This window comes from Roseateles chitinivorans, assembly GCF_002761755.1.
In the GTDB taxonomy this organism is placed as follows: domain Bacteria; phylum Pseudomonadota; class Gammaproteobacteria; order Burkholderiales; family Burkholderiaceae_C; genus Roseateles; species Roseateles chitinivorans.
This window is the reverse complement of the sequence record NZ_PEOG01000001.1, coordinates 1-50,983: the sequence shown is the minus strand read 5'-3', so window position 1 is coordinate 50,983 and position 50,983 is coordinate 1. Positions and strand designations below refer to the sequence as shown.

The 50,983-nt window shown below is 67.3% G+C and carries 38 protein-coding genes and 2 pseudogenes; 23 read left to right on the top strand and 17 right to left on the bottom strand.

Annotation, left to right across the window (positions count from 1 at the left end):
• Nucleotides 1-34: 34 nt before the first annotated feature.
• From CS062_RS00210 to CS062_RS00190, 5 genes are read right to left on the bottom strand one after another with little or no spacing between them, the layout of a single operon-like run.
• Entirely contained in the window at nucleotides 35-2,290 is a 2,256-nt protein-coding gene (locus CS062_RS00210) for a hybrid sensor histidine kinase/response regulator (RefSeq protein WP_099859478.1), read from the bottom strand.
• Between the two features lie 40 nt (nucleotides 2,291-2,330).
• A complete protein-coding gene (locus CS062_RS00205) occupies nucleotides 2,331-3,791 on the bottom strand; it encodes a CHASE3 domain-containing protein (protein WP_099859477.1) in 1,461 nt (486 codons plus the stop codon).
• 16 nt (nucleotides 3,792-3,807) lie between these two features.
• Entirely contained in the window at nucleotides 3,808-4,374 is a 567-nt protein-coding gene (locus CS062_RS00200; protein WP_099859476.1) for a chemotaxis protein CheW, read from the bottom strand.
• A complete protein-coding gene (locus tag CS062_RS00195; protein ID WP_099859475.1) occupies nucleotides 4,371-5,738 on the bottom strand; it encodes a CheR family methyltransferase in 1,368 nt (455 codons plus the stop codon). Before CS062_RS00195 ends, CS062_RS00200 begins: the two co-directional genes overlap by 4 nt.
• Nucleotides 5,735-6,271 carry a chemotaxis protein CheW gene (locus CS062_RS00190; RefSeq protein ID WP_099859474.1) on the bottom strand — a complete coding sequence of 179 codons (537 nt, stop codon included), beginning with the start codon at nucleotides 6,269-6,271 and terminating at the stop codon, nucleotides 5,735-5,737. Before CS062_RS00190 ends, CS062_RS00195 begins: the two co-directional genes overlap by 4 nt.
• A gap of 282 nt (nucleotides 6,272-6,553) precedes the next feature.
• On the opposite strand from CS062_RS00190, the gene CS062_RS00185 reads away from it, so the two are divergent.
• The 7 genes from CS062_RS00185 (at nucleotide 6,554) to CS062_RS00155 (ending at nucleotide 15,156) form a co-directional block, all read left to right on the top strand.
• Nucleotides 6,554-7,294 (top strand): TetR/AcrR family transcriptional regulator, encoded by a 741-nt coding sequence (locus tag CS062_RS00185; protein ID WP_233217833.1) that lies wholly within the window; start codon nucleotides 6,554-6,556, stop codon nucleotides 7,292-7,294.
• Nucleotides 7,295-7,341: 47 nt separating this feature from the next.
• A complete protein-coding gene (locus CS062_RS00180; protein WP_099859472.1) occupies nucleotides 7,342-9,132 on the top strand; it encodes an acyl-CoA dehydrogenase C-terminal domain-containing protein in 1,791 nt (596 codons plus the stop codon).
• Between the two features lie 165 nt (nucleotides 9,133-9,297).
• Complete coding sequence (locus CS062_RS00175) at nucleotides 9,298-9,753, top strand: DUF2147 domain-containing protein (RefSeq protein WP_099859471.1); 456 nt, start codon at nucleotides 9,298-9,300, stop codon at nucleotides 9,751-9,753.
• Between the two features lie 54 nt (nucleotides 9,754-9,807).
• Nucleotides 9,808-12,204, top strand: coding sequence for a 3-hydroxyacyl-CoA dehydrogenase/enoyl-CoA hydratase family protein (locus CS062_RS00170; protein WP_099859470.1), 2,397 nt, complete (start codon nucleotides 9,808-9,810; stop codon nucleotides 12,202-12,204).
• 26 nt (nucleotides 12,205-12,230) lie between these two features.
• Nucleotides 12,231-13,445, top strand: coding sequence for an acetyl-CoA C-acyltransferase (locus tag CS062_RS00165; RefSeq protein ID WP_099859469.1), 1,215 nt, complete (start codon nucleotides 12,231-12,233; stop codon nucleotides 13,443-13,445).
• A gap of 52 nt (nucleotides 13,446-13,497) precedes the next feature.
• A complete protein-coding gene (locus tag CS062_RS00160) occupies nucleotides 13,498-14,361 on the top strand; it encodes an alpha/beta hydrolase family protein (RefSeq protein WP_143742207.1) in 864 nt (287 codons plus the stop codon).
• A 33-nt stretch (nucleotides 14,362-14,394) separates the two neighbouring features.
• A complete protein-coding gene (locus CS062_RS00155) occupies nucleotides 14,395-15,156 on the top strand; it encodes an enoyl-CoA hydratase (protein WP_099859467.1) in 762 nt (253 codons plus the stop codon).
• 82 nt (nucleotides 15,157-15,238) lie between these two features.
• Here the strand turns inward: CS062_RS00155 and CS062_RS00150 are convergent, their stop codons facing one another.
• A complete protein-coding gene (locus tag CS062_RS00150; protein ID WP_099859466.1) occupies nucleotides 15,239-16,579 on the bottom strand; it encodes a dicarboxylate/amino acid:cation symporter in 1,341 nt (446 codons plus the stop codon).
• A 135-nt stretch (nucleotides 16,580-16,714) separates the two neighbouring features.
• A complete protein-coding gene (locus tag CS062_RS00145; protein WP_099859480.1) occupies nucleotides 16,715-17,170 on the bottom strand; it encodes an acyl-CoA thioesterase in 456 nt (151 codons plus the stop codon).
• Between the two features lie 108 nt (nucleotides 17,171-17,278).
• On the opposite strand from CS062_RS00145, the gene CS062_RS00140 reads away from it, so the two are divergent.
• The 11 genes and pseudogenes from CS062_RS00140 to CS062_RS26055 all read left to right on the top strand — a co-directional run bounded on the left by CS062_RS00140 (nucleotide 17,279) and on the right by CS062_RS26055 (nucleotide 28,148).
• On the top strand, nucleotides 17,279-19,135 hold the full coding sequence (locus tag CS062_RS00140; protein WP_099859465.1) for an ABCB family ABC transporter ATP-binding protein/permease: 1,857 nt from the start codon (nucleotides 17,279-17,281) through the stop codon (nucleotides 19,133-19,135).
• An 11-nt stretch (nucleotides 19,136-19,146) separates the two neighbouring features.
• Nucleotides 19,147-20,076, top strand: coding sequence for a LysR substrate-binding domain-containing protein (locus CS062_RS00135; protein ID WP_091726131.1), 930 nt, complete (start codon nucleotides 19,147-19,149; stop codon nucleotides 20,074-20,076).
• 151 nt (nucleotides 20,077-20,227) lie between these two features.
• A complete protein-coding gene (locus CS062_RS00130; protein WP_099859464.1) occupies nucleotides 20,228-21,121 on the top strand; it encodes an amino acid ABC transporter substrate-binding protein in 894 nt (297 codons plus the stop codon).
• Between the two features lie 166 nt (nucleotides 21,122-21,287).
• Complete coding sequence (locus CS062_RS00125) at nucleotides 21,288-22,022, top strand: amino acid ABC transporter permease (protein ID WP_099859463.1); 735 nt, start codon at nucleotides 21,288-21,290, stop codon at nucleotides 22,020-22,022.
• Nucleotide 22,023: 1 nt separating this feature from the next.
• Nucleotides 22,024-22,689: an amino acid ABC transporter permease gene (locus CS062_RS00120; protein ID WP_091726120.1), complete on the top strand. Its 666-nt coding sequence runs from the start codon at nucleotides 22,024-22,026 to the stop codon at nucleotides 22,687-22,689.
• 10 nt (nucleotides 22,690-22,699) lie between these two features.
• A complete protein-coding gene (locus CS062_RS00115) occupies nucleotides 22,700-23,434 on the top strand; it encodes an amino acid ABC transporter ATP-binding protein (protein ID WP_099859462.1) in 735 nt (244 codons plus the stop codon).
• Between the two features lie 272 nt (nucleotides 23,435-23,706).
• Nucleotides 23,707-24,449: pseudogene (locus CS062_RS00110) on the top strand (IS3 family transposase); the annotation flags it as partial.
• 555 nt (nucleotides 24,450-25,004) lie between these two features.
• The gene (locus CS062_RS00105; protein ID WP_099859461.1) at nucleotides 25,005-25,538 is read left to right on the top strand and encodes an HlyD family secretion protein; all 534 of its coding nucleotides are present in this window, start codon (nucleotides 25,005-25,007) and stop codon (nucleotides 25,536-25,538) included.
• Nucleotides 25,490-25,879: pseudogene (locus tag CS062_RS00100) on the top strand (ATP-binding cassette domain-containing protein); the annotation flags it as partial. The gene CS062_RS00105 and the pseudogene CS062_RS00100, both read left to right, overlap by 49 nt.
• Before the next feature lie 965 nt (nucleotides 25,880-26,844).
• Entirely contained in the window at nucleotides 26,845-27,879 is a 1,035-nt protein-coding gene (pyrC, locus tag CS062_RS00095; protein ID WP_099859460.1) for a dihydroorotase, read from the top strand.
• 125 nt (nucleotides 27,880-28,004) lie between these two features.
• Entirely contained in the window at nucleotides 28,005-28,148 is a 144-nt protein-coding gene (locus CS062_RS26055; protein ID WP_158238622.1) for a hypothetical protein, read from the top strand.
• Nucleotide 28,149: 1 nt separating this feature from the next.
• On the opposite strand, the gene tehA is transcribed toward CS062_RS26055, so the two are convergent.
• The 3 genes from tehA to CS062_RS00080 form a co-directional block, all read right to left on the bottom strand.
• Nucleotides 28,150-29,130 (bottom strand): dicarboxylate transporter/tellurite-resistance protein TehA, encoded by a 981-nt coding sequence (gene tehA / locus CS062_RS00090; protein ID WP_099859459.1) that lies wholly within the window; start codon nucleotides 29,128-29,130, stop codon nucleotides 28,150-28,152.
• A gap of 157 nt (nucleotides 29,131-29,287) precedes the next feature.
• Complete coding sequence (locus CS062_RS00085) at nucleotides 29,288-30,916, bottom strand: 2Fe-2S iron-sulfur cluster-binding protein (RefSeq protein WP_099859458.1); 1,629 nt, start codon at nucleotides 30,914-30,916, stop codon at nucleotides 29,288-29,290.
• Nucleotides 30,917-30,944: 28 nt separating this feature from the next.
• A complete protein-coding gene (locus tag CS062_RS00080) occupies nucleotides 30,945-31,496 on the bottom strand; it encodes a carboxymuconolactone decarboxylase family protein (RefSeq protein ID WP_099859457.1) in 552 nt (183 codons plus the stop codon).
• Nucleotides 31,497-31,598: 102 nt separating this feature from the next.
• On the opposite strand from CS062_RS00080, the gene CS062_RS00075 reads away from it, so the two are divergent.
• Complete coding sequence (locus CS062_RS00075; RefSeq protein WP_099859456.1) at nucleotides 31,599-32,495, top strand: LysR family transcriptional regulator; 897 nt, start codon at nucleotides 31,599-31,601, stop codon at nucleotides 32,493-32,495.
• A gap of 705 nt (nucleotides 32,496-33,200) precedes the next feature.
• On the opposite strand, the gene CS062_RS00065 is transcribed toward CS062_RS00075, so the two are convergent.
• From CS062_RS00065 to CS062_RS00055, 3 genes are all read right to left on the bottom strand, one after another.
• Nucleotides 33,201-33,866 carry a hypothetical protein gene (locus CS062_RS00065; RefSeq protein ID WP_143742206.1) on the bottom strand — a complete coding sequence of 222 codons (666 nt, stop codon included), beginning with the start codon at nucleotides 33,864-33,866 and terminating at the stop codon, nucleotides 33,201-33,203.
• A gap of 1,021 nt (nucleotides 33,867-34,887) precedes the next feature.
• Nucleotides 34,888-35,094, bottom strand: a complete 207-nt coding sequence (locus CS062_RS00060; protein WP_099859453.1) for a hypothetical protein — start codon at nucleotides 35,092-35,094, stop codon at nucleotides 34,888-34,890.
• Nucleotides 35,095-35,452: 358 nt separating this feature from the next.
• Complete coding sequence (locus CS062_RS00055; protein ID WP_099859452.1) at nucleotides 35,453-35,905, bottom strand: cupin domain-containing protein; 453 nt, start codon at nucleotides 35,903-35,905, stop codon at nucleotides 35,453-35,455.
• Between the two features lie 196 nt (nucleotides 35,906-36,101).
• Between CS062_RS00055 and CS062_RS00050 the strand changes: the two genes are divergently transcribed.
• The gene (locus CS062_RS00050; RefSeq protein WP_099859451.1) at nucleotides 36,102-37,481 is read left to right on the top strand and encodes a TAXI family TRAP transporter solute-binding subunit; all 1,380 of its coding nucleotides are present in this window, start codon (nucleotides 36,102-36,104) and stop codon (nucleotides 37,479-37,481) included.
• Nucleotides 37,482-37,588: 107 nt separating this feature from the next.
• On the opposite strand, the gene CS062_RS00045 is transcribed toward CS062_RS00050, so the two are convergent.
• Nucleotides 37,589-37,978: a pentapeptide repeat-containing protein gene (locus tag CS062_RS00045; protein ID WP_158238621.1), complete on the bottom strand. Its 390-nt coding sequence runs from the start codon at nucleotides 37,976-37,978 to the stop codon at nucleotides 37,589-37,591.
• 1,897 nt (nucleotides 37,979-39,875) lie between these two features.
• On the opposite strand from CS062_RS00045, the gene CS062_RS00035 reads away from it, so the two are divergent.
• Both CS062_RS00035 and CS062_RS00030 read left to right on the top strand, forming a co-directional pair.
• A complete protein-coding gene (locus tag CS062_RS00035) occupies nucleotides 39,876-41,012 on the top strand; it encodes a hypothetical protein (RefSeq protein WP_143742205.1) in 1,137 nt (378 codons plus the stop codon).
• 1 nt (nucleotide 41,013) lies between these two features.
• On the top strand, nucleotides 41,014-42,150 hold the full coding sequence (locus tag CS062_RS00030; RefSeq protein ID WP_143742204.1) for a hypothetical protein: 1,137 nt from the start codon (nucleotides 41,014-41,016) through the stop codon (nucleotides 42,148-42,150).
• An 847-nt stretch (nucleotides 42,151-42,997) separates the two neighbouring features.
• Here the strand turns inward: CS062_RS00030 and CS062_RS00020 are convergent.
• The 3 genes from CS062_RS00020 to CS062_RS00010 all read right to left on the bottom strand — a co-directional run bounded on the left by CS062_RS00020 (nucleotide 42,998) and on the right by CS062_RS00010 (nucleotide 49,089).
• A complete protein-coding gene (locus CS062_RS00020; RefSeq protein WP_233217831.1) occupies nucleotides 42,998-44,551 on the bottom strand; it encodes a hybrid sensor histidine kinase/response regulator in 1,554 nt (517 codons plus the stop codon).
• Entirely contained in the window at nucleotides 44,548-46,023 is a 1,476-nt protein-coding gene (locus CS062_RS00015; protein ID WP_233217830.1) for a DUF7125 family protein, read from the bottom strand. Before CS062_RS00015 ends, CS062_RS00020 begins: the two co-directional genes overlap by 4 nt.
• 267 nt (nucleotides 46,024-46,290) lie before the next feature.
• Entirely contained in the window at nucleotides 46,291-49,089 is a 2,799-nt protein-coding gene (locus CS062_RS00010) for a TonB-dependent receptor (RefSeq protein WP_233217829.1), read from the bottom strand.
• A gap of 295 nt (nucleotides 49,090-49,384) precedes the next feature.
• Here CS062_RS00010 and CS062_RS00005 point away from each other — a divergent pair, with 295 nt between their 5' ends.
• Nucleotides 49,385-50,788 carry a cyanophycinase gene (locus CS062_RS00005; RefSeq protein WP_143742203.1) on the top strand — a complete coding sequence of 468 codons (1,404 nt, stop codon included), beginning with the start codon at nucleotides 49,385-49,387 and terminating at the stop codon, nucleotides 50,786-50,788.
• Nucleotides 50,789-50,983: the final 195 nt, after the last annotated feature.

The following is a 50,983-nucleotide window of genomic DNA, read 5'->3' as shown; positions in this document are numbered from 1 at the left end:
ATCCCGCCCTGGCCGCCAATGCCTCCCGACGAGCTCATGCGGCGGGCTCCTCGACCGCCGCGCCGTACTCGACCGTGCCGGCCGAGCGCGCCATCAACCGGGCGACCTGCGCGAGGAATTCGTTCTGGGCGAACTCGCCCTTGACGATGTAGCCGTCCGCGCCGACCGCCTTGCCGCGGGCCAGGTCCTCCGGCGCGTTGCGCGAGGTCACCAGCACCGCCGGGATGTGGCGCAGCGCCGCATCGCCGCGGATGCGGGCGATGAACTCGAAGCCGTCCATCCCCGGCATCTCCACGTCCACCAGGATCAGCGCATAGCGCTCCCGCTGCGCCGCCTCCAGCCCGTCCTCGGCGGACGCGGCCATGTGGACGCGGTAGCCGGCGGCCTCGAGGATGCTCTGCTCGAGCATGCGGGTGGTCAGCGAGTCGTCGATGACCAGGATGGTGCCGGTGGGCGGCGGCGCCGATACCGGCCGAGGCCGCGCCTGGCGCGCCGCGGCGATCAGGCCTTCGGCGGCGAGCACCGGCACCGGCTGCTGGGCCGCGTCCAGCGCCAGGCCGGCGATCAGCGGCGACGGCGGCAGCAGCGCCGGCGGCGGCCGCAGCACGACGCTGGTGACGCCGTCCAGCGCGTCGACGCCCAGCGCCGCGCGCTGGCCGCCCGCGCGAATCACCAGCGCCGAGCGCGGCGCTCCGGCCGAGGCCTGGCCCGGATGCAAGGCATCGGCGAGCGAAAGGTGGGGCAGCAGTTCGTCGCCGACGGTCAGGTGCGAGCCGTTCAGCACCGGGCGTTGCAGCACGCACTCGACCGCCTCCAGCGGCACCCAGGCCGCGACCGCGCCGGCGCTGACGCGGATCGCGCGCAGCGCGGCCAGTTGCAGCGGCACGTAGAGCTCGACCGTCGTGCCTTCGCCGCGCCGGCTGCGCAGGGTCAGTCGGCCGCCGAGGCGATCGGCCGTGTCGCGCACCAGGTCCATGCCGACGCCGCGACCGGCCAGCGCGTCCACGCGCCGCGCGGTGCTGAGCCCGCCGCGCAGCAGGCGTTCGATCAGCGCGTCGTCATCGAGCCGCGCCGCGCCGGGGATGCCCTTGTCGACCGCGGTGCGCCGCACCGCCTCCAGGTCCAGGCCGGCCCCATCGTCGGCGCAGCAGAACAGCACCTCGCGGCCGCGGCGCTCGATCCGCAACTCGATCCGGCCCTGCGGCGGCTTGCCGGCGGCGATGCGCTCGGCCGGCAGCTCGATGCCATGCGCGACGGCATTGCGCACCATCTGCACCAGCGCGCCGGAGACGGCATTGAGCAGCGCCGCCTCGAGCTTGACGTCGCCGCCGTGGCCGGTCAGCCGGGCCTGCTTGTCCTGCGAGCGCGCCGCGTCACGCGCGGTCCGCTGCAGCGGTGCGAAGAGCTGCGCGGCGGGCAGCAGCCGCAGCTGCTCGGCGCTGTCGCGCAGCGCGACCAGCTCGCGGGCAAGTTGACGCGCGCCGCGCTCGATCTGGTCCTCGAGCCGCGCGAGCGGGCCGGCCAGCGCCTCCTGCTGGCCCTGCAAGCCGGCGCGCAATTCGCGCAGCAGCGCCGCGGCGCGCTCGATCGGCGCCAGGTGCCCCTGCGTGCGCGCGATGTCGGCGAGCAGGCCATCCAGCTCCTCCGGCATCAATTGGGGAATGGTCAGCAAGGCGCCGACCGGGTCCCGGTCGACGGCCTCCTCGGCGGACGCCGCGTTGCCCACGTCGGAGGGCAGCCCCGGGAGGCCCGCATCGCCGAGGCCAGCGTTGATGCCGCCGCCAGCGTCCGCGGACGGGCCGGCGATGCGTCCCGGCTCCGGGGCGGACAAGCCCGAGCCAGTGCCCGAGCTCGCGTTCGAACCCGAACCCAAACCCGAGGTGACGCCCGAGCCGGCGCCGGGGCCTGAGCCCGCCCACGAACCCGAACCCGCGCCCCCGGTCGCAGGTCGAGGCGACGGCGGTGCGCCGGTCGCCGCCGGGGCGTCCAGGGCGGTGATCGCGTCGCCGGCGGCGTCGATCAGCGCGAGCAGGGCGTCGAGGTCGGCGCGGCCGGGCGCCTCGTCCCGATCGCGCAGCGGCGTGAGCAGGTCCTCGATCGCATGCGCCTGCGCCGCGATGCCGGGCTGTCGCACCACGCTGGCGGCGCCCTTGAGCGTGTGGGCCAGTCGCAGCAGGCGCGGCGGCAGGTCGGGCGCCGGCGCCTGCTCGGCGGCGAGCACGGCCTCGCTCATCTGCCGCAGCAGATCGCGGGCTTCGACGCGGAAGAAGCGGTAGGGGTCCTTGGCCACGGCGCTCGGGGTGTTCCGTTCTCGGTGGGGAGGGGCCGGCTCAGGTCGGCTGGGCCTGCACCAGGCGCAGCAGGTCGCGGGACATCTCGGCCAGCTCGGTGGCCGTCTGCGAGGTCTGGCCGGAACTGGCCTCGGTCTCGCGCGAGGCCTGCGCGGTGTTGGACAGCGCGACATTGAGCTGCTCGACCGCGGTGGCCTGCTGCTTGGTGGACAGCTCGATCTCACGCGCCGCGTCGGTCGTGGTCACCACCTGGCCGGCGATCTTGGCGAAGGTCGCGGCCACGTCGTCGAACTGGCGCGCGCCGGCGTCGACCGCCTTGGAGCCGGTCTCGGTCGCCATCACCGTGGTGTTGACCGCGCCGCGCACATCGTCGATCTGCAGCCGGATCTCCTTGGTCGATGCGGTCATGCGGTCGGCCAGCTTGCGGATCTCGTCCGCCACGACGCTGAAGCGCCGGCCGGCATCGCCGGCCACGGTGGCCTCGATGGTGGCGTTGATCGCCAGGATGTTGGTCTGCTCGGCCAGCTCGCCGACCAGGTCCATCACCACCCCGATCTGCTGCGACTTGCGGCCCAGGTCCAGCATGTGGTCGACCACCAGGTCGATCTGCCGGCGCATCGCGGCGATGGTCTCGCGCGCCGCCTGCAAGGTGCCGTCGCCGCCGCGGGCCAGCCCGGCCGTCTGCTCGGCGATGCCGACGACGCGCTGCGCGCTGTCGGCGATCTGGCGCGAGGTGGCCAGCAGTTCGGAGATGGTGGTGGAGATCTCGGTCATCGAGGTGGCCGTCTCGCGGGCGCCGGCGGCCTGCTGGTTCGCGGCGGCCTGGAGTTCCGCCGAGGAGCGCTGCACATGCTTGACCGCCGTGCCGACCTGCCCGCTCAGCGCGCGGTTCAGCGTCAGCGCCGCCGCCAGCACCAGCAGCGCGCCGGCGACGGTGCCCCAGACGATGGCCATGCGCACCCCGGCGGCGGCGGACTCGACCTCCTGCGCCCGCTGGCGCAGCAGGTCGTTCTCCTCCTCCTCCATCTGGGAGATCACCCCGCGCAGTTCATCCATGCGGCGCTTGCCCTCGCCCAGACCCAGGACCCGCATGGCTGCCTCGGTGCTGGAGGCGCGGCGCGTCTCGATGCGCTCCTTGTGCAGCTGCATCAGGCCTTCGATCATGGCCGTGGCCTGGTTCAACCGGGCCTGCTGCGCGGGGTTGTCGCGGATGAGCGGCTTGAGCTCGGCCAGCTGCCGCGGCAGGTTGGCCACCGCATGCCGGTAGGGTTCGAGGTAAGGCTCGTCGCCGCTCAGCAGGTAGCCGCGCTGGCCGGTCTCCGCATCCTTCATCAGGCTCATCAGCGCCTCGATGTGGGTCAGCGCCGCATGGGTGCGGGTGACCTGGTAGCTGGTCTGCGTCATCAGCTCCACGCCCCGGTAGGACAGGGTCCCGATGAGCAGCAGCAGCGCAAAGGACAGCGCGAAACCCATCGACAGCTTTCTTCCGAAGGTCCACATGGCACGGTGCTCCCTGTCATCGGCCGGCGGCGCCGGCGCTTGTCGTTGTGGTGAAGGATCCGGACGGCGGCTCGCCGAGCTGGTTGCCGGCGATCGCGGCGATCAGCCCTTCGAGCTCGATCAGCGGGCGCAGCGCGCCGCCACAGCGGACCGCCCAGCCGGTGCCGGCGGCGTCGCTCTGGTGCAGGCGGTCGCCGGGGGCCAGGCGCCATTGGCCGTCGAAGCCCTCGAAGGCGAGCGCCAGCGGCGCGGCGCGCGCGATGGCCCACCAGCGCACCGCCGTCGCGGTCCCGCGGCCGATCAGCGCGCGCAGGTCGTAGAGCGGCAACACCTGCCCCTGATGCCCGGCGAGCCCGAGCAGTCCGGGAGCGGTGGCAGGGTAGGGGGCGGCGGGCATGGCGGGCTGCAGTCCGGCCAGGTCGGCCAAGTTCAGGGCGAACGGGTCGCCGGCAATCCGTATGCCCAGCACGTCCAGAACGGCGTCGTCATCGCCCTGCCGTCGCGGCTCGGCGAACGAGCGGTCGAAGGCGGCGCGCCATTCGTCGAGCTGGCCCTCCAGCGGATCGAAGCGGTCTGGCGTCATGCGCGGGCCTCCAGGATTTCGTCGCGGCACAGGCGCCGCAGGTCGTCCCGCTCGAAGCCGCCGCCAAAGCGCCGCAGCCGCTCGGGCGATTCATCGTCGAGCAGCGCCAGCGCCCGGCCCAGCTCGCGCCGCGCGGCGACGATCTCGCCCCGCCGACGCGCCAGCAGCCCCAGGCGCAGGTGCGGCAGGGCAAAGGCGGCGTCCTTGGCGGCGGCGCGTTGGTGGTGCCATTCCGCGGCGGGGAGCTGGCCCCGCTCCTCCATCGCCAGCCCCTGCAGGAACAGCACCTCGGCCTGCAGGGCGGCGGGCGTCCGAGGAGCGATCAGCCCGGCGCAGGCACGCAGCCCGTCCTCGATCCGGCCGGCCTCGACCAGCAGCAGCGCCTCGTCGAGCAAGGCCTCATCGGCATGGCGGTCGCGTGCGGCGTCGGACCTGGCCGCGTGTGCAGGCGCGGCCATCGCCGGCTCGGGGGCGGTCGCCGGCCAGGGAAAGGGCCAGGCGGGCGCCTCGTCCGCGCCTTCCCGGCGATAGAAGAAGCAGCCATGCGCCTGGCGGAGGGTGAGCCCCGCGGCCTGTGCCTCGGACTGGCCGCGCAGGGTCTCCGCATGCCCCAGGAACAGCACGCCCCCCGGTGCCAATGAGCCGACCAGATGGTGGATCGCCTGGCGCAGCGCGGTGGGCTCCAGGTACATCAGCACATTGCGGCAGAAGATGATGTCGAAGCGCTCGGGCGTCCAGAACGCGGCGTCGGGCTGGCCCAGTTGGCGCGGCTCGAAGCGCACCCGCTCGCGGATCGCGGGCAGCGGCGTCCAGACGCCCGGCTCGACGGCGCGGAACCAGAGTTCACGCAGCTCCGGCGGCGTCGCGCGCAGGCTCCATTCGCCATAGCGCGCAGCGGCGGCGCGCGCCAGCGCCGCCGGGTTCAGATCGACCGCCAGCACCTGCCAGTCGATGCCCTGCGCCGTCAGGCCGGCGCGGTGCAGCGTGATCGCCAGGGTGTAGGCCTCCTCGCCGCTCGCACAGCCGGCGGAGAGCGCGCGCAGGCCTGCGGAGGTCGCGCCGCGCGCCATCGACGGCAGCAGGTCCACCCGCAGCGCGTCGAACTGCTCCGGATGGCGGAAGAAGAAGGTTTCGCCGACGGTCAGTTCGGCGGCGAGCGCATCCAGCCGGGCGCGGGTCGGCGCCTGTTCCGTCTGGTCCAGGAAGCGCTCAGGTCCGCCGGGCCCGGCCACGCGCGTCAGCGCCGCGGCGAGCCGGTCGTCCTGGCGGTCGTCGAACTGCAGGCCCAGGCGGGCGGCCAGCAGCGCCCGCAGGCGCGGCAACAGGGAGAGCAGGGCGGGATCGGACGGCGAGGTCCGCGTCATGAGGCCGCCCCCCGGTGGCTGGCGGGCTCGCCGGCGTCCTCGGCGCCGATGGCGGCGGCCGGTGGCAGGTCGTCCGGCAGCAGCCGGGCCTGGTCGAGCACGGCGATCAGCTCGTCGTCACGCTCGGCCAGCGCCGCGACGGCGCCGTGATCGCGGTCGCGCAGCAACGGTGGCAGGGCGCGGAGTTGCTCCGCCGGGAAGTTCTGCAAGCCCAGCACCTCCGTCACCGCCAGCGCCACGCGGCGTTCGCCAGCGCGCACGACGACGTAGCGGCGGACCGGCGCTGCGCCGGGCGGCGAGGGCGTGCCTGCGGCGCCGGGCTCGGACAAGCCCAGCAGGCCGGCCAGGTCGACGACCGGCAGCCAGTCGCCGCGGATGCGCGCGAGGCCCTGGACGTGAACCGCCGGCGACTTGAGCGGCCGCAGCGGCTGCGGCCGCAGCGTCTCCTCGACCGCGTCCAGCGGCAGCCCACACAGCCGGGATCGCACCCGGCACACCAGAACCCGGAACACGCCATTCGATGGCTGGTGCATTCTTCTGGCTCCCTGTTTGCGCCAGTCTATGCCGGCGTCGGGCGGACGGGCGTTGCCGAAGGTCACTGGCCGGCGCGCCCGCGAGTCACCCAGCGTCGCAGAGAAGTCGGCGCCTCGATGTCGGGTAAACCCTTGGATGTCGCACGACCTCTCGGCGGAGACTCGGCTCGGCCGCCTGGCTTTTTTAGGTCTGCACCACTAAAAAGGGGTGGGCAAGGATTGCCTTTCCGACCCGGAACTGCTCAAAATAGAACGATCGTTCGTTTTATTATTCCGGGCATCGTGTCCACCTCCTCCGTCACCGCCGCCAAGCCCGCCGCCTCCGTCGCGCGTCGTGGCGCCCGTTCGCTCCAGAAGGGCCAGCAGACGCGTGCCGCGATCCTGGACGCGGCGCTCGGGCTGGCCTCGCACATGGGGCTGGAGGGCCTGTCCATCGGCGCGCTGGCCGATGTGACGAAGATGAGCAAGTCCGGCGTCTTCGCGCATTTCGGCTCGCGCGAGGAACTGCAGATCGCGGTGGTGCGCGAGTACCACGCCAAGTTCGAGGAAGAAGTCTTCTACACCGCGATCCGCCAGCCGCGCGGCCTGCCGCGCCTGCGCGCGCTGTTCGAGCGCTGGGTGCATCGCACCTCGGTGGAGGTGGACTCCGGCTGCATCTACATCAGCGGCGCCGTGGAATTCGACGACCGGCCGGGCCCGGTGCGCGATGCGCTGGTCGGCATGGTGCGCGACTGGCATGCCGCGATCCGCAAGGCCATCCTGCTGGCGCAGGAGGTCGGCCACCTGGTGCCGGAGGCCGATCCGGACCAGGTCCTTTTCGAGATGCACGGCCTGATCCTGTCGCTGCATCACGACGCGCGCTTCCTGCGCAGTCCCGGCGCGCTCGCCCGCGCCCGCACGGGCCTGGAGCGCATCCTCGACAGCTTCGCCACGCCGGCCGGCCGCAAGGCCGATGCCCAGACGCGGCAGACGCCCCCTTCCTCCGCCCAGGCCGGCGCGACCGTGGGTCGCAAGCGCGCCTGAGCGGGCGATTTTTCCGAACCCAACCCAAGAACCATCAGGAGTCCCTCATGCCTCAGTACAACCCGCCCCTGCGCGACATGAAGTTCGTGCTGCACGAGCTGCTGCACGCGGTCGACGAGCTGAAGCTGCTGCCCGCGCATGCCGAGGTCGACGAGGACACCATCAACGCGGTGCTGGAAGAAGGCGGCAAGTTCGCCGCCGAGGTGCTGGCGCCGATCAACCTGTCGGGCGACCAGGAAGGCTGCACGCTGGACAAGTCCACCCATGAGGTGAAGGCGCCCAAGGGCTTCAAGGAGGCCTACGCGCAGTACGTCGAGGGCGGCTGGCCCGCGCTGTCGTGCGATCCGGAGTACGGCGGCCAGGGCCTGCCGGTGTTGGTCAACCAGTTCATGTACGAGATGATGAACTCGGCCAACCAGGCCTGGACCATGTACCCCGGCCTGAGCCACGGTGCGTACGAGGCGCTGCATGCGCACGGCACGCCGGAGCAGAAGGCGCTCTACCTGCCGAAGCTGACCTCCGGCGTGTGGACCGGCACGATGTGCCTGACCGAGCCGCACTGCGGCACCGACCTGGGCCTGCTGCGCTCCAAGGCCGAGCCGCAGGGCGACGGCACCTACAAGATCACCGGCCAGAAGATCTTCATCTCGGCCGGCGAGCACGACCTGGCCGAGAACATCGTCCACCTGGTGCTGGCTCGCCTGCCGGACGCGCCGGCCGGCTCCAAGGGCATCTCGCTGTTCATCGTGCCCAAGTTCAAGGTCAACGCCGACGGCTCGCTGGGCGAGCGCAATCCGGTGTACTGCGGCGGCCTCGAGCACAAGATGGGCATCCACGGCAACGCCACCGCGCAGATCGTGCTGGACGGTGCCGTCGGCACGCTGGTCGGCCAGCCCAACAAGGGCCTGCAGGCGATGTTCGTGATGATGAACGCCGCGCGCCTGGGCGTCGGCAACCAGTCGCTGGGCCTGACCGAGGTCGCGTACCAGAACGCCGTGGCCTACGCCAAGGACCGCATCCAGATGCGCGCGCTGTCGGGCCCGAAGGCGCCGGACAAGCCGGCCGATCCGATCATCGTCCACCCCGACGTCCGCAAGATGCTGCTGACCGCCCGCGCCTATGCCGAAGGCGGCCGCGCGCTGTCGGCCTACGTGGCGCTGCAGCTGGACAAGGCCCTGTCCAGCGACGACGCCGACGAAGCCAAGGCCTGCGAGGACGAGGTCGCGCTGCTGACGCCGATCATCAAGGCCTTCATCACCGACAACGGCTGGATCGCGACCTCGCACTGCATGCAGGTCTTCGGCGGCCACGGCTACATCCACGAGTGGGGCATGGAGCAGTTCGTCCGCGACGCCCGCATCAACATGATCTACGAAGGCACGAACACGGTGCAGTCGCTGGACCTGCTGGGCCGCAAGATCCTGGGCAACAACGGCGCGACGCTGAAGAAGTTCGGCAAGAAGATCGCCGAGTTCGTCGAGGAAGAGGGCACCAGCGAGGCGATGCAGGAGTTCATCAACCCGCTGGCCGACATCGGCGACAAGGTCACCAAGCTGACCACCGAGATCGGCATGAAGGCCTTCCAGAACCCCGATGAAGTCGGTGCCGCCGCGGTCGACTACCTGCGCGTCGTCGGTCACCTGTGCTTCGCCTACATGTGGGCGCGCATGGCCAAGCTGGCGCTGGAGAAGAAGGACTCGGGCGATCCGTTCTACACCGCCAAGCTGGCGACCGCGCGCTTCTACTTCGCCAAGCTGCTGCCGGAAACCGCCAGCCTGATCCGCACCGCCCGCGCCGGCCTGAACCCGCTGATGGAAATGGACGAGGCGCTGTTCTGATCGACAGCGTCGCGGGCGCCTCCTCGAGCGGGGCGCCCGCGTCCCCCTACGGCGGACCGGGTTCCGCCCGGCGCGATTGACGCGCCGCGACCCGGGCCCGCAACATCGCGCATCGACGCGTCCGGCACAGGGCGCGGCTGTACAGAAGAAACGGAGAGAGACACGATGAAACCGCTGTTCGCCACCGCCGTCGCCCTGGGCCTCGGACTGTCCGCCAACCTCGCGCTGGCCCAGGCCGCGACCACGCCGGTGGGCGTGTGGAAGACGATCGACGACGAGACCAAGCAGGAGCGCTCCACCGTGCGCATCAGCGAGGTAGGCGGCGTGCTCACCGGCAAGATCGAGAAGATCACCGATCCCGCCAAGCAGGCCGCCAAGTGCGACGAGTGCACCGACGAGCGCAAGGGCCAGCCCATCCTGGGCCTGACCATCCTGCGCAACGTCAAGAAGAACGGCAACGACGCCGAGCTCTGGGATGGCGGCGACATCCTCGATCCAGGCAACGGCAAGGTCTATCGCGTGCGCCTGCGCCCGATCGACGGCGGCAAGAAGCTCGAGGTCCGCGGCTTTGTCGGCATGCCGCTGCTGGGCCGCACCCAGACCTGGATCCGCGTCGAGTAAGCGCGACGCCAGAACCACACCCCCTGCATCCGAGTGATGCTCATTGGAGAAACCATGAGTCGATTCCAAGTTCGCAAGGTCGCCGTGCTCGGCGCCGGCGTGATGGGCGCGCAGATCGCCGCCCATCTGGTCAACGTGAAGGTGCCGGTCGTGCTGTTCGACCTGCCCGCCAAGGAAGGCCCGAAGAACGGCATCGTCACCAAGGCCGTCGAGGGCCTGAAGAAGCTCAAGCCGGCGCCGCTGGGCGTGCCCGAGAACGCCGCGCTGATCCAGCAGGCCAACTACGAGGAGCACCTGGAGCTGCTCAAGGACTGCGACCTGATCATCGAGGCCATCGCCGAGCGCATGGACTGGAAGCTGGACCTGTACACGAAGATCGCGCCGTTCGTCGCGCCGCATGCGATCGTGGCGTCCAACACCTCGGGCCTGTCGATCACCAAGCTGTCGGAAGTCCTGCCGGAGTCGATCAAGCCGCGCTTCTGCGGCATCCACTTCTTCAACCCGCCGCGGTACATGTACCTGGTCGAGCTGATCAACACGCCGACCACCAACCCCGAGGTCATCGACCAGCTCGAGAGCTTCGTGACCTCCGCCGTGGGCAAGGGCGTCGTGCGCGCCAATGACACGCCCAACTTCGTCGCCAACCGCGTCGGCATCGCCGGCATGATGGCCACGATGATCGAGGCCGAGAAGTTCGGCCTGTCCGTGGACGTGGTCGACGACCTGACCGGCAAGAAGCTGGGTCGCGCCTCGTCGGGCACCTTCCGCACGGCGGACGTGGTGGGCCTGGACACGATGGCGCACGTCGTCAAGACGATGCAGGACAACCTGAAGGACGATCCCTTCTATTCGACCTACGCCACGCCCAAGGTGCTGGCCGGTCTGATCGAGAAGGGCGCGCTGGGCCAGAAGGCCGGTGCGGGCTTCTACAAGAAGGTCGGCAAGGACATCCAGCGCCTGGACTTCGCCACCGGCGAGTACGTCGCGGGCGGCAAGAAGGCCGACGAGATCGTCGCGCGCATGCTGAAGAAGCCGGCCGCCGATCGCATCAAGCTCCTGAAGGAATCGACCAACCCGCAGGCGCAGTTCCTGTGGTCCATCCTGCGCGACTCCTTCCAGTACGTGGCCGTGCACCTGGACACCGTGGCCGACACCGCTCGCGAGATCGACTTCGCGATGCGCTGGGGCTTTGGCTCGCAGCAGGGCCCGTTCGAGCTGTGGCAGGCCGCTGGCTGGAAGCAGGTCGCCGAATGGGTGCAGGCCGACATCGACGCCGGCAAGACGCTGTCGAGCGCGCCGCTGCCGAAGTGGGTCTTCGAGGGTCCGGTCGCCGAGAACGGCGGCGTGCATTCGAAGGACGGCTCCTGGAGTGCCAAGGAAGGCAAGTTCAAGCCGCGCGCCAAGCTGCCGGTCTATGAGCGCCAGGCCTTCCCCGAGTCGCTGGTCGGCGAGGGCGCGGTCGAGCCGCTGAAGGCGGGCACCGAGGAGTTCAAGAACGACGAGGTCCGCGTCTGGTCGCTGGACGGCGAAGTGCTGATCGCCTCGATCAACTGCAAGCTGCACCTGATCAGCCCGACGGTGACCGAGGGCCTGCTCAAGGCGGTCGAGATCGCCGAGGCCAAGTACAAGGGCCTGGTGATCTGGTCGCCGGACGACGTCTTCTCCGCCGGTGCCAACCTGGAAGCGCTGATGCCGGTCTTCATGACCAAGGGCGCCAAGGGCATCGCGCCGGAAGAGAAGAAGCTGCAGGACATGATGCTGCGCGTGCGCTACGCCAACGTGCCGGTCGTCGCCGCGATGCGCGGCCTGGCGCTGGGCGGCGGCTGCGAGCTGGCGGTGCATTGCGCGCGACGTGTCGCGCACATGGAGTCGTATGTCGGCCTGGTGGAAGTGGGCGTCGGCCTGATCCCGGGCGGCGGCGGCCTGACCTACATCGCGCGCCGCGCGGCTGAAATGGCCGCGGCCGGCAACGCCAACGCGGACATCTTCGCCTTCCTGAAGGATGGCTTCACCAATGCCGCGATGGCCAAGGTGGCGACCTCCGCGCTGGAAGCGCAGAAGCTGGGCTACCTGCTGGACAGCGACGTGATCGTTCCCAACAAGGACGAGCTGCTGTTCGTCGCCACGGCGCAGGCCAAGGCGATGGCGGACTCGGGCTACCGCGCGCCGCTGAAGGCCAAGTTCCCGGTGGCCGGCCGCTCGGGCATTGCGACGGTGAAGTCCTCGCTGGCCAACATGCGCGATGGCGGCTTCATCAGCCAGCACGACTTCCACCTGGCGTCGCTGATCGCGGACGTGGTCTGCGGCGGTGAAGTCGAGGCCGGCTCGCTGGTGACGGAGGAGTACCTGATGTCGCTGGAGCGCAAGCACTTCTGCTCGCTGCTGGAGCACCCGAAGACCCAAGAGCGAATCATGGGGATGCTGCAGACGGGCAAGCCCGTTCGCAACTGAGCAGCGCAGCCCACAAGGAACACATCATGAGCAAGCAAGTTCAAGACGCCTACATCTGCGCCGCCACCCGCCTGCCCATCGGCAAGTCGGGCCGGGGCTACTTCAAGAACACCCGTCCGGACGAGATGCTGTCCCGGGTGATCCAGGCCGCGATGGCGCAGGTGCCGGGCCTGGACCCGTCGGTGATCGAGGACGCGATCATCGGCTGCTCGTTCCCGGAAGGGGAGCAGGGCATGAACATCGCCCGCGTGGCGGCGGTCCTGTCGGGCCTGCCGAACACGGTGGGCGGCGTGACGGTGAACCGCTATTGCGCCTCGGGCATCACCGCCCTGGCGATGGCCGCGGACCGCATCCGCGTCGGTGAGTCCGAAGTGATGATCGCCGGCGGCGTCGAGTCGATGTCGATGGTGCCGATGGGCGGCAACAAGCCGTCGTTCCCGCCCGCGATCTTCGAGCGCGACGAGAACATCGGCCTGGCCTACGGCATGGGCCTGACGGCCGAGAAGGTCGCCGACAAGTGGAAGGTGAGCCGCGAGGCGCAGGACGAGTTCGCGCTCGAATCGCACCGCCGCGCGCTGGCCGCGATCGAGGGCGGCTTCTTCAAGGACGAGATCACCCCGTTCGAGATCAAGGACCGCCAGCCCGACCTGAATGGGGACGGTGTCATCGTCAAGAGCCGCACGGTGGACATCGATGAAGGTCCGCGCAAGGACACGTCGATGGAAGGCCTGGCCAAGCTCAAGCCGGTGTTCGCCGCCAAGGGCAGCGTCACGGCGGGCAACAGCTCGCAGACCTCGGACGGCGCGGGCGCGCTGATCGTCGCGTCGGAAGCGGCGGTGAAGCGTTTCGGCCTGACGCCGCTGGCGCGTTTCGTGTCCTTCGCGGTGCGCGGCGTGCCGCCGGAGATCATGGGCATCGGCCCGATCGAGGCGATCCCGGCCGCGCTGAAGCTGGCCGGCATCAAGGCCGAGGACCTGGGCTGGGTGGAACTGAACGAGGCGTTCGCCGCGCAGTCGCTGGCGGTGCTGAACGACCTCGACGCCAAGGGCATCGTGCTGGACCGGACCAAGGTGAACCCGAACGGCGGCGCGATCGCCCTGGGCCATCCGCTGGGCGCGACCGGCGCGATCCGCGCCGCGTCCGTGATCCACGGCCTGCGTCGCACCGGTGCCAAGTACGGCATGGTGACGATGTGCGTCGGCGCGGGTCAAGGCGCCGCGGGCATCATCGAAAGGCTGTAAGCGCAGCTTGGAAAGCGCGGCCCAGGCCGCGCTTTCTTCTTTGGGGACCGACATGATCCGTTTCCATGCTGACGATGGTTTCGAGCTCCAGGGTCACCTCTACGGTGACCCGGCCACCGCGAAGGCGGGCCTGCTGATCGCTCCGGCGATGGGCGTGGAGCAGCGCTACTACGCGGCCTTCGCCCGCTGGATGGCGGCGCAGGGCTGGCTGGTGATGAGCTTCGATTACCGCGGCATGGGCGCCTCGCGTCCCGACGCGATGAAGCGCTCGCTGCGCGGCCTGGACGCCGACATCCGCACCTGGGCCGAACGCGACGCCGCGGCGGCGCTCGCGCACCTGGACAGGCTGCTCGGCGAGCATGGCGCGCCGCAGCGCGAGATCCACTGGCTGGGCCACAGCCTGGGCGGCCAGATCCTGGGCCTGCTGCCCAACCGCTCACGCGTCTCGCGCGCCGTGACCGTGGGCTGCGGCAGCGGCTACTGGCGCGAGAACTCGGTCGGCCTGCGCCGCTACGTCTGGTGGCTCTGGTACGTGGTGGTCCCGCTGGCGCTGCCGCTGTTCGGCTACTTCCCCGGCCGCAAGCTGCGCAAGGTCGGTGACCTGCCGCGCGGCGTGATGGCGCAATGGCGCCGCTGGTGCCTGGATCGCGACTACATGATGGGCGAGGGCGGCGATGCGCTGCGCGCGCAGTACGCCTCGCTGTCGCTGCCGATGCTCTCGCTCGCGTTCACCGACGACGAATTCATGTCCCGCCGCAACACCGAGTCGCTGCACGGCTTCTACGCCGGCGCGCGCCCCGAGCTGCGCCGCATCGCGCCGAAGGACATCGGCGAACGCCGCATCGGCCATTTCGGCTTCTTCCGCGATCGATTCGAGCGCAGTCTCTGGCCGCAGGTCAGCGGCTGGCTGGCATGATCTCGGCCATTCATTGAACGAGGAGAGTGCTCCATGAGCATCAAGACCGCCATCGTCAACGGCGTGCAGACCATCGAGATCGCACGCCCCGAAAAGAAGAACGCGCTGACCCGCGCGATGTACCAGGAGATGGCCGACGCGCTGGTCGCCGCCAACACCGAAAGCAGCGTGCGCGCGGTGCTGATCCAGGGCCAGCCGCAGATCTTCACCTCGGGCAACGACATCGAGGACTTCATGGGCAGCCCGCCGCGGGACGAGGACGCGCCGGTGTTCCAGTTCATGCGCGCGATGATCAATTGCGACAAGCCGATCGTGGCGGCGGTGAATGGCGCGGCGATCGGCATCGGCACGACGCTGCTGCTGCATTGCGACTTCGTCTACGTGGCCGACGACGCGCGGCTGGCGATGCCCTTCGTGAGCCTGGGTCTGGTGCCCGAGTTCGGCTCCAGCCTGCTGGTGCCCAAGCTGATGGGCCCGCGCCGCGCCGCCGAGAAGATTCTGCTGGGCGACCCGTTCACCGGCGAACAGGCGGTGGAGTGCGGCATCGCGAACGCGGTGCTGCCCGCCAGCGAGGTGGTGGCCCAGGCGCGCCGCGTCGCCGAGCGCTTCAACAAGCTGCCGCCGAGCGCGGTGCGCGAAAGCAAGCAGCTGATGCGCCGCGCGACGAAGGAGCAACTGCTCGAGACCATCCAGGCTGAAGCCGAGATCTTCGGTGCTCGGCTGCGCAGCCCGGAGGCGATGGAAGCCTTCCAGGCCTTCTTCCAGAAGCGCCAGCCGGATTTCTCGAAGTTCTGATCGGGGACGGCCAGCTGGCCGCACCCCCCGGACGAAGCAACGGGCGCCTCGGCGCCCGTTGTCGTTCATGCGATGAGTTCGCTCACGCCGTCTCGGCCGGTCCGGCGACGCGGATCGGCAGGTCGTCCGGATCGATGGTCTTGCCCGACAGCGCCAGGTCCAGCGCATCGTGGTCCAGCGCACGTTCCCACTTCGAGACGACGATCGTCGCCACCGCGTTGCCGATGAAGTTGGTCAGCGAGCGGCATTCCGACATGAAGCGGTCCACGCCCAGGATCAGCGCCATGCCCGCCACCGGCACTTCCGGCACGACCGACAGCGTCGCCGCCAGCGTGATGAAGCCGGCGCCGGTCACGCCTGCGGCGCCCTTGGAACTCAGCATCGCCACCAGCAGCAGCGTGATCTGGTGACCCAGCGTCAGCTCGGTGTTGGTGGCCTGCGCGATGAACAGCGCCGCCAGCGTCATGTAGATGTTGGTCCCGTCCAGGTTGAAGGAGTAACCCGTCGGCACGACCAGCCCGACCACTGTCTTCTCGCAGCCGGCCTTCTCCATCTTCTCCATCAGCGACGGCAGCGCCGACTCCGAGGACGAGGTGCCCAGCACCAGCAGCAGCTCCGCCTTCAGATAGCGGATCAGCTTGATGATGGAGAAGCCGCACAGCCGCGCGACGATGCCCAGGATCACCAGCACGAACAGCAGCGCCGTCACGTAGAAGCTGCCCACCAGCATGCCCAGGTTGAGCAGCGAGGCCAGCCCGTACTTGCCGATGGTGAAGGCCATCGCGCCCAGCGCGCCGATCGGCGCCGCCTTCATCAGGATGTGCACCATCCGGAACACCGGCGCGGTCAGCGCCTCGAAGAAGTTCAGCACCGGCTTGCCGCGGTCGCCGACCAGGGCCAGCGCGATGCCGAACAGCACCGCGACGAACAGCGTCTGCAGGATGTTGCCGTCCGCCAGCGCACCGACCAGCGACTTCGGGATGACGTCCATCAGGAAGCCGACCAGCGTCAGGTCATGCGTCTTCTCGACGTAGCGGTGCACTTCCTTCTGGTCCAGGTCCGCGACGTTGACATTCATGCCGTGACCCGGCTGCACCACGTTCGCGACCACCAGCCCGACGATCAGCGCCAGCGTCGAGAAGAACAGGAAGTAGGCCATCGCCTTGCCGAACACCCGGCCGACCCGGCTGAGCTGGGTCATGCCCGCGATGCCGGTCACGATGGTCAGGAAGATCACTGGCGCGATGATCATCTTCACCAGCTTGATGAAGGCATCGCCCAGCGGCTGCAGGGTGACGGCGAACTTCGGCTCGAAGTGACCGAGCAGGATGCCGATCACGATCGCGACGACGACCTGCAGGTAGAGATGGCGGTACCACGGCACGGAGACGACCGGCGTGGCGGAGGCGGAAGGGGACAGCATGGGGGACGGCTCCGGTTGAGGGCGCCGCAGGCGCCGTCACCGGCGTGGCTCGGCACCCAGGCGGCGCAGTATCCCACCCGCAACTTGAAGTCAGCTGCGGAATCTACGTACAAACCCTGGGGATGGGGCGTCCGCCTAGGCTTCGCCGATCACCCGCGACTTGCCTTCGCGGTCGATCGCGACGTAGGTCAGGTTGGCCTCGGTCACCTTGACCACATGCGGATTGGCGGGGTTGCGCTCGGCGAAGACCTCGACGTGCACCGTGATCGAGGTGCGGCCGATGCGGGTGACCTGCGCATAGAAGCTCAGCAGGTCGCCCACCGACACCGGCTGCTTGAAGATGAACTCGTTGACCGCCACCGTGGCGATCCGTCCGCGCGAGATGCGTGCCGGCAGCACCGAGCCGGCCAGGTCGACCTGCGCCATGATCCAGCCGCCGAAGATGTCGCCGTTGCCATTGGCGTCGGCCGGCATCGGCATCACGCGCATCACCAGCTCGCGCGGGCCGATCGTCTCTGGGGACAGGAGGCTGGACGTCGACGCAGGCGCGGCGGGAGCCGCGGGGGCATTGGGAACGGTGGAGTCGCTCATGATCGGCAAACGGTGACAATGGCCGGCATTGTCGTCCAGCATGTCCGGCCCCGCCAGACCAGGCGCCGGACCCGATGCCCGACCCCACGACAGTCCAGCCCTTCGTCCATGCGCCGTTCCACGCTCGCCGGCACCTCCGCGCCGACCTCCATGCCATCGCCCTCTGCCGCGCCCGAGGCCCGCGGCGACTGGCACACCATCGGCCGCCTGCTGCCGTATTTCTGGCGCTATCGCTGGCGCGTCGGCATCGCGCTGGCCTTCATGATCGGCGCCAAGCTGGCCAATGTCGGCGTGCCGGTGCTGCTCAAGCAGCTGGTGGACAGCCTCGACATCCCACCCGGCAGCGCCCAGGCGCTGATGGTCGTGCCGGTCGGACTGCTGCTCGCCTACGGGATGCTGCGCCTGTGCACTTCGCTGTTCACCGAGGCTCGCGAGCTGATCTTCGCCAAGGCGACCGAGGGCGCCTCGCGCAGCATCTCGCTGCAGGTCTTCCGGCATCTGCACGACCTGAGCCTGCGCTTCCACCTCGAGCGCCAGACCGGCGGCATGACCCGCGACATCGAGCGCGGCACGCGCGCCGTGCACGCGCTGATCTCGTACTCGCTCTACAGCATCTTCCCGACACTGGTCGAGGTGGTGCTGGTGCTCAGCCTGCTGGCGGTGAAGTTCGACGTGCTCTTCGCCTGGATCACCGGCGCCGCGCTGGTGTTCTACATCGGCTTCACCATCGTGGTCACCGAGTGGCGCACCCAGTTCCGCCGCCAGCTCAACGAGCTCGACTCGCAGGCGCACAGCAAGGCGATCGACTCGCTGCTGAACTACGAGACGGTGAAGTACTTCAACAACGAGGACTTCGAGGCCGCCCGCTACGACCAGAGCCTGGAGCGGTTGCGCCGCGCGCAGCTGAAGTCGCAGACGACGCTGTCGCTGCTCAACAGCGGGCAGCAGGTGATCATCGCGGTCGCGCTGGTGGCGATGCTGTGGCGCGCGACGCAGGGCGTCGTGGCCGGGCAGATGAGCCTGGGCGACCTGGTCATGATCAACGCGTTCATGATCCAGCTCTACATCCCGCTGAACTTTCTCGGCGTGATCTACCGGGAGATCAAGCAGAGCCTGACCGACCTGGACAAGATGTTCGGGCTGCTGGCCCGGGAGCGCGAGGTCGCGGATGCGCCTGGCGCCGCGGCGCTGCGGGTGGAGGGCGCATCGGTGCGCTTCGAGGACGTGCACTTCGCCTATGAGCCGCAGCGGCCCATCCTCAAGGGCGTCAGCCTGGAGATCCCGGCGGGCAGGAAGGTCGCGGTGGTCGGCCCGAGCGGCTCGGGCAAGAGCACGCTGGCGCGGCTGCTCTACCGCTTCTACGACGCGCAGTCGGGCCGCATCGCGATCGACGGCCAGTCGATCGCCGAGATCACGCAGCACAGCCTGCGCCGGGCGATCGGCATCGTCCCGCAGGACACGGTGCTGTTCAACGACACCATCGCCTACAACATCGCCTACGGCCGCCCCGAGGCGACGACCGAGGAGATCGAGTCCGCGGCGAAGGCGGCCCACATCCATGCGTTCATCCAGGCGCTGCCGCAGGGCTACCAGACCATGGTGGGCGAGCGCGGGCTCAAGCTCTCCGGCGGCGAGAAGCAGCGCGTGGCGATCGCCCGCACGCTGCTGAAGGATCCGCCGATCCTGATCTTCGACGAGGCGACCTCGGCGCTGGATTCACGCAATGAGCGCGCCATCCAGGCCGAGCTCGAGGCCGCGGCACGGAACAAGACGGTGCTGGTCATCGCGCACCGGCTGTCGACCGTGGTCGATGCGCACGAGATCCTGGTGATGGAGCAGGGCGTCATCGTCGAGCGCGGCACGCATGCGGCGCTGCTGGCGCGGCGCGGCCGCTATGCGCAGATGTGGGCCCTGCAGCAGGACGGGCAGGACGCGACGGCGGCATCGACGGCCCCTCGCGGCTAAACTCCCGCGCCGTGGAAACCAAATGGCTTGAAGACTTCGTGAGCCTGGCGGAGACGCGCAGCTTCTCCCGCTCGGCCCAGCTGCGGCATGTCACGCAGCCGGCGTTCTCGCGCCGCATCCAGGCACTGGAGGCGTGGGCGGGCGTCGATCTGGTCGACCGTTCGTCCTATCCGACGCGGCTGACCGCCGCCGGCGAAACCCTGCTGGGCCAGGCCGTCGACCTGCTCGGCAACCTGCAGGCGACGCGCAACATGCTGCGCAGCCACCAGTCGGCCGGCCAGGACATGATCGAGTTCGCCGTGCCGCACTCGCTGTCCTTCAGCTTCTTCCCGCACTGGCTGATGGAGCTGCGCCAGCGCTTCGGCGAAGTGAAGTGCCGGCTCAATGCGCTCAATGTCCACGACGCGACGCTGCAGCTGAGCGAAGGCAACTGCGACCTGCTGGTCGTCTATCACCATCCCAGCCAGCCGCTGCAACTGGACCCCGAGCGTTACGAATCGGTCTCGCTGGGCCACGAGACGCTGGCCGCCTATGCGAAAGCTGACACAGGCGGCGCGCCGATGTTCCGGATTTCCGGACACCCCGGCCAGAAGATTCCCTTCCTCAGCTACGCCTCCGGCGCCTATCTCGGGCGATTGGTGGAACTGATCGTCAAGGACGCGGCGCAGCCGCTCAACCTCGAATCGGTCTTCGAGACCGACATGGCCGAGAGCCTCAAGGCCATGGCGCTCGAGGGCCATGGGCTGGCCTTCCTCCCGGCGAGCTCGGTGAAGAAGGAAGTGAAGGCGCGCCGGCTGGTGCGCGCCGCCGAGCCGGGCCAGTACGAACTGAACATGGAGCTGCGGATGTACCGCGAGCGCCAGGGCTCGGCGCGACGTGTGAAACCGGTGGCGCAGGCGCTCTGGAACTTCCTGACGCACGCCGCCGCCGGGCAGGCATGAAACCTGCATATGTAAGCCACGCAACACCTCGAGATGCGTGATACTCCCTACCCTGCAAGGCAGCCGCTCATGGTCTGCTCTGCCGGTTGGGCGGCTCACCGGTCGAGCCTCCCTCGAATCCGCTTTTGAATCCGAACACGCAGGAGCAACTATGAAGAAGGCATTGCTAGTCCTGGCCCTTGGCGCGGCGTTGGTTGGCGTGGCGCAAGCCGACACGCTGAAGAAGATCAAGGACACAGGCAGCGTGACCATGGGCGTGCGCGAGTCCTCGGGCGCGCTGTCGTACACGCTCGGCGATGGCAAGTACGTGGGCTACCACGTCGAGATCTGCCAGCGCGTGCTGGCCGACGTGCAGAAGCAGCTGGGCCTGTCCAAGCTGGACATCAAGTACCTGCCGGTGACCTCGCAGAACCGCGTGCCGCTGGTGCAGAACGGCACCGTGGACATCGAGTGCGGCTCCACCACCAACAACATGACCCGCGCCAAGGACGTGGCCTTCGCCGTCACGACCTATGTCGAGGAAGTGCGCATCGCGGTGAAGGCCGACTCGGGCATCACCTCGATCGCCCAGCTCAACGGCAAGACCGTCGCGACGACCACCGGCACCACCTCCGTCCAGCTGCTGCGCAAGCATGAGCGCGCCAATGGCGTGGACTTCAAGGAAGTGCTGGGCAAGGACCACGCCGACAGCTTCCTGCTGCTGGAGTCGGGCCGTGCCGACGCCTTCGTGATGGACGGCCAGATCCTGGCCGGCAACATCGCCAAGTCGCGCAATCCGGCGGGCTTCAAGATCGTCGGCGAAGTGCTGTCGGTCGAGCCGATCGCGATCATGGTCCGCAAGGACGATCCGGCCTTCAAGAAGGCGGTGGACGACAGCATCAAGGGCATGATGAAGTCCGGCGAGATCGCCAAGCTGTACGACAAGTGGTTCACGCAGCCGATCCCCCCGACCAACACCAAGGTCGGCCTGCCGGCGACGGCGGCGACCAAGGACGCCTGGGCGAATCCGAACGACAAGCCGGTCGAGGAATACGCCAAGAAGTAAGCACGGTTCCCTGAGCGCAAGGCGCCCCGCGGGGCGCCTTGTCGCAAGGGGGCGTGACGCTGGCCGCCGGCGCATCGTCCGCGATGCGCGCCGGGGAGGCCGGAGATTGGAAGGGCCGCAGCATGCGCATGTGGGCGGCCCTTCGCATTGATGGATGGAGCACGCCATGGCGAGCTGGGATTGGCAGTTGTACTGCACAGACATGGTGACCGAGGAGGTCGCGCCGAAGTGTCTCGGCGCCCCCGGTTATGAGACTTACCTGGACGCGATGATCCACGGCTGGGGCTGGACGATGTTCGTCTCGGTCCTGGGCCTGCTGGTCGCGCTGGTGGCTGGATCGCTGATCGGCATCCTGCGCACGGTGCCCAACAAGAAGCTGGCGATGTTCGGCGAGGCATGGACGGAGCTGTTCCGGAACATCCCGCTGATCGTCCAGCTCTTCATCTGGTACCACGTGATCCCGCGCCTGTTCCCGATCCTGGACCTGCCGCCCAGCGTGCTCGTCGTGATCGCGATCGGCCTGTTCACCTCGGCGCGGATCTCGGAGCAGGTCAAGGCCGGCATCCTGACGCTGCCCAAGGGCCAGCGCTACGCCGGCCAGGCGCTGGGCCTGACGCTGCCGCAGACCTATCGCTACGTGCTGCTGCCGATGGCCTTCCGCATCGTCATTCCGCCGCTGACCAGCGAGAGCATGAACATCGTCAAGAACTCGGCGGTGGCCTTCGCGGTGAGCATTCCCGACCTGGCGCAGTTCGCGCTGCAGGCTTCGGAGCAGTCGAGCTTCGTGCAGATCTTCCTGCCCGTGACGCTGCTGTACTTCATCTCGGCCTATGCGATCAACCGCCTGGCCAAGGTGATCGAGTGGTACGTCCGCGTGCCCGGCATCCTGGGGGCGAAGTGACATGACGCAACTCGATTTCTCGTTCCTGACCTGGGAGGTCCTGTCCTCCTTCGTCGCCAAGGGGCTGTGGTTCTCGATCCAGCTGACCTTCTCGGCCATGATCGGCGGCATCGTGCTGGGCACGATCCTGGCGCTGATGCGGCTGTCGGGCAAATGGTGGCTGGAGCGGCCGGCGGCGATCTACGTCGACACGCTGCGCTCGATCCCGCTGGTGATGGTGATCCTGTGGTTCTTCCTGCTGATCCCGTACATCGCGGGGCCGCTGGGCGCGGAGAAGACGGCGCTGATCACGTTCACCCTGTTCGAGGCGACCTACTACTCCGAGATCATGCGCGCGGGCATCCAGTCGGTGCCCAAGGGGCAGGTCTTCGCGGGGTATGCGCTGGGCATGAACTACAAGCAGACGATGGGTCTGGTGGTGCTGCCGCAGGCCTTCCGCAACATGCTCCCGGTGCTGCTGACGCAGACCATCGTGCTGTTCCAGGACACGTCGCTGGTCTACGCGATCGGCGCTTACGACCTGCTCAAGGGCTTCGAGGTCGCCGGCAAGAACTTCAACCGGCCGATGGAGACCTACCTGGTCGCGGCCGTCGTCTACTTCGTGATCTGCTTCAGCCTGTCCATGCTGGTCCGCCGGCTGCAGAAGAAGATCGCCATCATCCGCTGAGGTCCGCTCCATGATTGAAATCAAGAACGTCTCCAAGTGGTACGGCCCGTTCCAGGTGCTGACCGATTGCTCCACGACCATCCAGAAGGGCGAGGTCGTGGTGGTGTGCGGGCCGTCGGGCTCGGGCAAGTCCACGCTGATCAAGACGGTGAACGCGCTGGAGCCGATCCAGGCGGGCGACATCGTCGTCGACGGCACCAGCCTGACCGATCCCAAGACCAACCTGCCCAAGCTGCGCTCGCGCGTGGGCATGGTGTTCCAGCACTTCGAGCTGTTCCCGCACCTGTCGGTGACGGAGAACCTCACGCTGGCGCAGGTCAAGGTGCTGGGCCGCAACATGTCCGATGCCAAGACCCGCGGCCTGAAGATGCTGGAGCGCGTCGGCCTGATGGCGCACAAGGACAAGTTCCCGGGGCAGCTGTCGGGCGGCCAGCAGCAGCGCGTGGCGATCGCTCGCGCGCTGTCGATGGACCCGATCGTGATGCTGTTCGACGAGCCCACCTCGGCGCTGGATCCGGAGATGGTCGGCGAGGTGCTGGACGTGATGGTGCAGCTGGCCAACGAGGGCATGACCATGATGTGCGTGACGCACGAGATGGGCTTTGCCAAGAAGGTCAGCCACCGCGTGATCTTCATGGACGCCGGCAAGATCGTCGAGGACTGCACCCGCGACGAGTTCTTCGGCAACCCGGACCAGCGCTCGCCGCGCGCCAAGGACTTCCTGGCGAAGATCCTGCAGCACTGATCGCGGGCGCCCGAGGGCGTCCCTCGCACCAGCCGCCCTAATGCAGCTGTTGCCCTCGACTGCACATGCGGTGTGGGGTTCACTTACGGCATGCCACGAACCCCGACCTCAATTTTGATGCTCGTCGATCGGCGAGCTCGTCTAGACGCAGAACTCAAGCGGCTCCATGCTCTCAAGAATGAGTCTGCAGCGCTCTATAGAACGGTCAAATCTGGACTGTCCCTGGTCGGGTAGACATCCTGTCCCTATCCTTTGAGCATAGGAGGGCAGTCATGGGTGCACCGAGGTTTACCCCGGAATTCAAGGAAGAAGCAGTCAAGCAGGTCACCGAGCGAGGGTACTCGGTCGCCGAAGTTTCGGCCCGTATCGGGGTGTCCGCGCACAGCCTATACAAGTGGGTCAAGGCGGTGTCACCCGACACCAGTGAGCAGCAGTCCAAGGAGTTGTTCGAGGCCAAGAGCGAGATCCTTCGTCTTCGCGCGCAGATGCGCCGCCTGGAGGAGGAGCGCGATCTTCTAAAAAAAGCCGCGCGGTACTTTGCCAAGGAGCCCGAGTGAAGTACCGCTTCATGAACGAGCATCGGCAGGAGTTCGCCATCACGCTGATGTGCCGGGTGCTCAAGGTCAATCGGGCCGGGTTCTACGCGTGGCTGCATCAGCCCGAATCCGAGCGACACAAGGAGGACCAGCGGCTGCTGGAGCTCATCAGGAACTCCTACGCCGGCAGCCATGGCGTTTATGGGTCGCGCCGGGTCTTCGGGGACTTGCGCGAGGCGGGTGAGACCTGCGGTGTGCATCGGGTGGCGCGCATCATGCGGGCCCACAAGATCAAGGCAGTGCGCGGCTACAAGGCACCACGCCACATCGCCGGCCGACCCTCGTTGATCGCACCCAATCATGTGCAACGCCAGTTCAGGGTGGACGCGCCCAACAAGGTCTGGGTGACCGACATCACCTACATCCGCACCTGGCAGGGCTGGCTGTACCTGGCGGCCGTGGTGGACCTGTACCTTCGGTTAATCGCGCTGAGGGCCCCCTGGGGCCCTCTCAACGGCATGCCACGATTTATTCAGTTCTTGCAACGGCTGATCGACCACCAGCGGTGGTTCATCTTCGTAATGTTGACGGCACCGGCTGCATGGCTGATCGCCGCAGGTATTGCCCTGCCTTTTGTTTTGACCGCCCAACCAGAATCCCTGCCGGATCGCGAGCCCTGGGTTCGAATACTTTCCGGTTTGCTCTTCGCGCCGGCGATCGAGAATCTGATCATGATTGCGATGATTGGTGCGGCACGGCATTTTTGCGATGCCAAACTTTCAGTCGCCATAATGGTAGGCCTGATGGCATTGATACATGCAATTGCAGCCTCATGGATGGCCATTGCAGCTTGCGTAGGATTTCTTGTCTACGGCGTGAGTTATGTTCTATGGCATCCGTCGGGCAGTCGCCGCGCTTATTGGATCACCGTTATGCAACACGCAATATTCAACCTGCCGGCGACACTGGCGGGGACTCTTCTCCGCTAATTACCCGCAGATCCGCGCCAACGCGGACGGTTCAAACTCCCGAAAATGAGCAGTTCCTTGTTTCGCACTGCGGTGTTGAAGGGGCACGGCTCCCGCCGCTATGGCGAGATCGTCCTGCCCCATCAGGTCGGACACAGCCTGTTGGTTGCGTTGTTCGTCGCGATAGCGTGCGGCTTGCTTCTCTTCTTCGCGACGTGCGGCTACCAGCGAAAGGCGCAGGTTGCCGGAGTCGTTGTGCCGGCCGCCGGCCTGATCCGCGTGACACCGGTACAGAATGGCCTCGTCAGCCGCCGGATGGTGGAGGAAGGGCAGGCCGTGCGTGCGGGAGACATCCTGTTCTCGCTGGTCAGCCAGCGCAACAGCGCCACGGGAGATGACGCGGAGAAGGCGATCTCCACGCTCATTCAGTCGCGGCGTCAAAGCTTCGCTGGCGAGCGTGAGCAGCTACTAGAGCAGTCCCGCCAGCGCATCGAGACCTTGGAGCGTCGCTCCGATGATCTGGCCGGCGACGTCGCTCGCATCAACGCACAGATGACCTTGCAGCAGCGTCGGGTTACAACACACTCGTCGGCGACATAGGCACAGGGCTGTCCGGCGGTCAGAAGCAGCGAATCCTGTTGGCCCGGGCACTCTACAAGGATCCCAAGTTGCTGGTCCTCGACGAGGCCGCAAGCCACCTGGACGTCTGCAACGAGCAGATCGTGAATGCGGCGATCAAGCGGATCTCGCTGACTCGAATACTGGTGGCTCATCGACCAGAAACGATTGCAATGGCGCAGCGGGTCGTTGTGCTGGAACACGGCCAAATTGCACGCGATTTCATGCCGATGGAAGGTCAACCTCAATCAGGCGTGAACGAGGCAAAGTCGGACGGCCTCGCCCGCGTGGGTACCAGACCGTTGGCACAGACCGAACTTTGACCCGGTTTGGCTCGTTTGCCACGATCAGACTCGCTTTGCGGTGCCAAGTGAACTGAGAGCGGCTTCTTGCGAGCGGCCCGCGCCGGTCCGTCATGTGGAAGACGCTGACGAGCACAGCTATTCCTGCGCAGGGCGCAGCGGTTGCCTTCTTGTGGCCATTGCCACGTGACCCCTTAAAACTGGTCAGCGGCCAAAGTGGCATGGCAACTGGGGCGCCTTCCTGCAGATGAAGGCCTACTGTTAACGCGTATCCTTCGAGACATCACCGCTGGGGAGATCGCGTTCTTGGTGCGCTCATTCGAGTACGACACGTTGGCCTTGTTCGAGAACACGAAGGACGAGAAACCAGATGAGGGCGCCTGCTATATTGATCCGAAATCTTCAGAAGCCTCCCAACATCGGTGACGGGTTACGAGCTCGTCCCTCCGCCATTGGGACGCGTGTGGTGCCTGCCCGATTGCCAGCAGGGACTCGAGCTGCCGAGGCCCCAGCTCGAACTGCAGCTGCCTAGCCGCCGCCGAGCTCGGGAAGACGGAGGCTGGCCGAAGGCCGGTTGCGGGGAGGCGGCTGCGGGTGACCAGCTACTCATCGGGGACCCGGCGACAAAGCGTAAGTTGTTGATTTCTCAGTCTGGCATCTGCTGCCATTCGCACCGGATCTTCCCCCGGCTTTGGGCAACAGCTGCATTAGGGCGCATTCCGGATTCCCGGAGACGAGGCCACTCGTCCCGGCATCCACCGCGGAGGAACCTGGTCGAGGTCAGTGGCGCGCATCGCAGCGCTCCGGGCAGTGGTCGCCTCACGGGTCGCCCCTGTGTGTGGCAAATCGCATCGGACATGGTGCCGGCGTGCGGTTTTTCGCCATGTCGCAGAGTCAGCACGAAGCGTGACCAGTCACCTGGCACGGGCGGACGAACGCGGGAGCGCAGCGAACGCTGGGAAGGGGCGGTGCGACAATCCTGCCCCATGAGCGAAACCCTTGTCCTGACCCGCCCCGACGACTGGCACGTGCACCTGCGCGACGGTGCCGCGCTGCAGAGCGTCGTCCCGTACACCGCGCGCCAGTTCGCGCGCGCGATCGCGATGCCCAACCTGAAGCCGCCGATCACGACAGCCGAGCAGGCCCAGGCCTACCGCGAGCGCATCCTCGCCGCCGTGCCCGCGGGCGTGGACTTCGAGCCGCTGATGACGCTCTACCTGACCGACCGCACGCGCCCCGAGGAGATCGCCGCCGCGAAGGCGGCCGGCGTGGTCGCGCTCAAGCTCTATCCGGCCGGCGCGACGACCAACAGCGATGCCGGCGTCACCGACATCCGCAAGACCTACGCGACGCTGGAGGCGATGCAGAAGGCGGGCCTGCTGCTGCTGGTGCATGGCGAGGTCACCGACGGCGACGTCGATGTCTTCGATCGCGAAGCCTTCTTCATCGATCGCGTGATGACGCCGCTGCGCAAGGACTTCCCCGAGCTGAAGGTGGTCTTCGAGCACATCACGACCAAGGAAGCGGCGCAGTACGTGACCGCGGCGGAGCGCTTCACCGGCGCGACGGTGACGCCGCAGCACCTGCTCTACAACCGCAACGCGATCTTCATGGGCGGGCTGCGGCCGCATTACTACTGCCTGCCGGTGCTCAAGCGCGAGGAGCATCGCCTGGCGCTGATCCAGGCGGCGACCTCCGGCAGCCCCAAGTTCTTCCTTGGCACCGACAGCGCGCCGCATGCATCGGTGATGAAGGAGAACTCGGTGTGCGGCGCCGGCTGCTTCACCGCGCTGTCCGCGCTGGAGCTCTACGCCGAGGCCTTCGAGGCCGCCGGTGCGCTCGACAAGCTCGAGGCCTTCGCCAGCTTCCACGGTGCCGACTTCTACGGCCTGCCGCGCAACACGACGCAGGTCACGCTGCGCAGGACGGAATGGAAGCTGCCCGAGTCCGTCCCCTTCGGCGAAGCCGCGCAGCTCAAGCCGCTTCGCGGCGGCGAGGCGCTGCGCTGGAAGCTCGACTGAGCGCCGCCGCCTTCGCGCGGCATCGGCGGGGCGCCCCGCGTCAACCGACCGACGCGCTGCTGTCGGGCGCTGGGCTCGGCCAGACCTTCCGCTTCGCGGCGGCACCGCATCTGGCCTCCGGCGCGTTGCGCACGATCCTTGGCGACTGGACGCGCCCGCGTCATCCGCTGTATGTCGTGTACCCCGCTTCCCGGCACCTGAGCGCCAAGCTCAGGCTGTTCGTCGACTGGGTCGCGGAGGTCTTCGCGCCCTTCGACGACCGGCCCTGAGTCAGCCCGCCGCCGGCGCGACCGGGGCGGACGCCGCTGCCGCTGCCCGCTTTGCCCGCAACGCCCACAGCACCGAGGCGATGGAGAGCCCTGCGATCACCAGGTTGCTCATGGCGAAGAGCACCGGAGCGAGCGTGGCGAAGACCGGATCATGGCCGCGCTCGGCAAAGCGCATGGTGCCGGTGGAGATCGCGGTCGCGCCGAAAGTGAACGCCCAGTAGGACAGCGTGAACGGCTGGCGGATCCATGGCATCAGCCGCAGCACCATCAGCGCCTGCACGATCGCGTAACCCAGCAGCATGCGGGCGATGAGGTCCGGCGGGCCGACGGTGACGGCCGCATAAGCCAGCAGCGCGACCGCCGGTGGCGCCATCTGGATGCCCACGGTGGGACGCAGCAGGGGCGGCAACGGATCGACGGTCAGCAGGCGGCTCAGGATGATGGACTCCTGGACGATCCAGGCCAGCACGCCGGCGCCGAAGAACAGCTGCCCCCAACTCGGCCAGCCGAGTGCCGACATCGCGATCGCGGACACCAGGTTGGCGCCGACGGTCGGCAGGTAGAGCACGGGCGTCGTCGCCTTGTCGTCGCGTCCACCACGCCACTGCCCACCATGGCGCCACAGTCCGAAGAGAAGCGACGCCGCCGCACCGGCGACGATCAGGACTGCCCCCGGGCCGTGCGCATGCGGCAGCACGCCGATGCCGGCGAGCATCGTCGCCACCGGCACAAGGGCGATGAAGCAGCAGAGGATCGGATGGGCGGCCTCGGCCCGGGCCTCGTCGCGCACGGCGATCCACTTGATCGCGAAGCGGACCAGCAGCACCGCCCACACCCCGACCGCGACCGCCATGACCGACTCGCCAATCCAGGCCGGCATACCCCAGAGGCGCGCCGCCACGCGCCAGCCATTGCCCAGACCGGTCAGGCCCAGCACCATGCTGAAGTAGGAGGCGGGGACCGCCCATCGGGATGCGTTCATCGGGGTGCTCCTGCGCGAGCAATGACCGGGAGGCCATCGGACGAGCGCACTGTAAAAGGGGAGTCTGGGTCGGGCAATCGGGGCCTGTTGGAGATGCTCGCCAAAGACTGGTCCGCGAGGGCCGGTCGTGCGAGCTGCGGGTTCGCGCGCTCTTCGTTCAAAGATCGAGCGTCAGCTCGTCGCCATCGGCTCTGGAGACGCAGACGCACATCAGCTGCTGCTCCGACTTCTGTGCATCGGTGAGCACCTCGTCGCGATGTGCCGGTGTCCCGGCGACCACCCGCGTGGCGCAAGTGCCGCAGTTGCCGATGCGGCACGAGGCCGGCACCCGGATGCCTTGCGCTTCGGCGACCTCGAGGATCGAGCGGTCCTTCGGTATGACGATGTCCTTGCCGCTGCGCACCAGATGGACGACGAACTCGCGATCCCCTGGCCTGGCCGTGTCCGCGCTGAACTTCTCGGCATGCACACGCGCGGAAGCCACGCCGGCCGACTCCGCAGCCGCCGACACGGCGTCGATCAGGCGCGAAGGCCCGCAGACGTAGACATGGTCGGATTCGTCCAGGCCGAGCATCAGGGCTTCGACATCGAGGCGGCGGCCTTCGTCCTTCGCATGCAGCTTCACCCGGTCGCCGAAGGCCTCGATCAGCTCGCCCAGGAACGGCGCCTGCGTCCGCGACCGCACCGCGTAGTGCAGCTCGAACTCCGAGCCGCGCGCGATGAGCGCGTGCGCCATCGCCTTGATCGGCGTGATGCCGATGCCGCCAGCGACCAGCACCGCTCGATGCGGCGTCTCCGCCAGCGAGAAGAGGTGTTTCGGCATCGAGGCGTTGAGCCGCAAGCCGAGCGTGAACGCCTCATGCACGGCCACCGAGCCGCCTCGTCCATCGGCCTCGCGCTGCACCGCGATCTCGTAGGCATCGGTGCGATGCGGACTCGATGCGATCGAGTAGCTGCGCGTCGAGTCGGTGCCGTCGGCCAGACGCACCGGCAGGTCGAGATGGGCCCCGGCGATCACTGTCGGCAACGGCGAGCCGTCGGCGGACCTCAGCTCGAACGCGCGCACCGAGGGCGTCAGCTGGCGCACGCCGGAGATCGTCAGCGCGAGCGGCCCGTCGCCGAGCGATTGCGGTGCGCTGGTGCTGCTCGACGCCGCCGAAGCGGCAAGCGCCGCCTTCGCTTCACTCAGCTGCGACTTCAGCTTCTGCACCTGGGCGCGCAGCGGCGCGGTGAGCGACGCGACTTCGGTCTCGGTGAAACGCGGCGTGATGTGCTGCGGGCAGTTCCAGTCCCAGCCTTCGATGCGGATCAGGAAAGCGCGCTCGACGGTTGCCCCGTAGGACGGATCGCTCACCGCGGCGATGGCGGCGTCGCCCTGCGCGCTGACGCCGGCCTCGACCAGCTCGACGCGCCCGAGCAGCTTCAGCCGGCGCCGATTCGGATAGTCGACGACGATCATCGAGAGGCGATCGTCCTTGCGCAGGTTGCCGACGCTCAGGTACTGCACGTTGCCGCGGAAGTCCGCGAAGCCGATGGTCCGCGGGTCCAGCACCTTGAGGAAGCCTTTCGGTCCGCCGCGGTGCTGCACGTAGGGCCAGCCGGTCTCGCTGACCGTGGCCTGGAAGAAGTGATCGGCCTCGGCCAGGAACTGCGCCTCGCGCGGCGTCAGCGCATCGCCCCGGTCGCTCATCGTGTCGAGGAAGGCGTACTGCTCGCGGCTGCCCTTCTCCGACTGGACGTCGCGGACCGTCGGCGTGAAGGTGATGTCGGAATAGGCGCGTCCCATGATGAACTCCCGGTGACGATGTGGAGGTTCAGGCCGTGGCCGGCAGCTCGAGCTTGACGCTCGGGAAGTCGATCTCGACCAGGCTGGCCTTGCCCAGGATGTTGGTCAGGAAGTTCATGCCGACGTGGGTGATGATCTCGACGATCTGCGCCTCGTCGACCCCGGCCGCGCGGACCTCGGTCAACTCCAGTGCGGACACCTCGCCGCGTTTCTCCATCAGGCTGCGCGCGAACTTCAGGATCGCGGCCGAGGTGTCGTCGTCACTGGTGCCGGCGCGGGCCGCGGCGATCTCCTCGGCGGACAGGCCGGTCTTGCGTCCGATCGCCGTGTGCGCCGAGACGCAGTACTGGCAGCCGTTCTGCTGCGCCAGCGCCAGCGCGATGCGCTCGCGGTCCAGCGGATCAAGGCTGCCGCCGTTGGCGACGCCGTACAGGCCGAGGAAGGCTTGCAGCGCGGTGGTCGAGTTGGCGAAGACCTTCAGGAAGTTGGGGACCATGCCGAGCTGGCCCTGGATCGCGTCCAGCAGCGCCTTCTGCTCGGGCGTGGCGGTGGACGATTCGACGACATTGATGCGGCTCATGGAAGTTCTCCGGTGGGTTGAGGGTGAGCGGATGGTGGCCCTCGCGGTCCGCGGAGAGAATCGGCGCGGCTGGGAAATGACTCTTTCTGGAATAGGAAAGATATGGACAAGTTGGATGCCATGGCCATCTTCGTGGCCGTTGTTCAGGAGGGCGGGTTCTCCGCGGCGGCGCGGCGGCTGGGGGTGTCCGCGCCGGTCGTCACCCGCGCGGTGAGCGAGCTCGAAGCCGCAATGAACGTGCGCCTGCTGCTGCGCACCACGCGCGTGGTCAAGGTCACCGAGGTCGGAGAGCGCTACGCGCAGGACTGCCGGCGCGTGCTTGGCGAGCTGGAGGAGATCGAGCAGGCGGCCAGCGGCTCGCACGGTGCGGTGAGAGGCAGGCTCGTTGTCAGCGCCTCGGTGATGTATGGGCGGCTCAAACTCAACGAGGTGGTGCTGGCCTATCTGGCGCGGTATCCGGAGGCGGAGGTCGAATGCCGGTTCCTCGATCGCAACGTCAACCTGCTCGGGGAGGACGTCGATGTCGCAATCCGCATCGGCGACCTGCCGGACGCTTCCTTCCAGGCGACGCCGCTGACCACCGTGCGACGGATCGTGTGCGCATCGCCTGCTTACCTCAAGCGGCACGGGACACCGAAGCAGCTGAAGGATCTTTCGAAGCACTCGATGATCGCGGCGCGCGGCCTGGAGCCGGGATCCGAATGGAAGTTCCGCGAGGGGGAGGGCGTCGACGCTCCGACCATGGCCGTGCCGATCCGGGCTCGGCTCGCCACCAACAGCAACGACCACGCCATCGCCGCCGCCTGCGAGGGGTTCGGCCTCACCCGCGTGCTGTCCTACATGGTCGAAGAGCAGATCGCTTCCGGCGCGCTGGTGGAGGTGCTCTCGAAGTTCGCTCCGCCCGCGGTGCCGGTGCAGGCGCTGCAGCACCAGGGGCTGCGAGCGTCGCGCAAGGTGAGGGCGTTCATTGACCTTGCGGTGGAGCGGTTGAGGGGGTGAGGGCGCAATCGCCGCGACCGGTCAAGGCGACCACGGCGGCGTTGCCTGGCCCCTGTTGGGCCGATCGACCTTTGGGGCCGCGTTCCAGGTCAGCCTAGCGGCTCGCCTTTGCGAACCAGGATGCAAAGAAAGCCCGCGGTGAATGCGGCCGAGAGGCCGAAGAAGACAAGGGGATGCGCGCTCGGTGAGCGAAACGCTGCAAGACCTCCGAGAGACGAGAGATAGGCAGCCAGCGTCACCCATCCTTGCCACCTCTGAGGCAGACCCCAGCCGTATCCAAATCTCTTTCTTGGGAACCAGTAATCAGACATTGACGCCTCCCAGCGTTTGCGAGTGTGCATCGAATCGACGTGCTTAGCGCTTCGCATCCCGGTTGCAGACTCGGCCATGAATGTCGAGCGATCCGAAGTATGAGCCCATGTGCCGAGTTTAGAAGCGGCAACCACACCTGCCCGCTCGCAGCCTGAAGCTTCGGCGGCATCGGAGCGAAAGCGGGATACCCTTGCGAGAACGCAGTCTTGTGCTGGCACACTTGGCACACGATGTCGCGCACCGCTGCGCAGGGCGGATTCAACCGGACGTCGCCGTAAGACTAGATTGTCAAAGCGCACTCAGGGAGGCTGCTGAACGGCAGCGACGTCCCGGGGGTAAGACAAGCTAGGGTGTCGGCTGGGAACGGGCAGCAGGCATCTGAGCCCGGCATCCCTACGGGTCGATCGGCTCATACGCCACCACGCTGAGTCCGAGCGTTCCTCGATACCCCATGTCCGTCAGTCCGGAGACCTTCGCCACAGCGGCTCGCACAGACGCTGCCTCTTCCGTCTCAACTGGCATCGACACGTGCCAAAACGACTTGGCACCGTAGCCACCGCTGCCATTCAGTAGAACCAGCGACCGGAATCCGGTCGTGACCAGGGACACCCGGCACACCATCGAGCGACCGACTACAGCCGAATGCGACTCGACGGCAGCGAAGTCGGACAGCGCAAATTTCTGCTGCTTCGCGGAAAGCCCGAATCGTGGCAGACGATCGATCAATACGAGATTGCGCGCCCGATCGATGGTCGTGACGAATGCACGTGCCTGGACAAAGTCCACAAGCACTGCCAGCAGCATCACCGAAGGAAACAACAGGAGCAAGAGCGCCTTCAGGCTGGTGTCGTAGAACGTGAACTTCCAGAACATCCAGCTCAAGCCGGTCGCGAACACGAACAGCCACATCCACATCGGCGTCGTCGCGGGGCGGATAACAACGGTGGTGTCGGTGACTTGTAGGGAACGAGACATACAAAGGAGAAATGCGGTACGGTAAATAGCTGCCGAAGCGACCGATCTCGACACTCTTGACTCTGAAGCTTCGACGGCTTGCATTTCAGCACGAGCCGCGTTTCGGGACATTTGGCACGTCCGCTCTCAGCCGAGGCTGGGTGAAGACCCTCCTGGCGATCTGCCCGGCGCTGCCTAGATTCATCGTGCCGAGCCTGAAGCAGCCGACCGCTGCGCAGAGAGGCAGACCTGTGCACTTTGGCAGCCGCGCTGCATCAAAGGATGCTGTGCGCGATCAGGCCATGGCGATCCGCCGCTGGCCGCCGCCGCTCGGCACGGCTCTACATGTGCCCGTGTCCGTCGCCTCATTGCGCGCCTACCTCGTGGGCTATCATGGCCTCATACCTGACGCGACCGGACTTTGTGCCCCGGTTGCTGAGCATCTCTCGGTCAGTCTGCTGACGCACCTCGGAATCGGAGGTGCCGCATGCAAAACGGCGGGAAGTTTCGTGCTTGGCAAGAAGCCGAGCGGGCTGCGTCGGAGGCGCATACGCTCCTCTTCGAGAAGGTCTGCGGACACTCGAAGGCTGCGATACCCCGTACTGAGTTCGACCGGCTCAACCACCTTCGTGACGAAGCAAACCGGTTGATGTGGGACCTGCTGGCGGAGATTCATGACGCCACCGCTGCGATCCGCGCCGCAAGGCGGAGATGATGCTGCCAGCGGCGTATTCGACCGCCTACGCACGCGATATGCGCAATGCGGTGGTCGAAGTAGAGCGATGCTCAACCGACTTGGTCAACGCCGTCTCGTTCTGTCGGAGGCTTGAACAGCAGAGAACGCCGTTGGGCGGGCCGGCTTATCGGGACGCTCGCTTTGCTGTCCACAGAGCGGCAGGGCTATTGATGCAGGCCAGGGTGGATCTCTACATCACAACGCTCGCTTTGGACGGCGAACGCCGTGCTCCTGCTTTTTCTCCCCGAGCAGGAACCTGATCGGTGACGGCGAGAGCTTTCAAGCCTTGGCCAAGCGTCGGGGCTTCTTTCATCTGCAACTCACTCGGCCCTCGCGTCCGCATGCATACGGACGCTGCTCAGCAGCACACGACGCCGTAGGCGGTAGCAGTCAAGGACGCGGCAACTCGGTCCCCGCGACCTGCTCAAGGTACCGGTGATAGCGCACACGAGCTTCCTGCGACAACTGCGCCAGATGCTCCATCTCGTCCGTACTCACGGCAACGCCTTTCCGCACCTTGGCGTACATGGCTTGGTAAGCCGCGATGCAAGCGGCTTCCGCGCGCTGCCATTCCTGAAGAAAGTCGATGGCCGGCATAGGGCACCTCCCGGTGCGCTAGCTGACTGATGGCCGTGAGCCCGCGAGGACAGGGCACGAAGGAGCCCTCGCTCAGAAGAGGCCTGATAGTACAACTTCAAGGCGCACGGTCTAGGCCGGCACTTTCCCGGCGCGGCGTCCAAGCATGGCAGTCGACGAGGAACGTCCGCGTCCGGCCCGGAACGAAGGTAGGGGCGTCAGACGGCTGGTCAATCTGATCGAGGGCGCCGGCTACGCCCGCGCTTCCGAGGAACGCATGACACCGGCGTCCAAATGCAGCAGGGTCTCTCGCTCGCATTGAATGCAGAAGCGTCGAAGTGAATGCCGTAGAAATCACTTCACGAGTTGGCTCCGCGACTCAGAAACTGCCAGTCTTGAATAGCCGCCCATCGGCTTCAAGAAGGCGCCACGCGCTGCCATCCCGATGCAGGGTTCGTCCGGTATCCGGGTAATGGCAGACGTCACGCTCGACACGAGTTCCCACGATCAGAAAGGAGCACGGCGCGTCGGACTGGTTCGATGCGTTGTGCCCGATCGGCGTCCCAGCCGGCCAGCACGCGGCATCGCCGGGATGCAGGACCTCCGCGCGGTCGCCTTCGGTGATGGTGACCTGGCCGGACAGCACATAGAGCATCTCGTCCTCGTTCTCATGCCAGTGCTTGTTCGACGTCCTCGCTCCTGGCTGAAGCGTCTGAAGATAGGCACCGTATTGCGTCAGCCCACCGAGTGCAGACAGTCGAACGGTGTCCGTGACGCCGAATGACTCGTGCTCGGCATGTTCGGCCGTGGCCTCCGTCCTGCGAATGATCATGTGTCGCGGCTCGCCGAGTGAGTGAAGCCGCTACTGTGTCGCCCGCGCTGAGCGCCGCACATCCGGAGCTTCCCGCTGTGCTTGCCGCAGGCGAAGGCACGCCTCGCATACGATGGCCCGGTCCTCCAACGGCAAAGGCCCCGCCCATGCGCCGCTTCGGCATCACGATCCTGTTCACCCTCGCGGTCACCCAGTCATGACACCGATCCAACAATGGCATGCCACGCGCAGTCTGCGTCTGCTGGTGCAGACGCTGCGCGACATGATGGTCTCGATGGGACCGCTGCTGCTGCTCGGCGGCGGTCTGCTGATCGCGGCCTATTGGTGGCTGGATCCGCAGCCGCCGCGTCAGGTGCGATTGGCCACCGGCCCGGCCGGCAGCGCCTATGCCGGTTTCGGCGAGGGTTACGCGAAGGCGCTGGCGCGAGAGAGCATCCAGGTGGTGCTGATCGCCAGCGAAGGCGCGCAGGACGATCTGGCCCATCTGCGCGCCGGCACGGCCGATGTGGGCTTCGTCCGCGGCGGCATGGCCGATCCGGTGGCCGATACCGAGGCGGGCATCGTCTCGCTGGGCAGCCTGTTCTACGAGCCGATCTGGATCTTCTATCGCCGAGATCTCGGCATCGCGCGCCGCCAGCCCGGCGGTGAACTGCAACGCCTGACCCAGCTGCGCGGTCTGCGAGTCAACGTGGACCAGGACGGCAGCGGTGTCCCGGCGATCGTCGAGAAACTGCTGGCGCTGAACCAGCTGAAGCCGACCGATCTGCGGCTGTCCAATCTGGCGCCCGACGCCGCTGGCGCGGCGCTGCGCGAGGGCCGGCTGGACGCCGCGGTGCTGATCTCGGCGCCGCAGGCCGGACTGATCCGCTCGTTGCTGCGCGATCCGGCCATCGCGCTGATGGCCTTCGAGCAGAGCGAGGCCTACTCGCGCCACCTGCCGTTCCTGTCCGCCGTGACGCTGCCGCGCGGCGTGGTGGACCTGGCCGCCGATCTGCCGCCGCACGACGTGCCGCTGCTGGCCACCACCACCGCGCTGCTGGCGCGCGAGCAGACGCATCCGGCGCTGCGCCAACTGTTCGCGCAGGCGGCCCTGGGCCAGCACAGCGAAGCCGGCTGGTTCAACGGCGCGCGCGACTTCCCCAACACCCGTACCAGCGAGTTGCCGGTCAGCGCGGAGGGCGACCGCGCGATCAACGGCACGCCGCCGGCCTGGGCGCGCTACCTGCCGTTCTGGGCCGGCAATCTGCTGGAACGCATGTGGCTGGTGGTCGGCGGCCTGTTGGTGCTGATGCTGCCGCTGTCGCGCGTGGTGCCCCCGCTGTACACCTTCCGCGTGCGATCGCGCGTGTTCCGCTGGTATGCGCGACTGCGCGAGGTGGAAGCGAAGCTGGAAACCGGCACCGGCGAGCGCGAGGCGCTGCTCGATGAGCTGGACGAGTTGGACCGCGTCACACACCGCATCGCGGTGCCGCTTTCCTATGCCGAAGAGCTTTACGCGCTGCGCAACAACATCTACGCGGTGCGAAAGCGGCTGCTGGCGCAGTGGGCTAGGCCGATTGAAGGGGCGGGCAGGTGATCGGAGGCCTCGGGCCTCGAGTAGCGCATGGGCTCTGCGAGATGTCCACCTCGGCTGCGGTGCATACGCGGCTTCAGCCTGGAAGCAGACGCCCGCTGTCCGTCGCTCTACCAGTCCCACGAAGGCAGCGCAGCGCCTTCGGGAAGTTCGCATCCGTAGAAGGTAGCGCCTTTCACCTGGACGAGCTCCAGCACCGCGCCCCTGGTCTTGATGGACTCGATCGATGCGAGTTCAAAGATGGCGCTCGTCAGATCGGCATTTGAAAAATCGGCGCATTTGACGTTGCACTCCCGGAAGCTCGTACCGCGCAGACTTGCGCCTGAGAAGTCAGTGTCGAAGAACCAGGACTTCTCGAGGTTCGCGCCGTCAAGGACGATCCCCGATAGATCGGTGTCCTCGAGATCTGTTCCCGGGAATGACCGCTCACCGGTCGCGTACCGGCTTTCCAGTTCAACGCGGGTCGCTGGCGGTCGATACTCGTTCTCGCGGTGACTCACGAGGCGCCTTTCTCTGCTCGGTTTCGCCCAAGTGCGCAGTGTATTGGCGGCCTCATGTTTGCTTCCGCTGCGATGCCGGCTGCGGCTGCGGCTTCGGGCTGGGACTGACTTCAGCGAAGCGCTGACCAAGTGATCGTGCGCAGATAGTTCACCAACTTCGCTCGGGCCTTCGGAGTCTTTAGCTTTGCCGGCAAGCGACTCAGCCAGTGGCTGTTAGGCCCATGAGGACGGCCCTCCGACAAGCGGCGGCTCGTTGGCAGCGGCGACAGGTCAAGCACGCGGATGAGCTCGCTCAGTTGCTCCGAAGACGAGAACTCCAATCGTTGGTCGCCCCATTCGACCAGCAGGCATTCAAAGCCCCCTTGCAGTCACCGGGCGCGGAGCCGGGGACGAATATGCAAGCGCTTCACGCCAGTGGACATCGCCGCATTCGACGTGCACCCAGTACGCCATCGGGCTGGTCCTCCAGTCCGGGATGTATTCGAGCCAGTAGCGTCCAACCGTCGGGCGATGGTAACGAAGACGGCGATGTCCGCTATCGATGGAGGCTGTGTGAAAAGGATGTCCTCATTGATCACACGCGGAGAAGCGACCTTTCAGATTGGCCCAGGACCGACGATCGCAGGCTCGCTAATGTGTCGAGACCCGGGAAATCGACCGCCGGAGGAGTTTTCATACAGTCTCGGCTGAGAGCGTTCCATCGCGGTTGGCCGATTGCGATGTCAGTTTCGTCCAGAGTCCATAACTTGCTTGGCCCCGCCCATCGTCTCGTGATACTCCGTCAGCCTTTCAAGCAAGCCCTCGTCTTGAACGTGGAAGACTTCGGGGCAGGGTTGGGTTGGACGAACGGCGTCGACGATCAACTGCCCGAGGCGTAGGTCGGGCGACTCTTGCCAAGCGGCTCGCAACGCTGCCAGGATCTCGTCGATTCGGGCAGGATCTCGCATGGAGCAAAGCCTACCCGAGAGCAGCCCTTCACCGAAGATGGCATCCGCCAGACATCGTTGAGAACGGCAGCACGTCGATGTCCGCTTCCGCTGCGATGCTGTGCCCCCGCTTCCGGCCCAGAGCAGGCCGGGTACAGGCCAAGGTCGACTGGTCGGACCTACACCCGGCAGGAACCCGGAGGAAGGATCAGCATGTACATGAGAACAGCCCGCAAGCCAGATTGAACGCAGCGCAAGTATCTTCGGGACGCCTTCACAGCCGCGCAATCGCTCGCGGCGGAAGCATTTCGCGCTACCAATGGGCGTGACCTGCGCTACCTTCATTGACTCGCCAACCTGGACGCCAACGTGTGACCCAGGAAGTTGGAGCTTGATTGCCAATCAGGCGTGATGTCCGAGCCTGCGTAAAAACTCCTCTTCCGGTCGGTTGCAGGGGGCTTACACCATTGGCGAGGCCTCGATCGTCGATCGTGGGCCGATCTGAAAGGTCGTTTCTCCGCGAGCGAGCAATGAAGACGTGTTCTCACAGCCCCGCTTTGAAGCAGACAGAGGCCGGCGGCTGCATTCTGACGGAGAGTAGCCCTCGAAACCGTCGCCGTCATTGTCCCCTTCCGCTGCAGACCAGACCGTGGCTGCAAACGCTTCAGAACGTGACGTGGAACTGGTCTGAGATGCGCAAGTAGCCTTCGTGCGAGCGGTCACCCCGGTCACGATCGGCAATAGGGTCACGACCAACAGCGCCGACCACCATTAGCAATGGCGGTCACGACTATCGTCTGGGGTCAAGGCGCCGGCATGGTGGTCACGAGGTGCCAGCACGAGCATCTCACCTTGAACAGAGTGTGAACCGCTCATGGTAGGCGCTCGCAAGGGTGAATCCTCAACCCCATCTTCGACCGCGCGGCGGCAGCGCTGCCACAATCGCTCGACACCTTCACACTGCAACGCGCATGCATCGTCGTTCGATCCGCTGGTCACCACGGCTGACCGCCGTCCTTTCCGCGTGGGGGTCGATGTCCGCGGTGTGGGCCGCCGACCTCTCGATTGCGACGTCGACTGCCGACATTCGCTGGGCCTGCGAGCAAGCCCTTGTCGCCCGCGTGAGGCTGACCAGCATCGGTCTGCAAGCCCCCGACGCGCCCTGCGTGGCCGATAGCGCCGGTACGCAGACGGGTGCCTGCCGCGTGGTCGTGGCCCAGGCGCTCGTGCTCGACTCGCTGCCGGCGATCGGCGGAGCCCCCGGCTTGAGCCTGGCCGAACCAGGCCCGTTTGCGCAAGGACCGTTCCGATTCAGCTTTCGATTCAAGACAAGGGACGCGGACCCACCCGGCACGCCGCCTGTCAGCCTGGTCGGCGCCACCGGCCTGATGGCACTGTCCGAGTCTCCGGCCCGGGGCGACGCTGATCCGGCCAAGTGGTCCTTGGGCACCTTTCTTCCCGATGCACCGGCCACCGCCGGTGATCTGGACGCACTGTGCAAGCCGTTCCGTCATTGGAGCGGGCTGCGCAGTGCGGCCGTGCCGGAGCAACTGCCTGGAGACTTCCCCGCCCGTCGCGAAGGGCCTAGTGCGCTGGGCAAGCGGATAGCCGCGCTGATCGGCCCGACGCCGCCTGACATCGCCGCCATCGAGAAGAGCTTCGGCGCCCGCATGGTGCCGCTGGAGATCGCCGCCCCCAACCAATCCCGGGCACGTACCTTGGCCAAGCTCTCCGGGCAATGGATCCGAATCGCCCATGACCTCTATACCGATCGCCCGGGTCCGCCAGCGTTGACCCTGAGCATCTACCTGTCCGGTCCTCAGACGCCCTCGCGACGAGCCCCCTGGTGGGAGCGCGACCCGACCGACGGCGAATCGGCCACCTGCGTGACCTCATCGATGGTCGTCGACCAACTGGGTGACGGATGGAGTTTCTCTCGCGTCAGCATGCCGTACCGAGGAAGCTTCGGCCGCAGTTTCCCGCAGTACGACGTCCGGTTTGAGTTCACCCCGCCGTACATCGCGAGTGGCCCCGAAGACAGCCGCACGCTGCAACGGGAATGCGTGAAGACCATGTACATCTATTACTGGCCGTCCTCGGGATCCTGACATGGGATTCGCTTCCGGAACCCATCCTTCGGCGCCCATCCTCGCCCGACTCGTCGCATCGTTCGCGATGGCGAGCCTGTTGCCGTCTGCGGCGAGCGCCGCAGGTGAGGCAACTCTCTTGACCGATTCCGATCTTCGTTGGCTCTGCCAGCAGCCCTCGGTCGCGCGCGTGAAGGTGACGCGCATCGACGTCGACGCGCCGGACACCGCTTGCGAAGGATCGCCGACCGGCGACGGCTGCCGCACGGTGGCCGCCGAGGTGATCGTCCTGGAATCCCTGCCGCTCCTGGGCGCCGCGAAAGGCCTTCCGCTCAAGCCCTTCCTGTCGACCGGCCCCAACCGCGTCCGTCTGAGGATGGCGTCGCGGGCGTATGCGGACCTGAAGGAGCCGCCCTTCGCGCTCGTCGGTGTGGAAGGCCTGCTGGCGATGCGCGAACTGCCGGAAGACCGATACGGCAAGGCGGCGCCCCTGCGCTCCGGCGTGATCCTGCCAGGAAGCGTGGCCGCGCCGGACCTCGACACGGCGTGCAGGCCGATCCGCCACTGGAGCGGGCAACAGCATCCGGCCCTGCCAGAACAACTGCCGGGCGAGCACCTGGCCCGGACCGAGAACGCGCAACAGCTCGCGCGCCGGCTGGCGGGCATGGCGGGTCCGATGCCGCCCGAGCCGGCATCCCTGGAGCAGCGATTCGGCGCGCGCCTGATGGCCGGCGCCACGCCCACGCCCGAGGAATCGAACTACCGAGCGCTGGCTCGACTCGACGCATCCTGGGTCCGCCTCTGGCGAAGAGCCTGGCAGCAGCCAGGCGGCCGGCCGCGCGTCAACCTGATGGCCTTCCTCACGGATCCCTATCCGGAGAGCCGTCAGGCGCCGTGGTGGGACGACGATCCGTCCGATCGGATCCACAAGGTGCCGGTGTGCGTGAGGCCGTCCATGGTGCTGAAGGAACTCGGCGAGGAATGGCCGCGCTCCAAGCGAGGACCGCCATATCACAGCGCCTTCGTACATCGCTATCCGGACTACCGGGTCAGCATCAACTTCCTGCCGCATGGCAACCCGCCGCTTCGGCCCGGCGGATCGCCAAACACCTCCGACGATTGCATCGACGGCATGTCTGTCTTCTTCGAACCGATATGAATTTGCGATGCGACCGTGGGGTTCACGCTGCTGACGTGCGACTGATGAGGACAGTTGGCATGGCAATTGTCGGGCCGCCCCATGAGTTCTAGGCACTTATGAGCTACCGCTACCCACAGCCTCCGGGTTTGGCGCAGCAGGCGACCGCCCTTGAGGAATTGGCGAATGGCGCTGCCCAGTGCCGCGCCGACTCCGTGACGGGTCTTCAATCGACGGTCTCTTGTGCAACGGCTCGGCTCTTATCGCCAGGCAAGCTGATGCGCTTCTTCCGTTCCGGATGGAAGACGCGGATTCGCTCTTCCAAGCAGACGACGGCCGGACGAACTTCAAGAGAACCGGGTGCGTGTTCTTTGACGACTGGTCAACCTAACGACCGCTATCGCTATAGGCTGAAAGCAAATGTGCGTGCGGGCGCGTCAGTCTTCCTCAGCAGCAACTGCTCGGGTCCGTCCAGCTTGGCCGAAGACCTAATGCGAATTCTTCGCGTACCTTCTCCAAGGATGGCTCCCAGCCTTGGGCGGCCTCAATCTCGCCGATGCAGCCCCAACAGTCACCTCCGCAGTCGACGGACAACGGGTCGTCCTTTTGGCCCAAGGTGCGACCGCAAACCTGGCAGTTCATTGCTGGATGGTTCCTTGCGAAGTGGTCAGTCATATGCGCTGTGAAGATCGGCATTAGCCGCAGCAGCCGGTCGAGGTGCCAAGGCCGATGTCCGCTATCGCTGCAATGCGGCCACGACTTTAGGCCTGACCGATTCCCTCCCGGTCCAAGTCTTAAGCGGTACTCGCTCCCACCACCCGTCCCAGGACGCCACCGACCTGCCGATGCTTCCCGGCCCCACGCCGACTTACCCCCTGGGAGCAATTTCGCTGGGAACACCCTGAAGCAAGCGGAGCAGTTCCTCGATCTTGACCGGCTTGAGTAGATGGTGCTGAAACCCGGCCGTCGCCAGCCGTTGCCGGTCGCGTTCCTGTCCCCAGCCGGTCAGCGCGATCAAGGTCAAACGCGAGGCGTCTGGGCGCTCGCGGAGGCGCTGGGCCAGCTGGCAGCCATCCATTTCGGGCATGCCGATGTCCAGAATCGCCACATCGATGGACTGGCCCTGCGACAGCTCGAGCGCTTGGGCACCGCTGTAAGCCACCGTGGTGCGGGCTCCAGCCGCTTCCAGCAGCATGCCGAGACTGTCAGCCGCATCCCGGTTGTCGTCCACCAATAGCACGTTCAGCGCCAGCTGCGCTTCGCTGGCTGAAGGATGAGGCGGTGCTGCATCGTGTCCCGCCGACCCGGTCGACAGAAGGGGGAGGCGAACGGTGAACAGCGCTCCATGCCCGCGCCCCTCGCTGCTGGCGGTGACGCTCCCGCCATGCAACTCGATCAGGCTACGCACCAATGTCAGGCCGATGCCAAGACCGCCCTGCGCCAGCTTCGATCCGTCGTCCTCCTGGACAAAGATGTCGAAGATCGCGTCCAGCATCCCTGGCGAGAGCCCGATGCCGTTGTCACGAACCTCGACGACCGCCATTCCCTCCGATTCACGGACGCGAATGCCGAGCTGCCCGTGAGGCGGCGTGTACTTCGCCGCGTTGTTGAGGAGGTTGGAGAAGACCTGCACCAGCCTGACCGCGTCACCACGCACCAGCGGGCCCGGGCCTTCCACATCGATCGTCAACTTGTGTCCCGCTGCGGCGATCATGGGACGGCAGAGTTCGACGGCTTCGCCGACGACGCTGCCCAGGCGCACCGGCAGTCCCTCGATTTGGACCTTGCCGCGGCTGACACGCGAGACCTCCAACAGGTCGTCGACGAGCCGCACCATGTGGTCGACCTGGCGCGTGGTGATCCGATGCAGGCGGGCTTCGGCCGCGGTGTCAAGCCGACCGCTCGACAGCAGCGCCAACGACGTGCGGATCGGTGCCAGCGGGTTGCGCAGTTCGTGTGCGAGCGTCGCCAGGAATTCGGACCGGCGCTGATCGGTCCCGCGCAGGTCCTCGAACAGGTCGCGGACCTGGTACTGGCGCTGCCGCGCCCTCAGCATCGAGCTCACGGCGCTGACCAGCGTGGCGACCCGGATGGGCTTCTCCAGTACCGTGTGGTTCGGCAGGCCGTGGACGGCGCGTCTCAGTGCCGCGGACGCGGCACCGTGGCGTCCGAGCACCAGGATCGGCAGGTCCGACCAGGTCGGCTGTCCAGCCAGCGCATCCGTCAGCAGCGGCAGGTCCGCATCGACCAGAGCTTCCTCACAGACCACCATCGCCGCCGCGCCACCCTCGAATGCGCGCACGAGTCCGGTCATGTCGGCGCACGGGAGCACCTCGAGCCGGGCCCGGGCGAGGACGTCCGCTGTCATGGCGGTGTCCTTGGCTGTGGCCATACGCAGCAGGATGCGCTGTTCGTCGTTCAACGCGGTGCTCGCTCCGGCGCAGAGTTTTCGTCCAACGGAATGGGAACGCCGGTCAGCACGCCGCGGAAGTTGCTCAGGGGCTCGCCAATGTGCACGCCTGTCTCCGACAGCGTGAACGAACGGATCGTTCTCTCATGGGCGCCCCCGCGCTTCTTGACCACGGAGATCGCCTGCTGCACCTCGCCGTTCAGCTCGTAGTAGCGCAGAAGCACCACCACATCGGCCAAGTAGCTGGCGTCAACTGGCGCTTGCATCTGAGCGCCGATCAGGGCCTGATGCGCGCCGACGAGCAGCGTCACGACGCCTGCCTGCCCCAGATAGGTCAGCAGTTCGTGAAGCTGGACGATGAGGAACCGTTCGTCCGGCATCGCGTTGAGATAGCCGTTGAGGCTGTCAATCACGATCACCGACGCGCCGCGTGCGGTTACCGCCTCCCGGAGCTCGTGCACGAACTCGCCGGGCGACAGCTCGGCAGGGTCGATCTGGCGCACCGTCAACATCCCGCTGTCCAGGTGCGGCCCGAGCTCCATCCCCAAGCCGCGGCAGCGCGTCCTCAGCGTTGCGATGCTCTCGTCGAAAACGAACAGCGCCGCGTGTTCACCGCGGCGGGCCGCGGCGACAGCGAACTGCGCCGCAAGACTCGACTTCCCGGTGCCAGGCGCACCCACGATCAGTGTGCTTGTGCCGCGCTCGATGCCGCCGCCCAGCAACTGGTCCAGCGCAGGCAGCCCGCTCGACACCTTGACCTGCTGGAGGGAGGGGTTGTGCTCGGCGGCTACTAGCCGCGGGAACACTTGAAGGCCACCTCGCACGATCTTGTAGTCGTGGAAACCATCGCGATAGGACTGCCCGCGGTATTTGGTGACGATGAGCCGCCGTCGCGTGGCGCCGTAGTCGGAATTGGTCTGCTCCAGCCGGAGCACCGCGTGCGCGATGCTCTGCACCTGCAGGTCGTGCTCGGACGCCGTCATGTCATCGAGCAGCAGCACGGTGCACTGGCGGCCGGCGAAGAACTGCTTCAGCGCCAGGATCTGGCGCCGATAGCGCAAGGAAGTGCCCGCGAGCAATCGAAGCTCCGACAGCGAGTCGAAGACGACGCGGGTGGGCTTGAGCGTATCGACATCGGCCAGGACCTTCAGCGTCGTCTGGCCCAGCTCCAGTTCGGAGGGGTGGAACACCGTCGATTGCTCGTCCGGATCGAGTGCTTCTTCCGAGGGCAGCAGCTCCCGCACCTGGATGCCCGTCAGGTCCCAGCCGTGCGAGCGGGCGACGCCGCCGAGTTCGCCAAGCGATTCCGACAAGGTGACGTACAGCACCGACTCGCCGTGAGCCACGCCGCTGCGCAGAAACTGGAGCGCGATCGTCGTCTTGCCCGCACCCGGCGTCCCCTCCAGCAAATAGAGCCGGTTGGGCGCGAGACCACCGCCCAGGACATCGTCCAGTCCCGCGACGCCAGTCGCTAACAAGGGCAAGGGCGGCTCGTCTCGACTGCTGGCATTTGTAGATCCTTGCACGGATGACCCTCCCGAAAGCGGCCCGGACCACTGCCCGCCATCTCATCACTCGCGATCGGGCGCGAGCGCTTCCTTTGGCTGGACCGGTAAATGGCCACTGTAAACGCTGCCATTCGGCTTTCCGGACGGCCATGACGACCTTGAAAGATCTGCTTGAGCACGACGAGGGGACCCGAATGCATGGAGCCGGAACACCGGCAAGGGGCGCGCCCGGTCCAGCGCTCCTCACCTGAACTGATACGACGCCGACAGGTAGAAGAACCTCCCCCGCGGATCCGTATAGCTCGGGTCATAGCCCGAAATGAAGAAGTAAGCCTGATTCGAGAACGGCGGCGCCGTATTGAACAGGTTCTTGACTCCCGCTCGGAGGGTGAGGGCGCTCGTGGCCTCCCAGCCGCCCGAGAGGTCCCACAGCGAGTACGCCTTGACCTTGTTCTTCCCGACGATCAAGCCGGTGTTCGTGTCGATCGCCGAGTTCTGGTCGTCGTAGCCGCTGTAGAACGAGTTCGCGAGGTTGATGCTCCACGGCCCGCGCGACCAGTCGAAGTTGACGCGATGCCGCCAGCGTTGCACGACACCGTCGGTGACGAAGCGTCCAAGGTTGCTGATGTAGGGATCGCCGTCCCCCGTCTGCTTCTTCGAACTCAACGTCCAGGTCCCCACCAGCTTGACGCCGAAACGCCCCAGCGCGGTCGTGGGTGAGCGGTATTGCAGCGTGACGTCCAGTCCGGAGGCCTTCTGCTTGCCGCGGTTCTCCTTGCGCAGCTCGATGAAACAGATCTCGGAATCGTCCGGGTCGTAGTCGCAGCCCGGAATGCCTTCGTCCTCGTTGTAGCGGTGCACGAGCGGCTCGTACTTGTCGAGGTTGGCGAGGATCACGTCGTCGCCCAGCGTGCTGATCAGGTCGCGCTTCTCGATGCGCCAGTAGTCCAGCCCGAAGCTCCACGCCGGCGTCGGATCCGCCAGCAGGCCGATCGAGAACTGCCGGGACTTCTCCGGCTTCAGATCGACATTCGAGTAGGTCCGCGTCTCCCAGTTGTTGGCGCAGAAGCCCAGGTCGTTGTCGTTCTCGCGCATGCACACCGGGTCGGGCAGCGTGGCCGTCTCGCCGGTCTTCACCGAGCGGTACAGGTCGTTCATCGACGGCGCGCGGAAGCCGGTCCCGGCCGAGGCGCGGAAGGTCAGGTTGTCCAGCGGCGCGTAGCGCAGGCTGATCTTCGGATTGGTGGTGGCGCCGACCTTCTGGTAGTGGTCGTGGCGCAGCGCGACCTGCACCTCCCACGCCTTGGTGATGGGTGCGAGCAGCTCGCCATAGGCGGCCCACACCTTGCGGGAATTGTTGGTGAACTGCGCGTCGCCCGGCGTCGGGTCGCCCACGATCTCGTCCGAGATCAGCAGGTCGCTCGCCGCCGACGAGGACTTCTCGCGCCGCAGTTCGCCACCGAGCGCGATCGCGAGGTCGCCGCCGCCCAGCTTGGCCAGGCTGCGGGTGAACTTGGCGTCCAGGCTGTCCATCGAGCCGCGGGCGCGGCGCACTTCCTGGTTGATGTTGTTCTCGCGCAGGAAGGCCAGCCCGGCTTCGCTCGAGGGACCGAAGGGATTGAGCAGCCCATCCGCGAAGGCCTGCATCGTCTCGGTGTTAGGCAGGTAGCCGCGCACGTCGCGATCGGACACGCGGTTGACGCTGTGGTTGTAGCCCCAGTCGTAGTGCCAGGCGCCGAGCGTGCCGGTCATGCCGACCACGATGCGGCTGCCGGTGCTGGTGAGCTCGCTCGCGCGCGGGCCGGCCTCGAGCATGCGGGTGCGCACGGTGATGAGCCGGTCGTCCGGCAGTGCGTCGCCCAGGCCGGTCGCCGCCAGCGCCGGGATCATCGAAACGTCCAGGTCCGCGTCGATCCGGTTGCTGGTGCCGACGTACCAGCTCTTGCTGCGGGTGTAGGCCGCCTCGATGAAGGCCTCGTGGCGGTCGCCGAGCTTGAGCACCCCGCGGCCGAGGAAGCTGCCCTTGTCCGTCTTCGGATAGAGCTCCAGGTCGCGCATGTAGTCGTAGGTGCAGCCGTCCACGCCGCCGATGCCGCCCGGCAGGTACAGCGAGTGCGGCGGCTGGCAGGTTGGGGCGCTCAGGTTGATCGTGCGCGTGGTGATCGGCCGGCCGTTGATCGCGAAGCCTTGCGACTCGAGGTAGTCGAACTGGTCGCGGCCCAGGCGGATGTTGCCGGGGAAGCTGGCCGAGGACAGCAGGTGCGGCAGTCGTTCCGGGATGCGCAGGTCGGAGATGAAGTCGCGCTGGGAAGTACGCAGCGCGCCGGTCTTCTGCAGGTCCAGCACGCCCATCAGGTTGAAGCCGTCGCGCGCCAGGTCGCCGTGGCCGGCGGCGATCGACGCGGCGCGCTTGCCCGCGCCGCCTTCGCCGGTCTTGCCCGCCAGGACGTCGAGTTGCACGCCCTGGTAATCCTTGCGGGTGATGAAGTTGATGACGCCGCCGATCGCGTCGGTGCCGTAGATCGCGGAAGCGCCATCGAGCAACACCTCGACGCGCTCGATCGCCGCGGCCGGGATGTTGTTGAGGTCGACGCCGTTGTCGTCGCCGGGCGAGGCGAAGTTGGCCATGCGCCGGCCATTCAGCAGCACCAGCGTCGACGAGGTGCCCAGCCCGCGCAGGTTGGCCGAGTTGAAGCCCATCTGGTCGCGGAAGCCGCCCGTGCCGATGCTGACGCCGTCGGTGAGGTTGTTGCTGAGCGAAGACACGGTCGCCATCAGCTCGGCCGCGGTGGTGACGCCCGCCTTGACGATGTCGTTGCGGGTCAGCACCTGCACCGGCAGCGCCCCCTCGTCGGCGATGCGCTTGATCGCGGAACCGGTGATCTGCACCCGCTGCAACTGCTGCGGCGGGGCGGAGGCGGCTGCGGCGGGCGCGTCGACCTGCGCCTGCGCGAGGCCGCACAGGGCGCTCAGCGCGGCGACCGCGCAGGCGCGCGGCAGGCATGGTGGGCGCATCGCGACACGGGGGGGACGGACGGTCATGGCGGGCTCCCTGAGGCCGTTGGGGTGGCTCTGACGGGCCAGTCTAGGGACCGGCCCGTCACCGGCAAGGGTGATCTCCCGCGACAGTCGCGACGAAGCAACTGCGGTGTGACCAACAGTCACCCGCTGGTGGGGACGCGACGCTATCGTCCCTTCCTGCGCTCCCCCCTTCGTCGATCCGCCCCCCCCCCCCGGGGCGGCTTCCCGGTTACGTGATGCCGCCGGTCCGCGGCGTGAGGCCTTGACGATGTTCGATCGCTGTTCCCTGCTCCGCGCTGCCGGCGCCCTCGGCCTGATGCTGGCCGTTGCCACGATGGCGGCGCGGGCCGCCGCACCCGCCACGCCGGCACCGCCGGCATCGGCCAGACCGGCGGCCGCCAAGCCCGCCGTCGCGCCTGCCGCGGCCTCCGCACCCGCCGCGCCCAGTGCCCAGGCAACGCCTGGCCCTGGCGCCGATGTCCCCATTAAAGGCCACGCGATGGCGATCGGCGGTGCGCTCAAGGCGGACAACGACGAAGTGTGGAACCGGCTGATCGCGCTGGCGGGCGGGCGCGGCGCGCGCTTCGTCGTCTTCGGCACGGCGGCCGAGGATCCGGAGGCCAGTGCCAAGCAGGTGGTCGAGCAGTTGCAGCGCCGCGGCGCGGTCGCCGAGGCGCTGCCCGTCGCCCCGAAGTTCTCGTGGGTCGACCTGAACAAGGTGGTGCGCGACGCCGCGCTGATCGCCAAGGTGCGCAACGCCCGCGGCATCTTCTTCACCGGCGGCTCGCAGGAGCGCATCGTCGATGTGCTCAATCCGGGTGGTCACCCGACGCCGATGCTGGACGCCATCTGGGAGGTCTATCGCCGCGGCGGCGTGGTCGCGGGCACCTCCGCCGGCGCGGCCGTGATGAGCACCGTCATGTTCCGCGACGCGCCCAGCGTCGTCAGCATCCTCAAGGGCCAATGGGAGGAGGGCAAGCAGATCGACCGCGGGCTGGGCTTCGTCGGTCCCGACCTGTTCGTCGACCAGCACTTCCTCAAGCGCGGCCGCTTCGGCCGCATGGTGCCGCTGATGCTGGCCAAGGGCTACAAGCTCGGGCTCGGCGTCGACGAGAACTCCGCCGCCGTGATCCGCGGCGACGAGGTCGAGATCCTGGGCCACAAGGGCGCCCTGCTGGTCGACCTCGGCGAGGCGTCCTCCGACCGACAGCTGGGCGTCTTCAACCTGAAGAACGCCAAGCTCACCTACCTCGACCACGGCGACCGCATGAACCTGCGCACCCGAAGCGTGACGCCGTCGGCGATGAAGCTGCGCGGCCAGCGGCTGGAGCCCGGCGCGCCGGACTACAAGCCCTACTACACGCTGCCGCAGTTCTACACGGACATGCTGGGCGACTCCACCATCTCGACGGCGATGTCCATCCTCATCGACAGCGTGCAGCCGGAGTTCCGCGGCCTGAGCTTCGAGGCCGCGCCCAAGGCGGGCGATGCGCTGGCCGATCTCGGGTTCCTCTTCCGGCTCTACAAGGGCCCCGGCAGCATCGGCTGGAGCACCGACGAGCTCGGTCCCGAGGACTACACCGTGGTCAATCTCTACCTGGATGTCACGCCGGTGCGCATGCCGCAGCCGCTGTTCGGTCCCTGGCCCGGCGACCGCCGCCCGCGGCAAACCGCGACGCCGGAGGAGCCACCCGCCGGAGAGCGCCCCCAGCAGCAGTGAGACGCCGCGCGCGTCACCGGCATCGTTGCCCCAAGGCGGTGCTTCGGCGCCGCGCCGCCGGTACCGGCGGCGGCGACCGTCCGGCACATCGGCGGGGGACGGTGCCCGCAAAGCCGCTAGCATGCGCGTTCGCTCATTCCTGGAGTCTGCTGCGTTGTCGCGAAAACCTCTCACCCTCGGGCGGGCCCTCGCCAG

What these genes read in the sequence shown, in the direction of transcription:
- CS062_RS00115 (WP_099859462.1), top strand. Translation starts at nt 22,700, where the DNA reads ATGATTGAAATCAAGAACGTCTCCAAGTGGTACGGCCCGTTCCAGGTG.
- pyrC (WP_099859460.1), top strand. Translation starts at nt 26,845, where the DNA reads ATGAGCGAAACCCTTGTCCTGACCCGCCCCGACGACTGGCACGTGCAC.
- CS062_RS00125 (WP_099859463.1), top strand. Translation starts at nt 21,288, where the DNA reads ATGGCGAGCTGGGATTGGCAGTTGTACTGCACAGACATGGTGACCGAG.
- CS062_RS00105 (WP_099859461.1), top strand. Translation starts at nt 25,005, where the DNA reads ATGAGCAGTTCCTTGTTTCGCACTGCGGTGTTGAAGGGGCACGGCTCC.
- CS062_RS00005 (WP_143742203.1), top strand. Translation starts at nt 49,385, where the DNA reads ATGCTGGCCGTTGCCACGATGGCGGCGCGGGCCGCCGCACCCGCCACG.
- CS062_RS00010 (WP_233217829.1), bottom strand. Translation starts at nt 49,089, where the DNA reads ATGACCGTCCGTCCCCCCCGTGTCGCGATGCGCCCACCATGCCTGCCG.
- CS062_RS00030 (WP_143742204.1), top strand. Translation starts at nt 41,014, where the DNA reads ATGGGATTCGCTTCCGGAACCCATCCTTCGGCGCCCATCCTCGCCCGA.
- CS062_RS00195 (WP_099859475.1), bottom strand. Translation starts at nt 5,738, where the DNA reads ATGACGCGGACCTCGCCGTCCGATCCCGCCCTGCTCTCCCTGTTGCCG.
- CS062_RS00120 (WP_091726120.1), top strand. Translation starts at nt 22,024, where the DNA reads ATGACGCAACTCGATTTCTCGTTCCTGACCTGGGAGGTCCTGTCCTCC.
- CS062_RS00200 (WP_099859476.1), bottom strand. Translation starts at nt 4,374, where the DNA reads ATGACGCCAGACCGCTTCGATCCGCTGGAGGGCCAGCTCGACGAATGG.
- CS062_RS00175 (WP_099859471.1), top strand. Translation starts at nt 9,298, where the DNA reads ATGAAACCGCTGTTCGCCACCGCCGTCGCCCTGGGCCTCGGACTGTCC.
- CS062_RS00085 (WP_099859458.1), bottom strand. Translation starts at nt 30,916, where the DNA reads ATGGGACGCGCCTATTCCGACATCACCTTCACGCCGACGGTCCGCGAC.
- CS062_RS00065 (WP_143742206.1), bottom strand. Translation starts at nt 33,866, where the DNA reads ATGCAAGCCGTCGAAGCTTCAGAGTCAAGAGTGTCGAGATCGGTCGCT.
- CS062_RS00160 (WP_143742207.1), top strand. Translation starts at nt 13,498, where the DNA reads ATGATCCGTTTCCATGCTGACGATGGTTTCGAGCTCCAGGGTCACCTC.
- CS062_RS00075 (WP_099859456.1), top strand. Translation starts at nt 31,599, where the DNA reads ATGGACAAGTTGGATGCCATGGCCATCTTCGTGGCCGTTGTTCAGGAG.
- CS062_RS00170 (WP_099859470.1), top strand. Translation starts at nt 9,808, where the DNA reads ATGAGTCGATTCCAAGTTCGCAAGGTCGCCGTGCTCGGCGCCGGCGTG.
- CS062_RS00055 (WP_099859452.1), bottom strand. Translation starts at nt 35,905, where the DNA reads ATGATCATTCGCAGGACGGAGGCCACGGCCGAACATGCCGAGCACGAG.
- CS062_RS00190 (WP_099859474.1), bottom strand. Translation starts at nt 6,271, where the DNA reads ATGCACCAGCCATCGAATGGCGTGTTCCGGGTTCTGGTGTGCCGGGTG.
- CS062_RS00155 (WP_099859467.1), top strand. Translation starts at nt 14,395, where the DNA reads ATGAGCATCAAGACCGCCATCGTCAACGGCGTGCAGACCATCGAGATC.
- CS062_RS00080 (WP_099859457.1), bottom strand. Translation starts at nt 31,496, where the DNA reads ATGAGCCGCATCAATGTCGTCGAATCGTCCACCGCCACGCCCGAGCAG.
- CS062_RS00140 (WP_099859465.1), top strand. Translation starts at nt 17,279, where the DNA reads ATGCGCCGTTCCACGCTCGCCGGCACCTCCGCGCCGACCTCCATGCCA.
- CS062_RS00060 (WP_099859453.1), bottom strand. Translation starts at nt 35,094, where the DNA reads ATGCCGGCCATCGACTTTCTTCAGGAATGGCAGCGCGCGGAAGCCGCT.
- CS062_RS00050 (WP_099859451.1), top strand. Translation starts at nt 36,102, where the DNA reads ATGACACCGATCCAACAATGGCATGCCACGCGCAGTCTGCGTCTGCTG.
- CS062_RS00180 (WP_099859472.1), top strand. Translation starts at nt 7,342, where the DNA reads ATGCCTCAGTACAACCCGCCCCTGCGCGACATGAAGTTCGTGCTGCAC.
- CS062_RS00145 (WP_099859480.1), bottom strand. Translation starts at nt 17,170, where the DNA reads ATGAGCGACTCCACCGTTCCCAATGCCCCCGCGGCTCCCGCCGCGCCT.
- tehA (WP_099859459.1), bottom strand. Translation starts at nt 29,130, where the DNA reads ATGAACGCATCCCGATGGGCGGTCCCCGCCTCCTACTTCAGCATGGTG.
- CS062_RS00130 (WP_099859464.1), top strand. Translation starts at nt 20,228, where the DNA reads ATGAAGAAGGCATTGCTAGTCCTGGCCCTTGGCGCGGCGTTGGTTGGC.
- CS062_RS00035 (WP_143742205.1), top strand. Translation starts at nt 39,876, where the DNA reads ATGCATCGTCGTTCGATCCGCTGGTCACCACGGCTGACCGCCGTCCTT.
- CS062_RS00205 (WP_099859477.1), bottom strand. Translation starts at nt 3,791, where the DNA reads ATGTGGACCTTCGGAAGAAAGCTGTCGATGGGTTTCGCGCTGTCCTTT.
- CS062_RS00150 (WP_099859466.1), bottom strand. Translation starts at nt 16,579, where the DNA reads ATGCTGTCCCCTTCCGCCTCCGCCACGCCGGTCGTCTCCGTGCCGTGG.
- CS062_RS00165 (WP_099859469.1), top strand. Translation starts at nt 12,231, where the DNA reads ATGAGCAAGCAAGTTCAAGACGCCTACATCTGCGCCGCCACCCGCCTG.